This window comes from Actinomadura sp. SCN-SB, assembly GCF_043906805.1.
GTDB lineage: Bacteria > Actinomycetota > Actinomycetes > Streptosporangiales > Streptosporangiaceae > Spirillospora.
In genome coordinates, this window is the sequence record NZ_JBIMPP010000019.1 from 55,379 (window position 1) to 111,286 (window position 55,908).

Annotated in this window: 51 protein-coding genes, 2 tRNA genes and 2 pseudogenes (2 of these 55 only partly in view); 20 read left to right on the plus strand and 35 right to left on the minus strand. The window is 69.7% G+C overall.

The window, feature by feature from the left end:
- Positions 1-181: the 5' end (the start) of a M15 family metallopeptidase gene (locus ACGWYJ_RS15150; RefSeq protein ID WP_395106602.1), read on the minus strand. 563 nt of this gene lie to the left of the window's left edge; 181 of the gene's 744 nt are visible here — the first part of the coding sequence; it begins with the start codon at positions 179-181; its stop codon lies beyond the left edge, outside the window.
- Positions 182-342: 161 nt separating this feature from the next.
- On the opposite strand from ACGWYJ_RS15150, the gene ACGWYJ_RS15155 reads away from it, so the two are divergent.
- Positions 343-900 (plus strand): hypothetical protein, encoded by a 558-nt coding sequence (locus ACGWYJ_RS15155; protein WP_395106603.1) that lies wholly within the window; start codon positions 343-345, stop codon positions 898-900.
- A 77-nt stretch (positions 901-977) separates the two neighbouring features.
- On the opposite strand, the gene ACGWYJ_RS15160 is transcribed toward ACGWYJ_RS15155, so the two are convergent.
- A complete protein-coding gene (locus tag ACGWYJ_RS15160) occupies positions 978-1,439 on the minus strand; it encodes a MarR family winged helix-turn-helix transcriptional regulator (protein WP_395106604.1) in 462 nt (153 codons plus the stop codon).
- 183 nt (positions 1,440-1,622) lie between these two features.
- On the opposite strand from ACGWYJ_RS15160, the gene ACGWYJ_RS15165 reads away from it, so the two are divergent.
- Both ACGWYJ_RS15165 and ACGWYJ_RS15170 read left to right on the plus strand, forming a co-directional pair.
- A complete protein-coding gene (locus tag ACGWYJ_RS15165) occupies positions 1,623-2,648 on the plus strand; it encodes a pirin family protein (protein WP_395106605.1) in 1,026 nt (341 codons plus the stop codon).
- Positions 2,649-3,004: 356 nt separating this feature from the next.
- Positions 3,005-4,201 (plus strand): ATP-binding protein, encoded by a 1,197-nt coding sequence (locus ACGWYJ_RS15170; RefSeq protein WP_285700993.1) that lies wholly within the window; start codon positions 3,005-3,007, stop codon positions 4,199-4,201.
- A gap of 687 nt (positions 4,202-4,888) precedes the next feature.
- Here ACGWYJ_RS15170 and ACGWYJ_RS15175 read toward each other — a convergent pair.
- The 3 genes from ACGWYJ_RS15175 to ACGWYJ_RS15185 all read right to left on the minus strand — a co-directional run bounded on the left by ACGWYJ_RS15175 (position 4,889) and on the right by ACGWYJ_RS15185 (position 7,736).
- Positions 4,889-5,437 (minus strand): helix-turn-helix domain-containing protein, encoded by a 549-nt coding sequence (locus ACGWYJ_RS15175; RefSeq protein ID WP_395106606.1) that lies wholly within the window; start codon positions 5,435-5,437, stop codon positions 4,889-4,891.
- Positions 5,438-5,588: 151 nt separating this feature from the next.
- The gene (locus ACGWYJ_RS15180) at positions 5,589-6,455 is read right to left on the minus strand and encodes a MauE/DoxX family redox-associated membrane protein (RefSeq protein ID WP_395106607.1); all 867 of its coding nucleotides are present in this window, start codon (positions 6,453-6,455) and stop codon (positions 5,589-5,591) included.
- Between the two features lie 3 nt (positions 6,456-6,458).
- On the minus strand, positions 6,459-7,736 hold the full coding sequence (locus ACGWYJ_RS15185) for a hypothetical protein (protein WP_395106608.1): 1,278 nt from the start codon (positions 7,734-7,736) through the stop codon (positions 6,459-6,461).
- Positions 7,737-8,040: 304 nt separating this feature from the next.
- Here ACGWYJ_RS15185 and ACGWYJ_RS15190 point away from each other — a divergent pair, with 304 nt between their 5' ends.
- The 4 genes from ACGWYJ_RS15190 to ACGWYJ_RS15205 all read left to right on the plus strand — a co-directional run bounded on the left by ACGWYJ_RS15190 (position 8,041) and on the right by ACGWYJ_RS15205 (position 13,359).
- Complete coding sequence (locus ACGWYJ_RS15190) at positions 8,041-8,562, plus strand: SigE family RNA polymerase sigma factor (RefSeq protein WP_395106609.1); 522 nt, start codon at positions 8,041-8,043, stop codon at positions 8,560-8,562.
- A gap of 179 nt (positions 8,563-8,741) precedes the next feature.
- Positions 8,742-10,364, plus strand: coding sequence for a long-chain fatty acid--CoA ligase (locus ACGWYJ_RS15195; RefSeq protein ID WP_395106610.1), 1,623 nt, complete (start codon positions 8,742-8,744; stop codon positions 10,362-10,364).
- A 287-nt stretch (positions 10,365-10,651) separates the two neighbouring features.
- A complete protein-coding gene (locus ACGWYJ_RS15200; protein WP_395106611.1) occupies positions 10,652-12,268 on the plus strand; it encodes a sigma-70 family RNA polymerase sigma factor in 1,617 nt (538 codons plus the stop codon).
- 80 nt (positions 12,269-12,348) lie between these two features.
- The gene (locus ACGWYJ_RS15205) at positions 12,349-13,359 is read left to right on the plus strand and encodes an adenylate/guanylate cyclase domain-containing protein (protein ID WP_395106612.1); all 1,011 of its coding nucleotides are present in this window, start codon (positions 12,349-12,351) and stop codon (positions 13,357-13,359) included.
- Here the strand turns inward: ACGWYJ_RS15205 and ACGWYJ_RS15210 are convergent.
- Both ACGWYJ_RS15210 and ACGWYJ_RS15215 read right to left on the minus strand, forming a co-directional pair.
- Positions 13,335-13,514 carry a hypothetical protein gene (locus ACGWYJ_RS15210; protein WP_395106613.1) on the minus strand — a complete coding sequence of 60 codons (180 nt, stop codon included), beginning with the start codon at positions 13,512-13,514 and terminating at the stop codon, positions 13,335-13,337. The two genes, ACGWYJ_RS15205 and ACGWYJ_RS15210, sit on opposite strands and share 25 nt — an antisense overlap.
- Before the next feature lie 516 nt (positions 13,515-14,030).
- Positions 14,031-15,143: an FAD-binding oxidoreductase gene (locus ACGWYJ_RS15215; protein ID WP_395106614.1), complete on the minus strand. Its 1,113-nt coding sequence runs from the start codon at positions 15,141-15,143 to the stop codon at positions 14,031-14,033.
- Between the two features lie 499 nt (positions 15,144-15,642).
- Between ACGWYJ_RS15215 and ACGWYJ_RS15220 the strand changes: the two genes are divergently transcribed.
- Positions 15,643-16,050 carry a hypothetical protein gene (locus tag ACGWYJ_RS15220; protein WP_395106615.1) on the plus strand — a complete coding sequence of 136 codons (408 nt, stop codon included), beginning with the start codon at positions 15,643-15,645 and terminating at the stop codon, positions 16,048-16,050.
- 14 nt (positions 16,051-16,064) lie between these two features.
- On the plus strand, positions 16,065-16,922 hold the full coding sequence (locus ACGWYJ_RS15225; protein ID WP_395106616.1) for an alpha/beta fold hydrolase: 858 nt from the start codon (positions 16,065-16,067) through the stop codon (positions 16,920-16,922).
- A 568-nt stretch (positions 16,923-17,490) separates the two neighbouring features.
- Here ACGWYJ_RS15225 and ACGWYJ_RS15230 read toward each other — a convergent pair.
- From ACGWYJ_RS15230 to ACGWYJ_RS15240, 3 genes are all read right to left on the minus strand, one after another.
- Positions 17,491-17,592 (minus strand): DUF397 domain-containing protein, encoded by a 102-nt coding sequence (locus tag ACGWYJ_RS15230; protein ID WP_395106617.1) that lies wholly within the window; start codon positions 17,590-17,592, stop codon positions 17,491-17,493.
- Between the two features lie 258 nt (positions 17,593-17,850).
- Positions 17,851-18,204, minus strand: coding sequence for a DUF397 domain-containing protein (locus ACGWYJ_RS15235; RefSeq protein ID WP_395106618.1), 354 nt, complete (start codon positions 18,202-18,204; stop codon positions 17,851-17,853).
- Positions 18,205-18,342: 138 nt separating this feature from the next.
- Positions 18,343-18,444, minus strand: coding sequence for a DUF397 domain-containing protein (locus ACGWYJ_RS15240; RefSeq protein WP_395106619.1), 102 nt, complete (start codon positions 18,442-18,444; stop codon positions 18,343-18,345).
- A 204-nt stretch (positions 18,445-18,648) separates the two neighbouring features.
- Between ACGWYJ_RS15240 and ACGWYJ_RS15245 the strand changes: the two genes are divergently transcribed.
- Together ACGWYJ_RS15245 and ACGWYJ_RS15250 are read left to right on the plus strand one after the other, a co-directional pair.
- Positions 18,649-19,407, plus strand: coding sequence for a helix-turn-helix transcriptional regulator (locus ACGWYJ_RS15245; protein ID WP_395106620.1), 759 nt, complete (start codon positions 18,649-18,651; stop codon positions 19,405-19,407).
- Positions 19,408-19,417: 10 nt separating this feature from the next.
- Positions 19,418-19,627 carry a DUF397 domain-containing protein gene (locus ACGWYJ_RS15250; RefSeq protein ID WP_395106621.1) on the plus strand — a complete coding sequence of 70 codons (210 nt, stop codon included), beginning with the start codon at positions 19,418-19,420 and terminating at the stop codon, positions 19,625-19,627.
- 345 nt (positions 19,628-19,972) lie between these two features.
- On the opposite strand, the gene ACGWYJ_RS15255 is transcribed toward ACGWYJ_RS15250, so the two are convergent.
- Together ACGWYJ_RS15255 and ACGWYJ_RS15260 are read right to left on the minus strand one after the other, a co-directional pair.
- Positions 19,973-20,161, minus strand: a complete 189-nt coding sequence (locus ACGWYJ_RS15255) for a DUF397 domain-containing protein (RefSeq protein ID WP_395106622.1) — start codon at positions 20,159-20,161, stop codon at positions 19,973-19,975.
- Positions 20,152-20,964 (minus strand): helix-turn-helix domain-containing protein, encoded by an 813-nt coding sequence (locus tag ACGWYJ_RS15260; protein ID WP_395106623.1) that lies wholly within the window; start codon positions 20,962-20,964, stop codon positions 20,152-20,154. The genes ACGWYJ_RS15255 and ACGWYJ_RS15260 overlap by 10 nt, the downstream gene beginning before the upstream one ends.
- Positions 20,965-21,100: 136 nt before the next feature.
- Here ACGWYJ_RS15260 and ACGWYJ_RS15265 point away from each other — a divergent pair, with 136 nt between their 5' ends.
- A complete protein-coding gene (locus ACGWYJ_RS15265) occupies positions 21,101-21,493 on the plus strand; it encodes an ATP-binding protein (protein WP_395106624.1) in 393 nt (130 codons plus the stop codon).
- A gap of 204 nt (positions 21,494-21,697) precedes the next feature.
- Here the strand turns inward: ACGWYJ_RS15265 and ACGWYJ_RS15270 are convergent, their stop codons facing one another.
- The 5 genes from ACGWYJ_RS15270 to rmuC all read right to left on the minus strand — a co-directional run bounded on the left by ACGWYJ_RS15270 (position 21,698) and on the right by rmuC (position 31,401).
- Positions 21,698-24,886: a type I restriction endonuclease subunit R gene (locus ACGWYJ_RS15270; protein WP_395106625.1), complete on the minus strand. Its 3,189-nt coding sequence runs from the start codon at positions 24,884-24,886 to the stop codon at positions 21,698-21,700.
- Positions 24,883-26,049: a restriction endonuclease subunit S gene (locus tag ACGWYJ_RS15275; protein ID WP_395106626.1), complete on the minus strand. Its 1,167-nt coding sequence runs from the start codon at positions 26,047-26,049 to the stop codon at positions 24,883-24,885. Before ACGWYJ_RS15275 ends, ACGWYJ_RS15270 begins: the two co-directional genes overlap by 4 nt.
- Complete coding sequence (locus ACGWYJ_RS15280; protein ID WP_395106627.1) at positions 26,042-27,649, minus strand: type I restriction-modification system subunit M; 1,608 nt, start codon at positions 27,647-27,649, stop codon at positions 26,042-26,044. Before ACGWYJ_RS15280 ends, ACGWYJ_RS15275 begins: the two co-directional genes overlap by 8 nt.
- A gap of 26 nt (positions 27,650-27,675) precedes the next feature.
- Positions 27,676-29,775, minus strand: coding sequence for a hypothetical protein (locus ACGWYJ_RS15285; RefSeq protein ID WP_395106628.1), 2,100 nt, complete (start codon positions 29,773-29,775; stop codon positions 27,676-27,678).
- Between the two features lie 63 nt (positions 29,776-29,838).
- Complete coding sequence (rmuC, locus tag ACGWYJ_RS15290; RefSeq protein WP_395106629.1) at positions 29,839-31,401, minus strand: DNA recombination protein RmuC; 1,563 nt, start codon at positions 31,399-31,401, stop codon at positions 29,839-29,841.
- A 389-nt stretch (positions 31,402-31,790) separates the two neighbouring features.
- Here rmuC and ACGWYJ_RS15295 point away from each other — a divergent pair, with 389 nt between their 5' ends.
- Entirely contained in the window at positions 31,791-32,348 is a 558-nt protein-coding gene (locus ACGWYJ_RS15295; RefSeq protein WP_395106630.1) for a DUF4352 domain-containing protein, read from the plus strand.
- 547 nt (positions 32,349-32,895) lie between these two features.
- Here ACGWYJ_RS15295 and ACGWYJ_RS15300 read toward each other — a convergent pair.
- Both ACGWYJ_RS15300 and ACGWYJ_RS15305 read right to left on the minus strand, forming a co-directional pair.
- Positions 32,896-32,987: transfer RNA gene (locus tag ACGWYJ_RS15300), tRNA-Ser, on the minus strand.
- 106 nt (positions 32,988-33,093) lie between these two features.
- Complete coding sequence (locus ACGWYJ_RS15305) at positions 33,094-33,525, minus strand: hypothetical protein (protein WP_395106631.1); 432 nt, start codon at positions 33,523-33,525, stop codon at positions 33,094-33,096.
- 715 nt (positions 33,526-34,240) lie between these two features.
- Between ACGWYJ_RS15305 and ACGWYJ_RS15310 the strand changes: the two genes are divergently transcribed.
- Entirely contained in the window at positions 34,241-35,194 is a 954-nt protein-coding gene (locus tag ACGWYJ_RS15310; protein WP_395106632.1) for an oxygenase MpaB family protein, read from the plus strand.
- A 69-nt stretch (positions 35,195-35,263) separates the two neighbouring features.
- Here the strand turns inward: ACGWYJ_RS15310 and ACGWYJ_RS15315 are convergent, their stop codons facing one another.
- Entirely contained in the window at positions 35,264-35,737 is a 474-nt protein-coding gene (locus ACGWYJ_RS15315) for a nitroreductase family deazaflavin-dependent oxidoreductase (RefSeq protein WP_395106633.1), read from the minus strand.
- Between the two features lie 542 nt (positions 35,738-36,279).
- Between ACGWYJ_RS15315 and ACGWYJ_RS15320 the strand changes: the two genes are divergently transcribed.
- A tRNA-Arg gene (locus ACGWYJ_RS15320) sits at positions 36,280-36,352 on the plus strand.
- Between the two features lie 72 nt (positions 36,353-36,424).
- Here the strand turns inward: ACGWYJ_RS15320 and ACGWYJ_RS15325 are convergent.
- The 5 genes and pseudogenes from ACGWYJ_RS15325 to ACGWYJ_RS15345 form a co-directional block, all read right to left on the minus strand.
- On the minus strand, positions 36,425-37,405 hold the full coding sequence (locus ACGWYJ_RS15325) for an IS30 family transposase (protein WP_395106634.1): 981 nt from the start codon (positions 37,403-37,405) through the stop codon (positions 36,425-36,427).
- Positions 37,406-37,838: 433 nt separating this feature from the next.
- Positions 37,839-38,102, minus strand: coding sequence for a cell division protein SepF (gene sepF / locus ACGWYJ_RS15330; RefSeq protein WP_395106635.1), 264 nt, complete (start codon positions 38,100-38,102; stop codon positions 37,839-37,841).
- Positions 38,103-38,308: 206 nt separating this feature from the next.
- A pseudogene (locus tag ACGWYJ_RS15335) lies at positions 38,309-38,414 on the minus strand (IS30 family transposase); the annotation flags it as partial.
- 95 nt (positions 38,415-38,509) lie between these two features.
- Positions 38,510-38,788, minus strand: coding sequence for a hypothetical protein (locus ACGWYJ_RS15340; protein WP_395106636.1), 279 nt, complete (start codon positions 38,786-38,788; stop codon positions 38,510-38,512).
- 346 nt (positions 38,789-39,134) lie between these two features.
- Positions 39,135-40,991 (minus strand): AAA family ATPase, encoded by a 1,857-nt coding sequence (locus ACGWYJ_RS15345; protein WP_395106637.1) that lies wholly within the window; start codon positions 40,989-40,991, stop codon positions 39,135-39,137.
- 209 nt (positions 40,992-41,200) lie between these two features.
- Here ACGWYJ_RS15345 and ACGWYJ_RS15350 point away from each other — a divergent pair, with 209 nt between their 5' ends.
- Both ACGWYJ_RS15350 and ACGWYJ_RS15355 read left to right on the plus strand, forming a co-directional pair.
- Complete coding sequence (locus ACGWYJ_RS15350) at positions 41,201-42,157, plus strand: NAD(P)H-quinone oxidoreductase (protein ID WP_395106638.1); 957 nt, start codon at positions 41,201-41,203, stop codon at positions 42,155-42,157.
- A 19-nt stretch (positions 42,158-42,176) separates the two neighbouring features.
- A complete protein-coding gene (locus ACGWYJ_RS15355; RefSeq protein ID WP_395106639.1) occupies positions 42,177-42,740 on the plus strand; it encodes a bacterial proteasome activator family protein in 564 nt (187 codons plus the stop codon).
- An 11-nt stretch (positions 42,741-42,751) separates the two neighbouring features.
- On the opposite strand, the gene ACGWYJ_RS15360 is transcribed toward ACGWYJ_RS15355, so the two are convergent.
- From ACGWYJ_RS15360 to ACGWYJ_RS15385, 6 genes are all read right to left on the minus strand, one after another.
- On the minus strand, positions 42,752-43,579 hold the full coding sequence (locus ACGWYJ_RS15360; protein ID WP_395106640.1) for an HAD family hydrolase: 828 nt from the start codon (positions 43,577-43,579) through the stop codon (positions 42,752-42,754).
- Positions 43,580-43,716: 137 nt separating this feature from the next.
- Positions 43,717-44,976, minus strand: coding sequence for a serine--tRNA ligase (serS, locus tag ACGWYJ_RS15365; protein ID WP_395106641.1), 1,260 nt, complete (start codon positions 44,974-44,976; stop codon positions 43,717-43,719).
- Between the two features lie 64 nt (positions 44,977-45,040).
- On the minus strand, positions 45,041-45,844 hold the full coding sequence (locus ACGWYJ_RS15370; protein WP_395106642.1) for a class I SAM-dependent methyltransferase: 804 nt from the start codon (positions 45,842-45,844) through the stop codon (positions 45,041-45,043).
- Positions 45,841-46,803 (minus strand): prephenate dehydratase, encoded by a 963-nt coding sequence (gene pheA / locus ACGWYJ_RS15375; RefSeq protein WP_395106643.1) that lies wholly within the window; start codon positions 46,801-46,803, stop codon positions 45,841-45,843. Before pheA ends, ACGWYJ_RS15370 begins: the two co-directional genes overlap by 4 nt.
- 127 nt (positions 46,804-46,930) lie before the next feature.
- Positions 46,931-47,383, minus strand: a complete 453-nt coding sequence (locus tag ACGWYJ_RS15380; RefSeq protein WP_285699048.1) for a DUF4446 family protein — start codon at positions 47,381-47,383, stop codon at positions 46,931-46,933.
- Positions 47,383-48,717: a glycosyltransferase 87 family protein gene (locus ACGWYJ_RS15385; RefSeq protein ID WP_395106644.1), complete on the minus strand. Its 1,335-nt coding sequence runs from the start codon at positions 48,715-48,717 to the stop codon at positions 47,383-47,385. Before ACGWYJ_RS15385 ends, ACGWYJ_RS15380 begins: the two co-directional genes overlap by 1 nt.
- Positions 48,718-48,826: 109 nt before the next feature.
- On the opposite strand from ACGWYJ_RS15385, the gene ACGWYJ_RS15390 reads away from it, so the two are divergent.
- Positions 48,827-51,079 carry a hypothetical protein gene (locus tag ACGWYJ_RS15390; RefSeq protein ID WP_395106645.1) on the plus strand — a complete coding sequence of 751 codons (2,253 nt, stop codon included), beginning with the start codon at positions 48,827-48,829 and terminating at the stop codon, positions 51,077-51,079.
- Positions 51,080-51,767: 688 nt separating this feature from the next.
- On the opposite strand, the pseudogene mptB reads toward ACGWYJ_RS15390, so the two are convergent.
- From mptB to ACGWYJ_RS15405, 3 genes and pseudogenes are all read right to left on the minus strand, one after another.
- A pseudogene (mptB, locus tag ACGWYJ_RS15395) lies at positions 51,768-52,385 on the minus strand (polyprenol phosphomannose-dependent alpha 1,6 mannosyltransferase MptB); the annotation flags it as partial.
- 197 nt (positions 52,386-52,582) lie between these two features.
- Positions 52,583-53,314, minus strand: a complete 732-nt coding sequence (locus tag ACGWYJ_RS15400; protein ID WP_395106646.1) for a glycosyltransferase family 2 protein — start codon at positions 53,312-53,314, stop codon at positions 52,583-52,585.
- A gap of 73 nt (positions 53,315-53,387) precedes the next feature.
- Positions 53,388-53,723 carry an STAS domain-containing protein gene (locus tag ACGWYJ_RS15405; protein WP_395106647.1) on the minus strand — a complete coding sequence of 112 codons (336 nt, stop codon included), beginning with the start codon at positions 53,721-53,723 and terminating at the stop codon, positions 53,388-53,390.
- 285 nt (positions 53,724-54,008) lie between these two features.
- On the opposite strand from ACGWYJ_RS15405, the gene ACGWYJ_RS15410 reads away from it, so the two are divergent.
- Positions 54,009-54,392, plus strand: coding sequence for a hypothetical protein (locus ACGWYJ_RS15410; RefSeq protein WP_395106648.1), 384 nt, complete (start codon positions 54,009-54,011; stop codon positions 54,390-54,392).
- A gap of 91 nt (positions 54,393-54,483) precedes the next feature.
- Positions 54,484-54,921 carry a hypothetical protein gene (locus ACGWYJ_RS15415; protein ID WP_395106649.1) on the plus strand — a complete coding sequence of 146 codons (438 nt, stop codon included), beginning with the start codon at positions 54,484-54,486 and terminating at the stop codon, positions 54,919-54,921.
- On the opposite strand, the gene ACGWYJ_RS15420 is transcribed toward ACGWYJ_RS15415, so the two are convergent.
- Positions 54,899-55,908 carry the 3' portion of a sensor histidine kinase gene (locus ACGWYJ_RS15420; RefSeq protein WP_395106650.1) on the minus strand. It continues 118 nt past the right edge of the window, so only the last 1,010 of its 1,128 coding nucleotides appear in the window; its start codon lies beyond the right edge, outside the window; its stop codon occupies positions 54,899-54,901. The genes ACGWYJ_RS15415 and ACGWYJ_RS15420 overlap by 23 nt on opposite strands.

The following is a 55,908-nucleotide window of genomic DNA, read 5'->3' on the forward strand; positions in this document are numbered from 1 at the left end:
AGCGCTGCGGGGCGGTCGTGGCCGGCGCCGGGGTGCCCTCTCCGGTGCGCGTTCCCGAGGCGGTGGGCGGGTTGGCCGGGTTGGTACGGTCCGGGTCGCTGGAGCCGCGGCCACATCCGGCCGCGCCGACAATCAGGACGACGACCGTCGCTGCGCTGATCACAAGCCGTTCACCAGGCATAACTCTAGGATGGCACGTCGCGTCGGCCTCGCGTCGTAACCCCCCGTTCGCTACGGTGCGTTTCGAGGCGTGTCGCCGCGAGGGGGACGGGGCGGGCACGCCGCGCCGATTCGTTCAGCCCAAGCCGGGGTAACCCGGCGTCCCCCGGGCAGGGAGCCGGCATGGCCGAGTCTCAGGAACGCGACGCGCCCCCCGAGCGCGACCTGCCGACCCTCAAGGGCCTCCCCAGGATCGAGGACCTCCCCGAGATCCGCCTTTCCCGGATCGAGGTGCCCGACGACGGGGTCCCGTACGAGGTCGGCGAGCCGAGTGAGCGGGCCGATGCCTCCGAGGCGCCCGCCAGGAGTCTTGAGGACGAGATCTTCGCGATGGCGTCCACGGTGGAGGTCGAGGACGCGTCGCGCGCGGAACCGCCGCTGCTGAGGCTGTGGCAGGGGCCGGTCCAGATGCCGCCGCCCCCGGTGATCGGACGGGCCGTGGCCGGGTTCCTGACGTTCCTGTTCGTGGACGCCGTGATGATGTACGCGCCGCTGATGATGAGCCGCAGGCCGAGCCTGCTCCCGCAGATGGTGGCGCTGCTGACGCTGGCCTTCGGGCTGGGCGGGCTGCTGGTGTGGAAGGTCAGGGGGGCGTGGCGCCCGTTCGGGATCGGGATGATGCTCGGCTGGCTGTTCCTGACCCTGGTATCGCTCGGCCTTCTCACAGGGGTCAGCCCGTAGGGAGACGCCGCCGACGCCGCGCGTCCGGCCGGTCCCGAACGCCGGGACGCGCGGGACCGGGGCGCCGACCGGCGGCGTCAGCCGGATTCGGCGATGCGCTTGACCACGGCGGTGAAGGCGCGTCCGATGGCCGCCAGGTCCTCGGGCTCGATGACGTCGACGAAGAAGGTCCGCACGGTCTCGACATGGTCGCGGGCGGCGCGTTCCAGCGCGGCGTAGCCCTCGGCGGTCAGGTTCGCGTACACCCCCCGCTTGTCGTTGGGACAGTTGTCCCGGCTGACCAGGCCCTTGGATTCGAGACGGGAGCAGGTGTGGGACAGGCGGCTGCGGGACTGGCTGGCGTTGTCGGCCAGTTCGGCCATCCGCAGGCGCCGGTCGGGTGCCTCGGAGAGCCGTACGAGGATCTCGTACTCGGAGATCGAGAGCCCGTGCTTGCTCTTGAGATCACGGTCCATGATCTCGTTGAGCCTGGTGCTGCCGTCCACGAAGGCCCGCCAGTCGTGCTGTTGGGCGGCATCGAGCCAGCGTGGTTCGCTCATGCCCGCCAGTATAGTCCATATGTTGAAGATTCAATTAATTGGCGGTACGGTCGAGGGAGCGCCCGTGCCTTCGACCGTTCAGGAATAGTTTAGATTTCAACTAGGTTGTACGCGCACAAGCGCTCCCCGGAGGAAGGCATGGACGGACGTCCGGGGGCGGCCGACGAGTGAAGAGGAGAGCCGATGCCTGCCATCACGGCGGACCCGCTCACGCTGCCCCGACTGCCCCGCCTCGACGAGGCCGGCACCGGCTGGCGGCGCGTCGCCAAAATCATCACCGCCCAGCGGCACCTTGAAGGCGAGGGCTTCCAGGTGCGACGCCCCTTCCCCGGGGTGGACCTTCCCATGGCCGACCCGTTCCTGCTGCTCGACCACATGGGGGCGGTCGAGTACGCGCCGGGTGAGGCCAAGGGGACCCCGTGGCACCCGCACAGGGGCTTCGAGACCGTCACCTACATCATCGACGGCGCGTTCCAGCACCAGGACACCACGGGCGGGGGCGGCCTCATCTCCAACGGAGACACCCAGTGGATGACGGCCGCCGCCGGGATCCAGCACATCGAACAGCCGCCGCCGGAGCTCGTCGCCAAGGGCGGTCTGTTCCACGGCATCCAGCTCTGGGTGAACCTGCCTCGCGCCCAGAAGTGGGTGAACCCGCGCTACCAGGACATCGAAGCGCGGAACGTGAAGCTGCTCGCGTCCGACGACGGGTCCTCGCTCGTCAGGGTCATCGCGGGTTCCCTCGGCGGGTACGAGGGCCCTGGCGTCACGTACACCCCGATCAACTACCTGCACGCGACCGTCGCGCCCGGCGCGCGGCTGGCCCTGCCCTGGCCCCGGGACTTCAACGCGCTGGTGTACGTACTGTCTGGACGCGGCCTCGTCGGCACCGAGGAAATCGGCCTCGACGAGGGCCGGCTGGCGGTCTTCGGCGGCTCCCACCACAAGGGCGACCAGGACGGCATCATGCTCAGGGCCGCCGATGTGCAGCCGGTCGCGAGCCCGAACGGCTGGGAGATCCTCGTGCTCGGGGGGATGCCGCTGCGCGAGCCGGTGGCCCGGTACGGCCCGTTCGTCATGAACACCCGCCAGGAGATCGTCCAGGCGTTCGAGGACTTCCAGGCCGGCCGCATGGGCACGATCCCGGCCGAGCGCGTTCCGCACCTGACCAGCGCGGACGAGCCGGTGGACGCCTCCGGGAACGCGTAGCGGAACACCCTCTGAGCAGGGCGTTCACCCGCCGGACGGCCACGCGTTCCAGAAGGGGCGCGTGGCCGTCCGGCTTTCTGATGATCCCTCGGGAGAGTCGGCGCGTTCGGGTGACGGCGGGGGCGGCATGCGCTACTGTGTTCGAACAGTCGAACAGAGATTCGATCGGCCCGTCAGCGCTCGGGTGCCCGGGGAGGTGGCAGAGGGTGGCGACGATCACCGCGTCCGGCAGGGACGTCAGGGGTGCCGGGGACGCCGGGGCGCGCTGCACGCGGCGGGCGCCGCGCGCGACACGCCGCATGAGTTTCTACGCAAATCTACGGCCTCAGCTATATCGCCTCATAGAGTCCGAGAGCGTGGACCCCGTGCGCAACCCCTATGCCCCGGGCGCCGGGCAGCGCCCCCCGGAGCTGGCCGGCCGCGACCGCGAGCTTCAGCAGTTCGAGGTGGTGCTCGAACGGGTGGCACGCGGCCGTCCCGAGCGCAGCATGATCGTTACCGGCCTTCGCGGCGTGGGCAAGACCGTGCTGCTCAACGCGTTCCGCTCGATGGCGATCCAGCGGCTGTGGGGCACCGGCAAGATCGAGGCCCGTCCCGACCAGTCGATCCGCAGGCCCGTGGCGTCCGCCCTGCACCGGGCGGTGCGCGAGCTGGCGCCGCGGCACCGCGCCCCCGACCGCATCGAGGAGTTCCTCGGCGTGCTCAAGGCGTTCGCCCAGGCCGGTGAGGAGCCGGGCGGCGGACGGGGCAAGGCGCGGGCGCACCGCTGGCAACCCGGCATCGACGTGCCCGCCGCCCGCGGCCGCGCCGACTCGGGCGATCTGGAGATCGACCTCACCGAGCTCTTCGTCGACGCCGCGTCCGTCGCCACCGATGTCGGCGCCGGCATCGCGCTGTTCGTCGACGAGATGCAGGACGTCCCCGCCGACGACGTCTCCGCGCTGTGCGCCGCCTGCCACGAGCTGTCCCAGAACGGCGGCCCGCTCATCGTCGTCGGCGCGGGCCTGCCTCACCTGCCCGCCGTACTCTCGGCCAGCAAGTCCTACTCCGAGCGGCTGTTCCGCTACGCCCGCATCGACCGGCTCGACCGCGAGTCCGCCGACATCGCGCTGCTGGCCCCGGCGGAACGCGAGGACGTCACCTTCACCCCCGAGGCCCTCGACGCCCTGTACGGCGCGGCCGACGGCTACCCCTATTTCGTCCAGGCGTACGCCAAGGTCGTCTGGGACGTCGCGCCCGACAGTCCCATCACCGCCGACGACATCAAGGTCGCCGCCCCCGAGGCGGAGAGCGAACTGGCCGTCGGCTTCTTCGGCAGCCGCTACGAACGCGCCACCCCCGCCGAGCGCGACTACATGCGCGCGATGGCGATGCTGGGCGACGATCCCGTCCCCACCGCGGCCGTCGCCGACGAGCTCGGCCGCAAACCCTCCAGCCTCTCCCCGGCCCGCGACGGCCTGATCAAGAAGGGCCTCATCTACAGCGCCGAACGCGGCCTGGTCGCCTTCACCGTCCCCCACTTCGGCAAGTTCCTCCGAGCCCAACCCGTCTGACCGACGCACCACACCGGCGCCCCCCGGCTTGTGCCAGCGCCGCGGTCCGACGCTCGCAACCCACCATCCGCCCGCCCTCAACTCCACCTAACGCAAGGTCCCCGTCCAACACCCTTGACCCGCCCGCAGCGCTCCGCCCTCACTCCCGTGTGGTGGTGCGGCCTCGCCGCACCGCTAGCCCCTGCCAGGTACCTGCGTTACGGACGGAACGACCGTTCGCCAAGCAGGTAGGCAAGGGCCCGGTCAGGATTTTCTAACCCTTTCTAGAGAGAACTCTAGAGAGCTGTAGAGAGCGCGATCGACGCGTGTCGCCATCATTCTCTAGCCGTTTCTAGCGTGGTTCGTAGAAATTGCTAGATTCCGATATCGGGCCCTAACCGCGCGACCCGCTCGCCAAGGCGCCCAAGCCCGCACAGCCATGGCCAGCGCCGCCGTCACGGAGCATCTGTGACCGCCTGCCCGAGGAGGCCCAAGTCCGCCAGGCTTGCGTCGTCGTCTTCCTGGAGGACAAGCCGCCGATGTGGCCGGGCGCTTGGAGGCAGCTCGCGGCGATCTGCACGGCCTTCGGCTTCCCGCGTTTGCTGAGGAAGTGGATGTTGCGGACGATCTGCGGGGGCAGCCGCCATGTTCTCCGATAGTGATTGCCGGTCAAGCGGCTGCGGGACCTTGGGCGGGCGATACGGGTGCTTACTGCGCGACCTGGGTAGCAAGGTGCCCGAGTCCGCGCGGCCAAGGGTTCGGTGTTGGTGCGGACCATCTTCGGTCGGCCCGCCGCCGAGGAGGGTCCACGCCCAGCACGCTCGTGTCGTCGCCCCACTGGAGGCCAGGGGTTCCGGCGTGGCCGAGTACCCGGAACGTTGCCCGAGACGATCCGTCGGACCGTGTCGGCTTCCGCGCTGGCTGCGACGGCGGATCTGGTCGAACGTTCTGCGGGGGCGGCTGAACGCGCGTGAGGTGCGCCTGGTCGGCGAACCCGACGCGCGTCGCCACCTCCGCCGGGCGCAGACCCGCGTCCAGAAGGGAACGGGCACGGGTCACCCGGTGCTGCGCCAGCCAGGCGTACGGAGGCATCCCCCTCACCTCGCCGAAGCCACGTACCACCCGGTAACGCGACACCCCCATCTCGGCGGCCAGCTCGCCCAGCGCCGGTGGCGCGACCAGCTCGTCCGCGAGCCGGGACGACACCGTACGGGGAGCCGGGACGACACCGTACGGGCGATCCACACGGCCTCGCATAGTTGCTGGTCGAGCGGACCCGGGCCCTTGGGCGATGAGGTTCCGGCCGCACAGGTCTGGAGGCGGTGAGAGCCGGCCGATCACCGGGTTGAACGGATGCCGTAGGGCGGTTGGGCTGGGGGTGTGTGTGGCTGTGGATTTCTATGGGGTTCTAGTGGAGGTCCAAGAGAGGGCTAGAGACGGGCAGAGTGGGGGATGCGTCCTTCGGCTCCTGTGCAGGGGGTGGAGGCGGGACGCGGGCGGCTCGTACCGTTCTGTCGCGTTCCGCGGTGGACACGGCGAAGACGATCTCGGTGTCGCGGCCGTCGAGCCGGGCCGGGAAGACCACGAAACGCCAGCAGCCCTCGCGCCACACGTCCACCGGTACGGCGCTGGTGATGGAATCTTCGGCGGCGAGCCAGGCGGGGCTGTCGTACAGCGTCGCGAACGTCTCCGGCAGCGGGCTGCGGCGGCGCGCGCACGGCGTCGCCGGGCGGGACCGTCCGAGCCGACCGCGCCGCGCGAGGACGGACAGCTCGGGCGAGAGCGCGGCGAACAGCGCGAGCTCCACGACGAAGACCAGCGCCACCTGCGTGGGAACCTGCCGGAGCACCTCGGCGCCCGCGTGCGGAGCGCCCAGCGAAGCCACGGCCGCCGCCGTGAACAGCGCCGCGCGGAGCACGCTGCGGCGGCCCACCCGCTTCTCGCTCAGCCCGCCGAAGCAGCCGCATCCCGCGTCCGGACGGTGTACGCGCAGCTCGCCCACCGCCCAGGTGGCGGCCGCGAACGCCACGGTCGTGGCCACCCGTACCGACACGTGGGACGTGACCAGCAGTGCCAGCGCCAGCAACCCCTCGGTGACGGCGAGACCGACGTTCATGTGACGGCCCGGTCGCAGCCTTCCCGGGACGGGGACGCCGTGGACGTGCTCGGGCGCGGACCACGCCACGGGGGAACGGACGGTCAGCTTGGCCACGCAGGCGGCGAGCAGGACGGTCGCGAGCAGCAGGACCTGTGTGTTCTGGATGTTCTCCAGCATCGGTCAGTCCTCCGCGGCGTGCGGCGTGTCGTCCCCGAAGCGCAAGGCGGCGTTGAAGCATCCCGCGTCCAGATCGCCGCCGAGGGCCACGAAGGCGGCCGGGGTGAGCTCGGCGAGGCGTCCGCGCGGCGAGGTCCCGCATTCGACGCACCGGTCGCAGTAGCGTGCGGCCACGCACCCGCATTCGATCAGCGGCAGGGTGGCGCGCAGGCCGGCGCATTCGTTCTGGAGCGTGAGTTCCGTGCCCAGGGAGAGGTAAGGCAGGGCGACGCAACCGGAAGGTGTGTCGGGGCAGGCGTCCGGGTCCTCCGGGTCGGCGAAGGGGTAGGCGATCCCCTGCTCGCCGGTCAGCAGGAAAGCGGAGCTCGCGCCCGGTCGCGCGATCCGGGCGGGTGCGCCTTGGGTGGTACGGCGTGCGGTCGTTCTCCTTTTGCGGACGGGCGACGCGTGACGCGGTCCGGTACGGGGCCGGGGGCTCTCCTTGGCCGGGGCTGGGACCACGGGGGTGAAGGAGGGGCAGATGTCCGGCCAGGGCATCGCGTCAGGGCTGATCGTGTCGTCGGTCCCGCGCGGCGACGCCGGAGGTGTGGCGGGGCGCAGTGCCGGGCGGGACGGAGCCGCGGCGGGCGAGCCGTAGGTGGCGCCGCCGAACCAGGTGACGGTGCCGTGCAGGACGTCCGCGACCGGGGTGTCCGGGCGCGGCGAGGCCAGGTCGCCGGGCAGGTAGCCGGGCTGCGACGTGCCGGGACGGGCCGCCCGCGGACCGTCCGGTGAACGGACGCAGATGAGGTCGACGAGGTACCCGGGTTCGAGCCGGGGATGACGGACCAGGACGCGGCCGAGCGCGTGCGGGGGGATCACCACGGAGGTGCGCCCCCGATGCGGGCCCTGATCCACCTCTACGGTGTCCCCCTCGTACTCCAGGATCGTCCCGGTGATCCTGCCGATGTCCACCCAGACGCGGTCGGCGACCGGGCCGTCCGGCGCCATGCGCACGATCGCCTCGCGTCCGGGCCGCAGCGCGGCGGGGCCCCCGCGCCCGCCGTGCCAGACCGTGGTGGACGGGGCCAGCGGCACCTTGATCTCGCCGCCCGAGCCGCCCCCGCCACCCCTGCCGTCCAGGACGAGGAGGTACGGGTCGGCGTCGAGGATGGTCCCGGCCAGGACCCGGCGGCGTTCCTCTGGATCTTCCGCGGGTGCGCCGGGACGTGCCGATGTCCCCAGCACGAGGTTCCGGTAGAGACGGCGCGTCCCTCCGCGGGCCCGGGGTGGTAGCGGCATGGCGTTGCTCCGGCGTCGATCATCGAGGGGTCACGTCGTGGCCACGACTGTTCGGACAGCGTGTCAAGAGTGGTACGCACCGTGTCCACGCAGTCTGCGGATTTGTCGCGATAAGTCATGTACGGGTTGAGGTTTGTTTGACCGGGGATGATGTTTGTCCACTGGTTGACCCGAATATGAATTTTCAGTTAGGCCAAAATTGAGCTCCCCGTGCGATCGTCGAGTCATATGGATCTTGAACCGGTGGGGTTCCGCGACCGGCGAGGGTCCGACGAGGCTCCTGAACCCCTGGCTCGGTGGTGACGTGAACAGCGCACGGCACGAGGAGTTCCGCGACTATGTCGCGGCCCGCGGGCCCGCCCTGATGCGGGCCGCGCTTCAGCTGACCGGAGACCGCGCCGAGGCCGAGGACCTGCTCCAGGCGGCGCTGGCCAAGACCTATTCGGCCTGGGACCGTATCGAGGACCGCGCCGCCGTGGACGGCTATGTCAGGCGGGCCATGGTCAACACCCGGATCTCGTGGTGGCGGCGGCGGAAGCTGGAGGTGTACCCGACCGACGAGCTGCCCGAGCAGCCCGTGGACGACCACACCGGAAACACCGAGTTGCAGGACGCGCTCGGGCGCGCGCTCGACAGGCTCCCCGAACGCCAGCGGCTCGCCGTGAAGCTCCGCTATTACGAGGACATGCCCGAGAACGAGATCGCGAAGGTCCTCGGGGTGAGCATCGGCACCGTCAAGAGCACCGTCTCCCGCGCCATGGCCAAGCTGAGGGTCGACACCGCCCTCGAAGCCGACTTCCCCGACATCGCACCCCATCGCCCATGAACACCCCGTGACCGCCCTGTCCCGACCGTTCCGGGCGGCACCCTCGGTTCGGGTCTCGGTTCGGGTCTCGGGCGACGACCCACCGTGATGTCCCGAAATATGGGGCCTCCGAGGGCTGACAGCGTGTCGCCGTTCGGGCAAGAATCCGGTTCTGAGATCCACCGAGCTGGAGGTGCGCCGTGCGGAGCACGATGCAGGATTTCCCGCTGACCCTCACCTCGATCATGCGCTTCGGCGTCGATGTCTGCGGTGACAGCGAGGTCGTCACGTGGACGGGCGACGGGTCGCGCCGGCGGAGTTACGCCGAACTGGGTGAGCGCGCCGCCCGGCTGGCCGGGGCGTTGCGCGCGCTCGGGGTGGACGGCGACCAACGCGTGGCCACGTTCATGTGGAACAACGCCGAGCATCTTGAGGCGTACCTGGCCGTGCCGTGCATGGGGGCCGTGCTGCACACCCTCAACATCCGGCTCTTCGCCGATCAGCTCGTGTACATCGCCAACCACGCCGAGGACCAGATCGTCATCGTGGACGGCTCGCTGATCCCGCTGCTGGCGCCCATCCTTCCGCAGTTGAAGACCGTCCGGCACGTGCTCGTGGTCGGCGAGGCCGACACGGCTCCGCTGGCGGACGCGGGCAAGGAGCTGCACTCCTACGAGGACCTGCTCGCCGCCGCGCCCGCCACGTTCGACTGGCCCGAGCTCGACGAACGGTCGGCCGCGGCGATGTGCTACACCAGCGGCACCACGGGCAACCCGAAGGGCGTGGTGTACTCGCACCGGTCGGCGTACCTGCATTCGATGTCGATCTGCTCGGCCAACGCGATGGGCATCAGCGCGACCGACCGCGTGCTGCCGGTCGTGCCGATGTTCCACGCCAACTCCTGGGGACTGCCGTACGGCGCGCTGATGGCGGGCGCCTCGCTGGTCATGCCCGATCGCCATTTGCAGGCCGAGCCGCTGGTACGGCTGATCGAGGCGGAGCGTCCCACGGTCGCGGGCGCGGTGCCGACGATCTGGGCGGACGTGCTGCGCCACGTCAAGGAGAACGGCGCCGACCTCAGCTCGCTGCGGATCGTCCCGTGCGGGGGGTCGGCGGTGCCGGAGTCGCTGATGCGCGGGTTCGACGAGATCGGCGTGCGGATCGTCCACGCGTGGGGCATGACGGAGACGTCACCGGTCGCCTCGATGGCGCACCCGCCGGCGGGCGCGGAGGGCGAGGACGCGTGGCGGGCGCGGATCTCGCAGGGCCGGGTGCTGTCCGGCCTGGAGATGCGGGTCGTCGGGGACGAGGACAAGGTGCTGCCCAGCGACGGCGAGGCGGTCGGTGAGATCGAGATCCGCGGCCCCTGGATCACCGGGTCGTACTACAAGGACGAGGACCCGGAGAAGTTTCACGACGGCTGGCTGCGCACCGGCGATGTCGGCACGGTGACCCCCGACGGCTTCCTGAACCTGTCCGACCGGGCCAAGGACGTGATCAAGTCGGGCGGCGAGTGGATCTCGTCGGTGGAGCTGGAGAACCATCTGATGGCCCATCCCGACGTCCTGGAGGCGGCCGTGGTGGGGGTGCCCGACGACCGCTGGCAGGAGCGCCCCCTCGCGACGGTGGTGGTACGGGAGGGCGCGGCGGTCACGGCCCGGCAGCTCAAGGAGTTCCTCACCGGCCTGATCCCGAAGTGGCAACTCCCCGAACGCTGGTCGTTCATCGAGGCGGTCCCGAAGACCTCGGTCGGGAAATTCGACAAGAAGGTCCTGCGCCGCCAGTACGCGGAGGGCGAGCTGGACGTTCAGCGCGTCGACTGAACGGCGTTTTCACGGCCGTGCCCGCCAAAGCGGCCGGGGTCGTGAATGGGGCTCGGCGCCATTCCGTTCGTCCGCCGAGGCGGGCACCCCGCCTGCCGCCACATGATCACTCCGTGGGTTCGGTGAAGAGGCGGCGTGCGTTGTGCGTGTCTGCGTTGGGACACCTTCATCGTGATTTCAGGGATCAACTGGTGCGGATGGGGTCAAGGGGTGTATGCAGGGTGAGCCGAGTGTCCTGAAACGGCCCCGCGAGGGCGGGTCTCCCCATGCCGGTGCCGGGAGCGTGAATGCCCAGGTGGTCCACGTCCGACGTCGCGGCCGACCGACGGCTGGTCCAGAGGTTGAACGACGGCGACGCGAATGCCTTGGCCGCGCTTTATGACGCCTACGCTGAGCGTTTGTACGACTACGCCTTGTCGATGACCGGCGAGTACAGGATCGCCGCCGATATCACGCACGACACGTTCATTGACGCCGCCCGCCGCGCCCCCCGGATGCGGGACCACCAGCGATTGCGTTCGTGGCTGTACGGGGCGGTGCGGCGCCGTTGCGTGCAGCGCGCCAGGTCGCGGGTGCTGTACTGGGAACCGGACGTGGACTTCGGTGATGCCTGGGGCCATTCCGAGACGCCGAGAACGATGCGTTCCGGCCCATCGCGGAAGCCCGGAACGGCGCATGACTCCGGCGAATCCAGTGAATCCAGCGAGCCTGAGGCGGAGGCCCCCGTCGACGCTCCGCCTCACGGTGTCCTCGCGGCGGCGATGCGAGGTTCGGTCGATGAGGACCCGTCCCAGTCCGTCCGTGAACGTCCCGAGCGCGCGCCCGATGCCGACGAGCCGCCGCCTTCCTCCGAACTGCGCAGGCTGCTGGACGGCTCCGTGGCGAGGCTGGAGCCCTGTGACCAGGAGGCGCTGCTCCTCGCCGTCCGGCACGAGCTGTCCGCCGCCGAGATCGGGAGCGTGCACGGCGTCTCGCCGCGGCGGGCCGCCACCCGGGTCGCCCGCGCCCGGACCCGCCTGGACGAGGCGTACACGACCGAGCTGAAGGTGGCCACCGAACGGTGCGCCGTCGGCCAGGCGGAAGACCACCGCGAGTGCACCGACTGCCGGCGTCGTGCCGGTGTGAACCCCGCCGCGCTGCTCGCCTTCGCGTCCGCGCCCGTCCTCCCGGCGTCGTTGCGGCACCGCGTCCTGCACACGGCGACCGACCCCGAGCTGGCCGGGTACCGGAACGACATCGCGGCGCGCGGCGGCGCGCTGACGCCGCACGGCATGCCGACCCAGCCGGACACGCCGTCGCCGTACACCAAGCGCTGGCTGTTCGCCGGGGGCGGCATGGCGGGCGCCCTGGTCACCGCCGTTCTCGGCGCGATGCTGATCAGCCCGGGGCTGGGCGATCCGACGATCTACTGGCCGCCGTTCCGGGCGCGTCCGCAGCCGTCCGTCACCGACCATGTGCCAAGGCAGCCGCAGGGAGGGGGGACCGGCCAGGAGCCCCCGAGGGACGGCGTCGCACCCAGCGCTCCGGGTGCGACGCCCCCGGCCGGCTCGCAGGGACAGGGCGCGTCCCCGCCCAGCACCGGCGCGCCCACCTCGCCCGCCCCGCCACGACCGGGGACGCTGATCGTCACGCCGGCGCGGGTGGAGCTGTACATGAGGAAGACCGCCACGGTCCGGCTGGAGGCGTCGCAGGGCCCCGTGTCCTGGAACGCGACAAGCTCGTCCGAGCAGCTCTCGGTGTCGCACCCGCAGGGTGAGCTGGCCGCGGACACCACCGCCGACGTCACCGTCACGCTGCGCACCCACCTGATCAACCTGCCCGGACAGGCGACGCTGACCTTCTCCGACCCGACCACCGGCACCACACGCGAGGTCACGGTGGTGTGGGGCGCCTCACTGCTCTGACGGGGGCGCCGCGCGGGTTTGACCGCTCTGATCTCACTCGCCACCATTGCGGCATCGATCGACGGCGAACAGAGGTGGCCATGGCCGACCCGACCGATCCCCGGGACATCGAGGAGACCCTTCTCGGCGGCCCCCTGCGCTACACCCGCAGGCAGGTCGAAGAACGTTCCGGGGTCCCCGAGGACTACGCCCGCGCCATCTGGCAGGCCCTCGGCTTCCCCACCCCGCCGGACGACGAGGTCGCCTTCACCGACGGGGACGTGACCGCCCTTCGCGAGATCAAGGACCTGCTGCGGTACGACCTCGTGGACGAGGAGATGGTGCTGCGCCTGTCCAGGGCGGTCGGGCAGACGATGGGACGGCTGGCGGGCTGGCTCGGCGACGTCTGGCTGCAACGGCTCAGCGAACGCCTGCCCCCGGACGAGCCCGTCACGGAGGACGCCGTCCTCGCCGCCCTCGCCGCCACCGAGGAGCTGCGTCCCGCGTTCGAGCGCCTTCTGATGCACGGGTGGCGCCGCCAGCTCGCCGCCGCGGGTATGCGCGCCGCCGGATCCACCGCCACGGCCACCGCCGACCCGGCCGCGGGCACCGCCCTGCTCGCCGCCGGCTTCGCCGACATCGTCTCGTTCACCCGGCTCAGCCGCGGCATGGAGGGGCCCGCCCTCGCCGACCTCGTGGAACGCTTCGAGTCGACCACGACCGGCCTGGTCGCCGAGCACGGCGGCCGCGTGATCAAAACGCTGGGCGACGAGGTGCTGTTCGTCGCCCAGGACCCCGCGGCCGCCGCCGAGATCGGGCTCAACGTCGCCGAGCGCGGAGAGGCGGACCCCGACTTCCCGCGCGTCCGCGTGGGCATGGCCTATGGGGAGGTCATCCTTCGCCTGGGCGATGTGTTCGGGACGCCTGTCAACCTGGCCGCGCGCCTCACAGCGACCGCCTACCCGGGCAGCGTCCTGATCGACACCGCCCTCGCGTCCGAGCTCACGTCCAAGACGTTCGCGACCACACCATTACGACCCCGGCCACTCCAAGGGCTGGGCAGGGTGAGGCCGTACCGCCTCCGGCGTCAAGGTGCGGAGGGGGACCGGTAGGTGAGGATGACGATGCCGCTGTCGAGGACGGTGGTGTCGGTGAGCTCGAACCTTCCGGACGATCCGGTGCGATAAAGCAGGTCGTCGGCGGTGCCGCTGCCGACGAAGAAGGGGTGCACCCACAGGCGCAGCTCGTCGAGCAGTCCCTCGGCCATGATCGCATGGGCCAGCGGACCGAAGCCGTACTGAACGATGGAGGCGCCGGCTTGGTGAGGGTGGTCGAGACGACGTACTTGGGCAGCGCGTTCATGCGGTCGCTGAGCGGATCGCCGGAACGGCTGGACCACACCGGGGCGAACGCTTCGTAGGTGTGGCGGCCCAGTAATACCGCGTCGCAGCGTTCCAGCAGTTTGGTCTGGACCTGGCTGCCCGCGTCGCTGAAACCGCCGAGCGACGGCCAGTCCTGCGGGTTCTGGATGACGCCGTCGTACGTGGAGTTGATGACCGTGCGCATGGCGGGCTCCTCAGGAGTGAACGGGCTCAAATCCCAGGTGGGATGAGGTTGACCGAAGGTGATGCGCGGGTCGTACCGGGCCTTGAGGGCGGTGAGCCTGGCGTGGTCGGCCGGGGTGTAGGCCGCCGCCACACGTTGCGGGGCACTGTCTTCGACACCGGCGAAGTTGAGGTTGGTCCCTCCGGTGCGTCAGGGACGTAGCGCGTCCAGCGTCTCGTCACGCCGCCGCAGCGTGCCGGGGTCTGGGACAATGCCGGTGAAGAACGAGAACTCCGCGTCGCGGCCGCCCACGCAGTTGGGAACGCGCGGCGGACGGGCGTACGCGCCGCCGAAATGCCGTAGTTCGGCCACGGGCGGCGTGCCCGGTCCCGCCGGCGCGGAGATCAGCTCGACGGTCTCCCGGGGTGAGGTCCTTCAGCAGTACGTTGCGGTCGTACGCCACGTACGGTTCGTCGGCGGGATCGTGGTGGATCGACCCGACCTCGGCGTAGGGCATCTTGCGTACCGTGTCCAGCAGGAGAGGGCCCAGCTTGCGCAGCGGCCGGACCAGGCGCCCGCCCTCGGCCATGCCACCGCTGTGCGCGACGAACCGGCCGCGCAACGGCTCCGGTACGCCGGGCAGATCGGGATGGTGCGCCAGCAGCACCGAGGACGCCATCGTCTCAGGCACCCGCCGCGTCCATTCGGCGTAGCCGTGCAGGACCTCGGCGGTGGCCTCGCCCGCGAAATACAGCCCGCCCCCGTCCAGGTGCGAGACCGGGAACAGGTCGATCTCCATGCCGACGACCAGCCCGAAGTTGTCCTTGCCGCCGCGCACCGCCCAGAACAGGTCGGGATCCGATTCGGCCGTCACGTCGTACGACCGTCCATCGGCGCCGACCATCCGCAGACGGCGCACATGGTCGGCGGCGAAACCGAACCGGCGCCCCAGCAGCCCGGCACCGCCGCCCATCCTGTAGCCGACCGCGCCCACGCTGGGACTGGAGCCGTTCAACGGCGCCAGCCCGTGCCAGGTGGCGCACTCCAACACCCGTGACCATCGGGTTCCCGCCTCGACCCAAGCCGTCGCGGCGGCCGGGTCAACGGTGACGCCGTCCATCCGACTCGTGTTGACCAGCACGGCCCCGTCGGCGGGGACCGCCTGGCCGTGCCCGGTGGCCATCACCCCCACGGGCCGACCCTGCTCGGCGGCCATTCGCACGGCGGCCACCACGTCACGTTCGTCCACCGCTGCGACCACGCAGGCCGGGTGCGACTCCGCCGCCCGGTTCAAACCCAGCCGCTCAGCGTCATAACCCGGTTCACCCGGTCGAATGACCTGCGTCTTCATGCGGGTGAACGTATGCGAGGCGACCGTTCGAGGATTGCAGGAATCGGTCACGACACCGATCCGGGGCCAGAACGCCGGTAGGAACGGCGCTCCCGCGTCAACGGGAAGATCGTCCGCGTAGTGGAGAAGTCGCCCCGGTGGACGAAGGTGACGTGATCACGAGGTGGCCGCAGCGGCCGATAGGGCACGGTCAGAGCAGCGAAGCGCCCGGTAATCGGGCCGGAGAAGGTCAGCGTCACGGATGGATGCGCGGCGCGACGGTCCGGCCCGCGGTGTGAGCGCCAGGCGGAGGACGATCCTTTACCCACGTGGACGGACGTGCCCTGTGGACGCTGGAGCCGCGGTATCGACGGCGTGTCGGCCGCCGGGACCATGGGCGGAATGACCATATATCTCCTGATTTGGCCGGATATTGGTCATCGCACGGTCGATGGGCTCTCCGAGGCTGGGTAGAGCGCCCGTTATCGCCGGAACGTCCAGTACGAGGAGGGGACGATCGATGACCGCACCGACCCGTGCCGCACCAGCCCGGGAGTGGGCCGACGCCTTCGCCGCCGCCAGCAATGAGGACCCCGAGATCCAGGCGCACGGGAAGTACTTCACCTGCACCTACCTGCTCGACGCCACCGAACGCAGCTACGCGATCAAGATGGAGTCGGGCCGGGTGACCGAGGTCACGGTGGATCCGGGTCCGCTCGACGTCCCCTACGAGTTCGCGATCCGGGCGACCCCCGAGACGTGGCGGGGGTTCGGAGAGCCCATACCGCCCCCGATGCACCACGGGATCTGGGCCGCCACCTTCCAGCGCGACATGCGATTGGACGGAAACATCCTGGTCCTCATGCAGAACCTGCGATGCGTCACACGGCAGATCGAACTGCTCCGCACCGTCGGCTCGCCCGTCTGAGGAAGGAGATCACCGTGAGCAAGGTTTCCCCGGTCACCGGGCACTACGTGACCATCGAGGTCGACGGCGTGGAGTACAAGGTCTTCTACCTCGAGAACGGCACCGGCCGGCCGCTGGTCTGCCAGCACACCGCCGGCTGCCACAACCACCAGTGGCGCGGCCTGCTGGAGGACGAGGAGATCACGGCGAACCACCGCGTCATCGCCTATGACCTGCCCCGCCACGGCAAGTCCGACCCGCCGGAGAACGTCGAATGGTGGAAGGAGGAGTACACCCTCACCGCGGACCATTTCGTCAACTTCATCGTCGCGCTGTGCGACGCCCTCGAACTCGAAGACCCCATCTTCATGGGCTCCTCCTTCGGAGGAAACGTCGCGCTGCAACTGGCCCTTCGACGACCCGACCGCTTCGCGGGCGTCCTGTCGGTCGAGGGTGCGGACTACTCGCCCGGGTTCTACCTCGACTGGTGGCAGCACCCGCACGCCAACGCCGCCCAGGTCTGCGCGAGCGGTGTATGGGATCTGATGGCGCCGCAGTCACCGGAGGCCGACCGCTGGAAGACCTGGTTCTACTACTCCCAGGGCTCCGAGGCGTTCAAGGGCGACCTGTACTTCTACTCCGTCGACCACGACCTGCGAGAACGCCTACACGAGATCGACGGGAACCGCTGCCCCGTCGTGATGCTCACCGGCGAGTACGACTACCTGACGACCCCGGAGGACAGCGCCCGCACCGCCAAAGCCATTGAGAACGGCAGCTTCATCAAGATGGAGAAGATCGGGCACTTCCCGATGAGCGAAAACCACTCGGTGTTCCGCGGATACCTCCTCGAAGCCCTGAGAATCGTCGAAAGCAAGAAGTCGTCCGTCTGAGCCGCCCTTGCGACGCCCCACGGCTGGCGCAAGAACTGATCGGCCCCTGCCGACAGGGCGGTCTGCTTTTTGGCTGGACGGCGAAGTCGTGGCGGCCATCGACACGTCCAGCACGACGGACACCGACTACGGCCGCCGCGGCGTGGGTGGCGCGCCCGCCCCGCCACTACCCGGCCAAGGAACATCGACCGCACCCCTCCTTCGGACCGGTCGTCGCCTCGGTCAACCTGCTGTCGGCATGCGTCGTGGAGTTCATCCATCCAGACGACAACAGGCGCGTGCCAGTGAACTCAAAGTCGGCAGCCTGTGCGTGATGAGCGGTGCGGCACTATTTTTCTGGCGGCACGCCATCCCGGCCCCCAGGACCGACCCCGGCCCGAACGGACGAGTGCCCCTCAGCGACGGGTATCGGTGACCCTGCGAACAATTCTCTAGCCGAAAGCCCTACCGCTGACCCGCCCACCAAGGGTTCCCGCGATCCCACCAACACACTGAACTGCGGCAACACCACACCCGAGATCAAATCGACGTCGGCGCACCGGGTCGGCGGGCTCGCGTGGCCGGCCGATCAGCGTGTGTCGGCGGCGGATCGGACGGCGCTGTGCAGGGCCGCGCGCGTCACTAGGAGGACGGGGCCGTCGGGGTCTTGGCTGTCTCGTACCGCCACCACCCCGGCCGCGTCCGCCAGCTCGACGCTAGTTGCCGCCGCTGGAGGTGCTGTGGCTTGACTCGCGCCAGGTGGCGTTGCTCAAGTCCATCTCTGGGGACCACCTTCCTGATCAGTTCACGCAACATCTGGCCTGCGAACGGAGAGCGACGAGGGTCTGTGCAACCGCAGACAGGTCTGCGGGGTCGTCGGTCGTGGACGGAGGGGTGGCTGGGTCGGTGGTGAACGGTCACGCCGGTCACGTCCGCTAGCTCGACGTGCTCAGCATCGTTGGTCGCGCGACATGTCTTCGGTGAGCGCCCGCGAGTGAGGTTTTCCGGGGTTTGCGTGGGGGCGTGAGGTTGTGCCTGTGGGGGTGCGGCGGGTCGTCCGGGTTCGGGGACGGGCGACTCGCCGCTGATCGGTGGTCGGGGGCGCGGGGGTGCCGGGTGGTCGGCGCTTGCTGATGGCGGAGTGGACGGCGGTGCGCAGGGCTGCGCGGGTCAGCAGGAGAACGGGGCCGTCGGGGTCCTTGCTGTCTCGTACCGCCACCATCCCGGCCGCGTCCGCCAGCTCGACGCGGTTGCCGCCGCTGGAGGTGCTGTGGCTTGACTCGCGCCAGGTGGCGTTGCTCAAGTCCTTCTTTTGGGGCCACCTTCCTGATCAGTTCACGCAACATCTGCCTGCGAACGGAGCGACGAGGGTCTGTGCAGCCGCAGACAGGCTGCGGGGTCGTCGGTCGTGGGCGGAGGGGGCTGGGTCGGTGGTGAACGGTCAGTGCTTGTCCGTGGTGGACTGGATGGCGGTGCGCAGGGCTGCGCGGGTCAGCAGGAGGACGGGGCCGTCGGGGTTCTTGCTGTCCCGCACCGCCACCACGCTGGGGACTGGGAGGAAGGCCGTCCCGTGGCTCGGCGGACGAGGCTACGCTGCATGTGCGTGGAGGCGTGACGGTCGGTGTTCGAGGACGCGGGGTGGGGTGTTGATCAGTCCGTATGTGCGTCGGCTGCGGCTTGCGGCGGAGTTGCGTGAGCTGCGGGAGCGGGCTGGGGTCTCGGCGCAGGAGCTGGCAAGCGGTCAGGCGTGTACCGGCAGATGATCAGCAAGCTGGAAAACGCGCACATCGCGCCGAGTCAGGAGGATGTGCAGCGTCTCCTGGATGTCCTTGGTGTCGAAGGTGACAAGTGGACGCAGCTCGTGCAGGTCACCGCTGAGGCGGCGTCGCATGGCTGGTGGGAGTTGTCGGGGATCGGTGAGCGTCAGGCCAGGTTCGCCAATTTGGAGGCCGGCGCGAACGTGATCCGCGAGTACCAGCAGAATCTCATCCCGGGGTTGCTGCAGTCGGAGGAGTTCATCGCCACGCGCTTGGCCAACTCCGAGCTGCCGTTGCCGCCCGATGCCGAGGTCACCGGCGTGCTGAAGGGGCGGGTTGGCCGACAGCGGATGCTGCATCGTCCTGCCGGGCCGTCGTATGAGGTGATTCTGGATGAGGTAGTGCCGCGCCGTCGTTCGGTACCTGCGGACGTGTTCCGACGCCAACTCGATTACATCGTCGATCTGTCCCGGCGGGATGAGCGGGTGACGGTGCGGGTTCTGCCTGTGGACGCTGAGATTCCGGGGTACAACATCCCTGCATGTTCGTTTTCGATGTACACCTATCCGGACGACGGCGACCCCGGGGTGGTGGCGTTGGAGGCGGTGACCACCGACCTCGTCCTCACCGATTCGGACCAGACCGCACAGTTCGAGATGGTGTACGGGGGTCTCGTCCGTGCGGCCCTGTCGGTCGAGCGGTCACGCGAGATGCTGACGGACGTCGCAGAGTCCCTCCCCTCGCACTAGGAAGATCATCATGACCAGTCGCGAACGCCACGTGGGGTGGCGGAAGTCCTCATACAGCGGAACGGGCAACAACTGTGTCGAGGCCGGGCGGGTTGCTCGGCGTCGGGTCGGCGTCCGGGACACCGCGTCGGGCGATGACGGGCCGGTGCTGGAGTTCGGGGTCGGCGCTTGGGCGGCGTTCTTGGCGGAGGTCCGGGAGGGAAGGCATCGCCTGCCGTAGCCGGTCGGCGAGCAGGGGTCGAAGTGTCGCACTTCGACCCCTTTCTGCGTTTTGAGTGACGGAATGGATGCGCAGTGTCAGCGAATCCCTTGCAGGCCGGTGTGGACATTCGCATACTCATGACTGTCACAGCAGCAGGACAGTCGATATCACGGCATTTGTCTTTGGGTGGTAGAGCGTGCCCCAGGAGCTACCGAGATCCGGCTGTCGTCCATCTGCAGGCTCACAGTCAGGAGCGACAACGATGTCTGTGGGCTCGGTGGGGTGCGGCGGGTCGTCCGGGTCCGGGGACGGGACGACTTGCCGCTGATCGGTGGTCGGGGGCGGCGCGGGGGTGCCGGGTGGTCAGCGCGTGCTGATGGCGAGGTGGACGGCCGTTCGCAGGGCCGCGCGGGTCAGCAGGAGAACGGGGCCGTCGGGGTCCTTGCTGTCCCGCACCGCCACCACGCCGGTCACGTCCGCTAGCTCGACGCACTCAGCACCGTTGGAACCGCTGTGGCTGCTCTTGCGCCACTTGGCGTTCGTCAGGTCCATCTTTCTTCGGCCACCTTTCTAATCAACTCGCACGACATTTCTTGCGTGAGTGCCTGTGAACGTAGCTGGAGCAGCGTCCGCGCCAGGACGGAGAGGTCGGCGGGGTCATCCGTCGTGATCGAGCGTATGGCGGTTTCGACATACGCGATCTCGCTCCGATCTTCCATGGTTGCTAGTACGAAAGCTCCCATGTTGCCGTCGTGGTCGCCGCGACTCAACACTACTTGAACCGTGACGTTGGGCATCCTGCTGATCTCGATCAGGTGCTCCAACTGCTTCCTCATCGTCTCGTGGGTTCCGACCTGGTGGTAGAGCACCTGCTCCTCGATCAAGAACAGGACGATTGCCGGACCGCGCTCGTCGTCCCTGGTCAGGATGGTTTGTCGGTTGATCCTGACGTCAGCGGTCTCCTGATTGCCGTGCACGATCGCGAGAGCGTATTCGGGAGTCTGGGCGAGACCTGGGATCACGGAGTGCTGCCAGCAGATCAGCATCACTGCGTCGGCCTCGATTTGCGGCCAGTCGAACCAGATCGGAACGGGGTGTCCGTTTTTGTTGAGGTCCTCCCAGAGGTTGATGAGCGCGCCGTCTCCCTCCAAGTGATCGTCCACGATCTCCACGAACGATCGGGTAGCGCGCTTCTTGCCGTTCTCAATCTTGCTCACCTGCGGGCCACTGACCTGCGTGATGTGAGCGATGGTCTCCTGCTTTACACCCTTGGCCTCGCGCATTCGGCGCATCTGGCGACCGAAGGCGATCAGGGCGGGGGATTCGCTGGGGCGACGCTGGCGGCGTGGGGGCATGTCACCTGTCCTCTCGTAGGCATCTGCCCGCACTGCGAATGATCTTCTTTTGTCTGCCACCTGACGGCGGCAACCACATTTTAAGCAGAAAGTGCCTCACTGTGTTGTGCACATCACAGAAGGTGAGGAGATCATCATGGGCGAGGCAGCCCAGAACGAAATGGTGGTGAAGCGGGACCTCACGGTCGTCGCGGAGGTGCGCCGGTTCGTGCGGCTGGTCGCCGGCCAGTGGGACATGGACGACTACGTGCCGACCCTGGTGGCGAGCGAGCTGGTCACCAACGCACTCCACTACGCCTCCGCGTCCGACGACGATGTGAGGTTCCGGATCGGACGCACCGACGACGGCGCGCTGTGGATGGAGGTCCAGGACGCGACCTGCGACCTGCCCTGCATCCAGCGCGCCGACAGTATCAGCGAGGCCGGACGCGGCCTGTTCATCGTCGACCGGCTCTGCCGCTGCTGGGGCGTCCGCCCGCTGGCAGGCAACGGCGGCAAGGTCGTCTTCGCGGTCCTCAATGCCTCATGAAGACCACGTGGAGGTGATGCGCGTACGGCGGGCTTTGGGGCGTGGGAAGGCGGATGCGGAGATCGGCGGATTCGAGGGTGAGTTCGCTCGGGTGGCTGTCGGCGGCGGCGAGGTCGTTGAGGAGGCACCGGGTTTGGTCGGGCACGACGGCGCTTTGACCGAGGTCGGCACGGCTCAGTTTGATGCGGATCTTCGGTTGCCTGTTCAGCGGTCGGCAGCGGGGGACCACTCGTCGGCGAAGGTTTCGAGTTGCTCGATGACCTTCTGGATGGCGTCGGGCTGCTCTTCGGGCGGGTAGCCGTGCTTGGCCAGGAGGCGCTTGATGATGGAGCGGAGCTTGGCTTGGACGTCGTCGCGGGCGGTCCAGTCGGTGGACAGGTTGCGGCGGACGGCCTTGACCAGATCGCGGGCGATGGCGGCGAGCCGGTCGTCGCCCATCAGGGCTCGGACGGTGTCCTTGGCGGCGACCGCGTCGTAGAAGGCGAGCTCGTCGTCGCTGAGGGCCGGGTTGAACTGCCGGCCTCGGTTGGCGTCGGCGGCGACCTCCTTGGCCATCGCGACGAGTTCGGCGATGATCTCGGCGGCGGTGAGGTTCTGGTTGGTGTACTTGCGCATCAGGTCCAGCAGGCGGTCGGAGAAGCTCTGCCGGCGCACGATGTTGTGCTTGGTGACCTTGCGCATCTCTTGCTGGACGAGTCGGCGCAGTGCCTCGATCGCGATGGCGGGGTGCTTGGCGGCCTGCATCTTCTTGATGTAGGTCTCGTCCAGGTGGGACAGGTCCGGCTGGTCCAGGCCGGCTTCCTTGAACAGGTCGATGACGTCTCCGGCCTCGATCGCGCTCGCGGTGAGCTGCTTCAGGTACAGCTCGACCTCGGCGGGGACGGGACGGCCCTCGGCCTGGCGGCGGGCGGCGTCGAGCTTGACGACCACCACGCGCACGTCCCGGAAGAACGCGATGTCGTCGCGGACGTCGTTCAGGTCGCCGCTGGTCGCGCACACGGCGTAGAGGCGTTCGAGGCGTCCGGCGCAGCGCAGGAACTTCTCCTTGAGCGTCTCCTTGTCGGGGTCGGAGGCGTCGGGCTGGTTGAGCGGGTGCTGCGGGTTCCAGATGTAGTCGGCGGTTCCGGTGACGGCGTCGCGGTGAGCGGTGGGCGTCCCGGCTCGCAGGGTGTGGCGCCAGGGATGGTCATTGAGTAGTACACCGATGCCGTCGAGGAGGTCGCGGACCTTGGTGATCGCCTCGTCCAGATCGCGGCCCATCGGCTTGTTGTGCTGGTCGTCGGTGGTGTACTCGGCCAGCGCCGCGATCAGGTTCTCGTGGAGCGGCGCGTAGCCGACCATGAGGCCGTCCTGCTTGTTGCGGAACGTACGGTTCACTCGCGCCAGGGTCTGCATGAGCTGTGCGCCGCGCATCGACCGGTCCAGGTAGAGGGTGTGCAGCGGGGGCGCGTCGAAACCGGTGATCAGCATGTCCTTGACGATGATCATCTCAAGCTCATCGCCGGCGTCCTTCATGCGCCGCTGGACGGTCTTCTGCTCGCGGGGGCGCAGCCGGTGCCTGCGGAGCTTGTCGGGGTCGCCGGTGGACGAGCTGTAGACGACCTTGATCTTGCCGGTGTTGACGTCATCGGAGTGCCAGTCCGGCTTTATGGCGATAATCTGCTCGTACAGATCGGCGCAGATCTCCCTCGTGCTGCACACGATCATCGCCTTGCCGGGCGCGTCGATGAACGGCCGCATCGCCTCCGACCGCGTCTCCCAGTGTTCGACGATGCTGGCCGCCAGCTTCTCCAGCCGGGCGGGTGCACCGTAGACGGCGTTGAGCGTGGCGGTGGCGTGCTCGACCCGCTTGCGTTCGGTATCGTCCAGGCCCTCGGTCGCCTTGTCGGCCTCCTCGTCCAGCTTCTCAGGGTCCAGTCCCTCGGGCAGTTCGAGCTGGATCAGGCGGTTCTCGTAGTAGACGGGCACCGTGGCGCCGTCCTTGACGGCCCGAGTGAGGTCGTAGACGTCGATGTAGCCGCCGAAGACATCCTGGGTGTTGCGATCGACTTCGGAGACCGGCGTGCCGGTGAAAGCGATCATCGTCGCGTAGGGAAGCGCGTCGCGCAGGTGCCGGGCGTAGCCGTCGAGGCTGTCGTAGTGGCTGCGGTGCGCCTCGTCCACGATCACGATGATGTTGCGGCGGTCCGACAGGAGCGGGTGCGCCCGTCCGGCGTTCTTCTCCTCGGTCGTCCTGCTGAACTTTTGCAGGGTCGTGAAGTAGATGCCGCCAGTGCGCCGGTTGGACAGCTCGGTGCGCAGGTCGTTCCGGCTGTCGACACGGACCGGCTTCTCCGGCAGCAACTCGCTGGCGTTGAAGCCGGCGAAGAGCTGGTCGTCCAGGTCGTTGCGGTCGGTGATCACCACAATGGTGGGATTACCGAGCGCCGGGTGCTTGAGCACCTGATTGGAGTACAGCTCCATCTCGAACGACTTGCCGGACCCCTGGGTGTGCCAGACCACGCCGGCCTTGCCGTTGCTGCGCACCGCCTCGATCGTCTGACCGACCGCCTTGGACACGACGATGTACTGATGTGGCTTGGCGATCCGCTTCTGCAACCCCTCATCCGACTGGGCGAACGCAACATAGCCGGTCAGCAGCTCCACGAACCGGCGGTGGTCGAACAACCCATGCAGCGTCAGGCACAGCTCGCTGTTCTCCCACTCGGCCGCGGGCTGCTCCACGGGCTTGCCCGCCTCGTCGACGTTCCAGGGAGCGAAGTGGTTGTAGGGGGTGAACGCGGTGCCGTACCTGGTGGTCACACCATCCGAGACCAGGCACACCACGTTGCAGCGGAACGCCTCCCACATGTCCTTGACGTAGGCCATGAGCTGGGCGTGCGCGGCCTCGGGCGTGGCCCGCTCGTCGCTCATCTTCTTCAACTCGAAGACCGCGACCGGAAGCCCGTTCATGTAGAGGACGACGTCGAAGCGGCGCCGCTCCTCGCCCTTGACGACCATCACCTGGTTGGCCGCCACGAAGTCGTTGCGGTACGGATCGCTCCGGTCGATCAGATGGACGGTCGGATGCTGCTCCGCGCCGTACTCATCGACGTAGCTGATGCCGCGGATTCCGTTGGTCAGGTATCCGTGGATCCGGCGGTTCTCCGCCTTCGCGTCCTGCGACTGCGGCGACAGCACCAGCGTGACGACCTCGTCCACGGACGAAGCGGGCAGGTCCGGGTTGATTCGGACGATCGCGTCCCGCAACCGGCTCGGGATGATCAGCTCGTCCCAGGACTCCCGCTCACCCGAGCCCACGGCGATCTGCCTGCCGTGCTTGTACTCCCAGCCGAGCTCGCCAAGCGTGCCCAGCACGTCATGCTCGAAGTCGGCCTCGCTGTAGCCGCTCATACGGCATCCTCCACGACCTTCTCCGCGTCCCTGATCCTGACCCGGCCCGACATGAGCTTCGGCAGCAGCGTGTCCCTCAGCTCAGCAAGAGTGCGGTTTTCTTCCTCCATTTGATCCTGGAGCTTGAAGTGAGGACGTGCTTGCTGGGCGAGTTCTATGGCAGCTTCGACCTCGGGAATCCAAACCTTGGTTGATAGCGCGATGTCTCGATTCAGGCCAGGTATTGCCGAATCTCCGACCTCATCTCGTAGTGGCGTTTTTTGGAGGAGGAGGAAGAGAAATTCCATAGGCAGAGTCGACCTTTTGGGGGTTACGTAGAATGCTGTGTCAATTGGCCAAAAGTCGCAGTTCGACCAAGAAACAGAACCTGCGTTGGCCCCCTTGCGTCCGATGATAATGCCTGGGCCGGACACGAGTGGACGGTTGTGGCTACCTGATATTCCATTGCCGCCGAATATGGGAACTTTTCCGGGCGTCCGGTCGCTCGTCTTCAGCGCCTTGCCGTAGTGAAGTTCGACTATCTCGCGTAGTTCTACTTGCCGCGATTTTCTGGTCGTGATGCTTTGGGAAAGTGTTTCGAGGATCTGCCTAGAGGTCGCGGCGATGCGGTCGTTGACGGCGATCTTGTCGTCGAGCGCCCCAAGTATTGCTGCAATGGCTTTTTGGGTAACGAGCGGTGGTCGTGGGACTTGCAGCTTACGAATTGATGTCAGTGGAGTTGCGATTCCTGGCACGCCGACAGTGGATGAGTTCTCCAGTATGGAGTGCTGCCCTTTTGGTGACTGGAACCAGTAATAATAGAATTCAGGAATTGCCTTCGATTGATCGAGGCGTGTCTTAACCTGACTAGAGCAGATGACGTACCTTCTGAACCGTGGATTACGCGGAATCATAGACACCTGTCCGATGGTTCCCCGGTGGGTGAATACCAGGTCGCCTGGGCGGACATTGGCGGACGGCAATTCATCCGCTTTTTCAGGTGAAATGTAAACGAAATCACTATCGTGAAAAATCCCCTTAGTGAGATTTATGCCGCGCGTCAGCGGGACTCCTGAATCCCTATAGTCTCTTTGGGTGAGCTTGGAGCCAAAAGGGCCCATCGAGAAGGCGGATTTTTCGGGCGCGGCCAAAGATTCGTACGCTACGAATTCCCACTCAGACATCGAGGTTCTCCAGCTGCTTCCTGATCGTCTCTTCGAGGCGGGCGGACTCTTCGAAGTGGGTGAAAAGTTCCTTGGTGAGGCGGTCGATCTTGTCGGCGATGGGCTCGTCGTCCTCTTCGGCCTTGGGGGCGCCGACGTAGCGGCCGGGGGTGAGGATGTGGTCGGCTGCGCGGATCTCGTCGGTGGTGGCCGAGTAGCTGAAGCCGAGCTCGTCCTCGTACGTCAGGCCCGCCTCGCGGGCACTGGGGGTGCCGCGCCAGGCGTGGTAGGCATTGGCGATTTTTGCGATGTCGTCGTCGGTGAGGATGCGCTCGGTGCGGTCGATCATCGTGCCCATGGTGCGGGCGTCGATGAAGAGCGTCTGGCCTTGGCGGTCGGTGTGGCCGGCGCGGGCGGATTTGTCCTTGGTGAAGAACCACAGGCACGCGGGGATCTGCGTGGTGCGGAACAATTGCGGGGGCAGCGCGACCATGCAGGCGACGAGGTCGTTCTCCACGAGGGCGGTGCGGATGTCGCCTTCGCCGGACTGTTTGGAGGACATCGAGCCGTTGGCCATGACGACGCCGGCGCTGCCGCGGGTGCCGAGCTTGGAAATGATGTGCTGCATCCAGGCGAAGTTGGCGTTGCCCGCCGGTGGGGTGCCGAAGCGCCAGCGGGGGTCGTCGGTCCGGCGGTACCAGTCCGACATGTTGAACGGCGGGTTGGCCAGGATGTAGTCGGCCTTGAGGTCGGGGTGGCGGTCCTCGTAGAAGGTGTCGGCCCACTTGGTGGACAGGTCGCCGCCGATGCCGTGGATGGCCAGGTTCATCTTGGCCAGTCGCCAGGTGCGCTCGTTGGCCTCCTGGCCGTAGACGGCGATGTCGTCGCGGCGTCCCCGGTGGTTGAGGACGAACTTCTCGGCCTGGACGAACATGCCGCCCGAGCCGCAGCACGGGTCGTACACCCGCCCCTTGTAGGGCTCAAGGATCTCCACCAGGACCTTGACGACGCTGGCGGGGGTGTAGAACTCGCCGCCGCGCTTGCCTTCGGCGCGGGCGAACCTCTCCAGGAAGTATTCGTAGACCTCGCCGAGCACGTCGCGGGCGGACTTGCCGTCGTGTCCGGTGAATCGGGCGTCGCTGAGCAGGTCGACGAGTTCGCTGAGGCGTCGCTGGTCGACGTTGTTCTGGTTGTAGATGCGGGGGAGGACGCCGGCCAGGGACCGGTTGGTCTTCATGACCGCGTCCATCGCGGCGTCGATCAGCTCGCCGATCGCGCCGGACTTGGCCTGCGCCGCCAATTCGGGCCAGCGGGCCCCCTCGGGAACCCAAAAGACGCCCTCGCGCTCGTACTCGTCCTTGTCGTCCAGGAACGACTCGTGTCGCGACTCCGGCACGCCGTCGGCGATGAGTTCGTCACGGATCTGGCCGCGGCGTTCGGCGAAGGCGTCCGAGACGTACTTGAGAAAGACCAGGCCGAGGACGAAGTCCTTGTACTGGGCGGCGTCCATCGAGCCGCGGAGCTTGTCCGCGGACTTCCACAGGATCGCCTTCAGCTCCGCCATCGTGGACACGCCTGGCAGTTCGGTTTGTCCGGCGGGGGCCTTCTTGCGGGGCGGCATCTATCTCCTCTATTCGGGTCGTCGCGTCAGACGATGGGGTTGGCGAGGGTCAGGGTTCCGTCGGCGAGGCCGGTGGCGGCGATGCGGCGCAACTCGTCCAGGGCGGCGATCTCGCGGCGGGCGCGGTCTTGGCGGTCGTCCAGGTCGGCCAGCAGACGGTCCAGCCGCTTCACCTCGGACGGAGGCAGCAGCGGCAGGGCGAGTTCCTGGAGGCGCTGCGCCGGCCGGATGGCTCCGTCCGCCCGTCCCGCGCGGTCCAGCAGGGCGGCGAGCACGCGCGGGGTGAAGTGCTTCCTGCCGCCCTCCTCGATGCGCAGGATACGGGCCGGGAACTCCACCACCGAGTGACCATCGTGGTCGACGGCGGCGGACGGACGCGGCGCGGTGGTGATGATGACGTCGCCTGGCTTGCTATGCCGGGCACCAGGGCAGGTTCTCTCGAACTCGATACGGTCGACGCGTCGGCTACCGGGTGCGCTCTCACCGAGGACTTCCGGAGGGCCGAAGACGGCATAGGAGTTCGTTGTGTTCACCGTGCTGGAAGCGGGGCGGATGAGACCGGTCGGCAAGCGCGTGCCCTTGCGCAGCGACAATGCCTTCGGTCGGCCTCCGCCGGAAAGCTCCGCGATGGTCGCGGTGCGCGGCGGACGCGGCCTGGGGACGGCGGACAGATCACTGTTGAGGCGGGGCGCGTCCGGCCGGGCCTCCCATGCCACGCGCTCCAGTTCAAGCGCGCGAGCAACGCGTTCGGGCACGTCCCAGCGCAGATCGTCCTGCGACGGCAGGTAGCGCGGGAGCATCGGACGCGGCGAGGCGATCAACGCGCTGACCGGGGTCGCGACGGTGTGGACACGGCGATGAGCGTCAGGATCGAACCGCTCGTCGCGCCAGGCCACCACGTCGGTGATGAGGGCGTCGACCAGCCCAGAAGTGAGAGCGCGGTCGGAAACGTCCGCCAGCAGCACCTTGCCGCGCTCCCCCACCGCGTAGTCGGCGGTGAGCACCCACAACGCGAGCTCGTATCCGGGGCGGTAGGGCACGAGCCCGCCGGGCAGCCGGATGACGGCCTTGACCGAACCGGAGGCCAGGAGTTGTCCGCGCAGGACCCCGGCATCACTGGTCGGGTCGAGCGCGGTGGTGGTGTCGGCCGGCGCGACCACGATCGCGGTCGCACCGTGGGGCAGCGGCAACAACACGTCGTTCAAAGCGTTCAGTGACAGCGCGGCGGAGCGTTCCTCGGCCGGGCGGTAAGGCAACTGGGTGACGACGATCGTGGCCTCGTCCAGGCAACCCTCTGGGTCGGTGCGCACCTCGTACTCGACCTCGGGGACGTCGCGGACGGCCAGGCGCCGCCGGGTCAATCGCGCCGCCACCGGGTCGCCGCAGCAGGCGGTGACCCGCAGGAGCTGGTCGTCGCGGAGCGTGCCGGCGACCGCGATCAGCAGGTCGCCGACTCCGGCGTACGGGTCGACGAGCCGTACCTCGCCGTCCCGGTCGGCGCGGGCGCGGGCGTCGGCCAAGCCCGCGACCAGCGACTCCAGCACCGGATCCAGCCGACTGGACGACAGGTCGGCCGCGCCGAGGCGATCGCGGACCTGCATGATCCGTTCGGACGCCCCCTGGGTGCTCCAGGCGGCCTCCACCAACTCGTCCACCGCGGCCGGCAGCCAGGACGCGCGCAGCCCACGGATCTCCGAGGCCAGCAGGTCGTCGTCCGGGTCGGACTCGTCCGCCCGCTCCCGCAGGCGCGCCATCAGGCCCGGCGCCCCGTCGTCGAGCGGCTCGTCGCCGGACAGGTGCCGGAGGCAGATCAGCGCGGTCAGCGTGGGGATCAGCGCGCTGGACGGCAACCGGGCGCCGAGCCGGGCGAGCGTGTGGATCCGAAGGTCCCCTTCGATCTCGCTCCGCTTGGCCCGCCCGGTCTCGACCAGCCAGTCGACGACGCGCGCGGCGTCGAAGAGCTGCTGTCCCCGCTCTTCGGTCGCCGGCTGCGGGAAATCGGGGTAGCGGCGGCGCCAGGTGCTGACGACCGGCCTTTTCACGTCCGCCAGCTCGGCGATCTCCGTCATGGACATCAGGAGCGCCTCGTCACGGGCGACCTGCACCGTCAGCACCTCCCTTCCCACGCGCGATCGATGGTAAAGCAATATCCTTGTCCGAACCATCAAGTCGACCGATAACAACCCTTATCAATCACTTTCTCCGATCACCTCGGATTCGTATTCCGTGGACTCCATCGCCTGGACGGGAGGCTCGGCCGACGCCGCCTCCAACAGTTCCGGAGCCTTCAGGGACCGGACGGAACCGTTCGCCTCGGTCAGCCGATGCAGGTCCTCATCGACGACCCTCAACTCCTTGAACTTCCGTGCCGTCACCATCACGCGGCCTTCGAGCGAGGCGATGGCCTCGTTGTAAGCCTTCACCGAGCCGTCCAGAGAGTTGCCGAGCCGCTTGAAGTAGGTCGCCATCGTCGTGAGCCGCCTGTGCAGTTCGCGGCCCAGATCGTGCACCTGGCGGAGGTTCTCCTGCAGCGCCGCCTGCGTCCACGCGATCGCCACCGTGCGGAGCATCGCGATCAGCACCGTGGGCGTCGCGATGACCACACGCTTCTCCGCCGCGTACTCCACCAGGCGGGGGTCCTTGTCGAGCGCGGCCTGCAGCAGCGCCTCGCTCGGCAGGTACATCACCACGAACTCAGGGCTTCCGGCGACGTGCCAGTAGTACTCCTTGCCCGCCAGCGTGTCGATGTGCTTGCGCACGTGCCGGGCGTGGTCGGCCATGCGGCTGTCCCGCTCGGCGTCATCGGTGGTTTCCAGGGCATCCAGGAACGCGGCCAGGGACACCTTCGCGTCCACGACCACCCGCTTGCCGCCGGCCAGATGCACCACCATGTCGGGACGCGACGACCGCTCGTCGCCCTCGATGTGCTTTTGCAGCTCGAAGTCGCAGTGCTCCTTCATGTTCGCCAGTTCGACCGCGCGCTTGAGATGCAGCTCACCCCAGTCGCCCCGGACCTGCGGCTTGCGCAGCGCGTCCGCCAGTGCCCGGGCCTGCCTGCTGCTCTGGGCGCTCACCTCCGCGAGCACCTTGAGCTGCTCGCTGAGCCGGCTCTCGTTGTCGCTCCGCTTGGAATCGAAGGTGCTCAGCCGCTGGGCCATGTCCGCCAGCCGCTCAGTGATCGCGCGGCTCGCCGACCCCAGCCGGTCGTCCGCAGTGGCGATCAGCCGGTCCTGCGAGGACTCCAGCATCTTCGTCACGAACGCCTCGAACTGCTCGGTCTGCTGCCGGGTGGTGTCGTCGCGCAACTTGTCCAGCTCCTTGCGCGCCGCCTCGACCTGTTCCTGCTCTCGGCGCAGTCCTTCGCACTCCTGGCGGGCGACCGCCAGATCCTGCTTGGCCTCCGCCAGGGTCTGCTTCTGCCGGTCGACATCCCACTGGAGCCTTGCCGCGGTCTGCTGGCTCTGCTGCAGCCGCTCCTCGAGGGAACGGATCTGCTGAACGCTTTCCTGCACCGACTCCTTCAGGAGCGCGTTCTCCTTGTCGGCCGCCTGGAGCTTTTCCCGCGTCGTCTCCAGGTCGCGGTCGAGTCGTACCGCCTGCTCAGCCCGCTCGTTGTACCGCGCGGCCAGATCCGCCGAGGATGCGTCCGCCCGTTCGGCTCGGCTGCGGGCCTGGTCCCGTTCCGAACGCAACTCGTCGGCCTGCGCCCGTGCCTGGTCACGCTCGACCCTGACGACCTTCTGATCGGCCAACAGCCGGCTCCTCTCCGTAGCGGATCGGCCGCGTGCGAGCGCATAGCCGGTGACACCGGCGAGGGCGCTTGACAACAGACACAGGACGACACACGCAAGAACATTCATGGTGGACCCCCGGGGAAGACGGCCGACGCGGTCCTCGACGACCGGACGGCGTGGGAAGCGGGCGTACGACTCAAGAGGTTCGCGGTGACCTGTGAGCCGCAACGAGCCAGAACGTTACGCCGCCGGGTCGGCCGAATAATATGTATGACTCTGATAACTCGGGTTATCGAGGAAGAGTGATGGCCTACGGTGCCGAGGCTGCCTACGTTGTGGGTCGCCGCGGCAAGCCAATCCGCTCGCCGACGGCGCCACCGGCACAGCCCTCACACCCAGGAGTCGAAATGAGAAAGTCCCTTCTCGTCCTGCCGGTCCTGCTGTCGTTCGCCCTCGCGGCCTGTGCGGGCACCGAGGTGACCAGCAACCCGGACAACAAGCCCGCCGCCTCGCAAGGACAGGAGACCTCGCCGAAGGAGCAGGGCGGCCGAGCCAAGATAGGTGACACCATCACCCTCGACAGCGGCCAGGACGGTCTCAAACTTGAAGTGACCGTCGTGAAGGTCGTCCCGTCGGCCAAGCCCAAGGACGAGTTCAACGTGCCCGAGCCTGGACACCGGTTCGCCGCCGTGCAGATCCGCCTGAAGAACGTCGGCTCCACCACGTACGACGACTCTCCTGGCAACGGCGCGCAGCTCATCGACGACGAGGACCAGCAGTACAACGACAACCTGAACGAGATCGCCCTCGGCCCCTCCATCGGTGCCTCCGTCAAGCTGGCGCCCGGCAGCAGCCGCAAGGGGTACCTGGTGTTCTCGGTCCCCAGGAAGGCCAAGCTCAGCAAGTTCCAGTTCACCCTGGACAGCGGCTTCGGCCCCCAGGCCGGCGAGTGGCTCCTGACGTAGCCGCTCAAGGCGTTGCCTGACCGTCGGTTAACGGCCGGGCGCCATAGAGGCCATGGTGAGCAGCAAGAATGCACCCCTCGCCACTGAAATCTCAGACGAGGGGATGCCTCACCAGCCGCTCATCGTCGGAGTGCGCGGTCAGCGGCATGAGAGGACGTGGCCGAAGGCGTCCGGTCTGTTCGCTTTCTTGGGACACACCCGAAGGTGTCGCGGATACAACTGATGCCCGAACGGTGGCGCATGGCCTCGGATCGAGGGACCTCGACCCTCGCCCTCACGACCTCAGGAAGGCGGTGCGGTAGTCGGTGGGCGTCACACCGACGCTCTGGCGGAAATGCCGGCGAAGATTCGCCGCCGTTCCCAGCCCGCTGCGTCGGCTGACCGGTGGTGTCAACTGGTGGCCTCACCTCAGGTCCAGGACGCTGGCCAGCGGATCGGCGGGGCGCTCTGGGGACCGTCCGAGAGCTGAACTGCAACCAAAACTGCAACCCTGGCCCATACACGACCCAGGGACCCGGTATGCGATCATGCCGGGTCCCTGGTCAGGTGGCGGAGGATCGGGGATTTGAACCCCGGATGGGTTTGCACCCAAACCGCATTAGCAGTGCGGCGCCATAGACCGGACTAGGCGAATCCTCCAGTAGCCCTCAGGCTCACGACAGGTTACCGGTCACCAGCCTAACCGGCAAAGTCCTTATCGGAACGGTTGAGGCCCCGTCCGGGGCGGGGCCTCCAGCGGTATGCGTCAGGTGCCCGAAATGCCGCAGGCGCGGCCGAGCTCGGCGGCGTCCTGGATGAACGAGCTGGTGTTCGTGTTCGGCACGGTGGAGCCTCCGGAGGAGAGGCTGCTGAGCGTCGTGGCGAGCTGCTCGAGGTCGGTGGCGACCTTGCCGGCCGCAGTCTCCACGTCCCCGCCGGCCTTCTGGCCCTCAGAGCGGATCTTGCTGGCGGTGTCACGGAAGAGCTGGGCGTTCGCGCTGGTGCTCGCGCCCGGGTTGGTGATGTCGGGAGAGGCCATCTTGCCCTGGACCGACGACAGCTCGTTCCGGATGTTCCTGCACGCCTCGTCCTTCGCGGCGCCACCGGTGAGCGAGCTGACCGCGCCGCAGGCCGAGGACGCCAGCAGGGCGCCTCCGATGACGAGGGCGCCGACGAGCCTCGTGGTGGACATGCGCATAGACCTTCTCCTTAAACGGGGGCGAGGGGGATCTCATAAGTCACATCTGTCTCTGACGTCACTTCGGCGCACCACCGTAGCGATCGGTTCCCACTCTCCGCGCTGGAATTTGCGACGGTCATCGCACGGCCCGGCACGGGCGCCGCCTCCAGCGCGCCTACGTCACTGGTAGCTGTCCGAGCCCAGTGACGTTGTCTTGGGAGGGGGTGCGGCGCCTTGAGCTCGGCATGTGGTCGTAGAAGCCGCGGAAGAACGGGAACCCGCACTGTCGTCCGCCGGTGCCGACCCCGGCACGCTGAACCTGCGTACCCTGCCGCCGCCGAAGACCGCCACCCACAGTCCGCGCTCCGGCCGCAGCAAGATCGCCGGGGACGCAGGGAATGAGCCGCTCGGGCATGGTTTCCCTCTCAGGCGTACGCCCAGGAGGCCGGTACCGCTGACGACGCCGACCCGCGAAGCCGAGATGGACGCGACCGCCCCGGAGTCGGCGCGACGGCGGGCGCAGCGGTGACCGTCAACCTCTACCGCGCCGTAGGCACGAATCCGAGCGCCAGCGCATAGAAAGCGCATCACGATGCGCCCCCAACCCGCGACCGAACGAGGCGAAGAGCCTGGTCAGCGAGCCTTCGGTGAAGCTTTCGCGAACGCGGCTTGTAAGCGACCACTTATCCGCGTTTAACTGGCGGCGACCGTTCCTCGCAAGGAGGCCGCGCACATGACGACCGACCACATCACGCTGCACACCGGCGCGGACGTGGCCGCGGACACGGCCACGGGCACCACCGCCGTCAGCGGCCCGAGCAATCGCCGCGAACCCGTCCCCTTCGCGCCCGGTTCGATCCTGTGGGAGCAGGTCGGCCTGTACACCTCGGCGATAGCGGGCAACAGCGCGTTCATCCTCCAGGCGATGCATCCCGCCATCGGCACGGTGGTCGACCAGCTGTCCGGCTTCCGCAGGGACCCGATCGGACGGGCGGTGCGCAGCTTCGCCTCCGTCCAAACCTGGGTGTACGGCGGCCAGACCGCGATCGAAGAAGGCAAACGGCTGCGCGAGATGCACAAACCACTCAGCGCCGTGGACGAGAACGGCCAACGGCATCACGCCCTATCGGCAGAACCCTGGGCCTGGGTGCATCTCACCGGTTTCTACGCTGCCGTCACCGCCACCCGCTACTTCGCACCGGCGCCCTTGACCCCGGCGGAGGAACAACAGGTCTACGAAGAATTCCTCAATCTCGGCCGCATCCTCCAGGTCCCCGAGCGGATGTTCCCCGCGACCGTCGCCGACTACTGGGCCTACTTCGACGACATGGTGGAGAACACCCTCGTCGGGCACAAGGTCGCGCACGAAGTCCTGGAACGGATGGACAAGGTCCCGCCCACCGTCCCGGCACCGCTGCGTCCCGCCGTGGCTCCGCTCACCCTCACCGGCGGACGACTTGGCCGCTTCATCACCGTAGGCACGCTGCCGCCCGGCGCGCGGGAAAAACTCGGCCTGTCCTGGAGCCGATCCGACGAGCGCCGGCTGCGGGTCGTCGCCTCCCTCATCGGACGCGGCACCCTCCTCCTGCCCGAGCGCCTCCGCTACATGCCCATCGCGTACCGCGCCCGTGAGGCCGCCCGCGCCCAGCAACGCTTGGAGCAAGCCCTGGCCGAACGCCCGCTCTGACGGCGCTGCCCCGGAGCCGCCGTACGTGTCCCGCCGGTTCAAGCCGCCTCCGGCGGGACGCGAACGGCTTTATCGGCGCCACCGAGGGCTGAGCCGAACCACCGGGTACTCCCGGCCGGACCTGCTCTGGTGTTTGGCGAAGATGGGCTGCTCGGTGATGATGCGCAGCCAAGCCCGCTCTCGGTCGGCTCCCTCCAGCCGTTCTGGCCTCACCGGTATCGCTACACCCCCGGCCAGCTCGATCGACGCCTCCTCCGGATACGCCATCAGGTTGGCGTACCAGTCCGGGTTCTGGCTCCCGCTCCCCATGGCGACGATCAGCCGGACGTGCTCACCCTCGGCGAACCACGCCACGGGCGTCTCCCGTGGCCGGCGGCTCCGGCGGCCCACCGTGTGCAGGATCAGCACGTCCATGCCCAGGGCACGGCCACGGCCCCGCCGGATCCTGCGGTTTATGCGGGCGTTCGACCTCTGCTTCACCCACCGCGAGAACGCCCCCGGTGTACCGGGCTTGCGTGCCCCGGTTCGCTGGCTTTCCTTCATGGGCACCTCCGCCCGATCATTGAATCAGCGTTCGTCGACCACCTGGCCGTCCAGCGCTGTGCGGTTCAGCGGCGCCTCCTGGAGGGAAGGTCGGCGACCGCCGCGCCCATCTGCTCAGTGGACTCCCAGTACCAGGTGTCGCCGTAGCCTCGTCCTCAAGCCGGATCAGCACGGCCCTCACCAGCCCGGGATGCCGCCGGGCCAGGTGCTCCTCCAGGTCGCCCTCGGCGACGGAGTAACGATGCGAACGTACGACCGGCATCCGGCTCCGTGTGAGAACAGATTGACCACCCGCCTCGATACATCCGCTATGCACGCACGATGCGCACCTGACCAGCAGACGGGCCAGCCCGCCTGACGCGCCACCGTCCACCCGTCCCAGGGGACGGCGCGGATGCCCTACACTGGTGGGGTCGCCGCAGCGGAATCAGATGTGCGCACAACCCATGCACGAGGTCTCTGATCCTCGGCGGGACGACTCAAAAGCCTGGATGTTATAATCTTCCGGCACTACAAAAGCCCACTTCAGGGCCATAGTTCCAGCAGCCGTAGCTCAATGGATAGAGCATCTGACTACGGATCAGAAGGTTGGGGGTTCGAATCCCTCCGGCTGCGCACCACGTCAAAGCCCTCTCGTGAACTTCGCAAGGGGGCTTTTCGTTGCGTGTACAGCAGTGAAGCCTGCCCTCAACCGGTGGAAGCAACTCCGCTGGTCAGTAGCTCGGCGAACACTTCCTTGGGCTTCTTGAACCCGAAGATAGCGCGGGGCCGGTTGTTGAGTTCGTCGGCGACGGCCTGCAGATAGTCCGGGTCGCCTGTGATCGCGGTACCTTTGGGGAAATATTCGCGGAGCCAGCGGTTGGTGTTCTCGTTGGTGCCCCGTTCCCACGGCGAGTGCGGATGGGCGAAGTACACCGGCAGGTCGGCTTTGAGGGTGATCGAAGCGTGCTCGGCCATCTCCGACCCGCAGTCCCGGGTCAGCGACCGCCTCAGCACCTCCGGCAGGTCTTTGACCTGGTCGATGACGGCCTCGGAGACGGTCGCGGCGTCCCGTCCGGCCAGCGGCACCAGCACCACGAACCGCGACACCCGCTCCACCAGCGTGGCCACGGCGGTCCTGCCGCCCTTGCCGACCAGGAGATCCCCTTCCCAGTGGCCGGGGACCTGCCGATCGGCGGCGTCGGCAGGCCGCTCGTCGATCCACCGCATCCCGCGGATGCGCGGCGCGCGCGGGGCACGCCCGTGCGCCGGCCGCCGGCGGGTGCGCCCCGACCTCAGCGCCAGGCCCTGCCGGGCCAGCTCGCCCTTGGGCAGTGCATAGATCCAGCCGTAGATCGCCTCGTGGGACACCCTCACATGCTGGTCGGCGGCATGGTCCAAGGGCAACCGCCCGGCCACCTGCTGCGGCGACCAGCCCTGCTTGAGCAGCTCGACCACCACCAGCCGCAGATAGGCATCGGCCTCCAGGCGGCGGGCCTTGGGACACCGCCGCGCCCATCCCGCCGCCCGGTCCGCCGCGGCCGCCCGATACCGCTCCCGCCCGCCATGCCGCACGATCTCCCGGGACACGATGCTCGGGCAACGCCCGATCCGCACCGCGATCGCCCTGTTGCTCACCCCCTCGGCGATTCCACGGGAGATCTCCTCCCGATCAGCCAATGTCAGCATTTCCCGCACCGCCCCCACGGCAGCTCCCCCCAACGATCAACCCGCCGAGCAGAACTACACCAACACAAGATCAACTGCTACGACCGGTTGAGGGCAGGAAGACCTTCGCGTGAAGGCGACCGTTCGGGACAGCATGTAGCAGGAGGATAACCAGCGCTCCCCACGGCGTACCCAGCGCATAGCACATCCCCATGGTGCGCTCTAGTGACCTGCTTGCCGTGTTTTCGGAATACTGAACAGTTAGGGTCACGTGATCAAGGGCAGCTCGGCCGGCGAACCGGTGCACTTGGGACACGCCGGCGCCCTCGATGCGCCAACGCCGTAGCGTCGAGGCCCTTCCTCGACAAGCACCCGAGCCGTGTCTGTGGCCGGGCGTCGTTGTGCGCCGTTCACGCGAACGCGACCTTCAAATGAACGCCCAGAGAGCGTCGAATCAATCGGTGACGTGGGCTAGATCGGGGATGTGCGCGGCAGCGATCCGGGGCCTTACGGGGGGCTGGAGGAGGAAGAGTTTGCGGTCCAGGCGTTCCATTTCGCCGCCCCGTCCGCAGATAAGCCCGGCGCAGAAGTCCACCAGTTGCCTAGCCACATCATCGGTTACATACGTGAGATCCACGAGTACGGGGACACCCTTACGGAAGAAGTGCCCGACGTGGAGCGCCTCGTTGTAGTCCTTCGGACGCAGCGTCTTAATCATGGGTCAAGTCTGCCCATGCCCCGTTGTGTTGCAAAGACCACACCCGTCGTAACCAGCCGACCACTCCCTTGTTCGCTCCTCCGGGTGGCCTACGGCCACGACCGGCCCCCTCCTGACCAGCGCGGAGAGAAAGACCTGTCAGCAGATCGCGCAGGCGCTCGGCTGTGAGCTGCTGGGTGAGGTCTTCGAGGTATGCGGGGCTGTGCATCGGTGTTCTTGGGGCAGTACTGGCGCAGCAGGCCGTTGGTGTTGGCGTTCGAGCCGCGCTGCCAGGTCGCAGAAGTAGACCGGCGCTCCGGTGGCAACGGTGAAAGGGACGGCTGTCGAAGTCAAAGGAAACTTGCCCGGTCCTGGGAGATTCGGTGGTCGCCAATCTGATGTGCAGTCCGCCGTGCCTGCGGGAAGCGTCATTTGACGTCGAATATGACGTTCCCGGCGTCGTGGATGCTGATGACCGTGATCGTGATGGAGCCGACGCGTTCGGTGGATCCATTGGGGATGATGATCACGGGGGATCTGTCCACTTGGATGAACAGTCCGTCGCTGTGGTACTTGATCACCTTGAGCCGGTGGTTCTTCACGTCGATGGTCTCACCGGGTTCGGAGACGACCACGCGGCAGGTGCCGTCCCGGCACGTCGCGTAGCTCGGTGGTACGCCTGTACAGCCGCCGATCAGCAGCGTCATGGCCATTGTGAGGATGGCCGGAATGGGAACGGAACGGGACACGGGAGCCCCTCCCCGTAGGGTCGGCACCTATCGCGGAGACGCGTAACGGCACCCATCAGTTGACCAGCGGCATGTGGAAGTTTTGTGGAGGTTGGGATTTCTCCTCGCTGGAGGAGCGGACTCCATCATAGGCCGGTGGGGTGAGGTGGGACAGGTCGGAGCTGGCCTGAGCGACTCGGTCGCGTGGCGTGGTGGTTCTGCCGGGCGGGACGTGCTTCGCGCAGCGTGTCGGGGGGCGGGGCCGAGTACTACGGACCGAAGGCTCGGCATTCTGTGCGTCGAGCGTGGTGGCGTGTTCGTTCGGTCAGGTGGGGCGGGAATAGCCCAGGCCGTCGCCGATGACCGCGGCGAGGTTGAGGTACGCCTCGCGGGTGGACGTGGCCAGTGCCTCCAGTTCGATCTCGGCGCCCTCTTCGAGGTGGTCGTCGTACGGGATGCGGACGACGGCGCGGCAGCGGCTCTCGAAGTGGGCTTGGAGTTTGTCGAGGTCGACCTGGCTGCGCGTGCGGTGCCGGACCATCGACAGCACGACGACGCCGTTGCGGACGAGGTGGCCGTGGTCGTGGGCCTCCAGCCAGTCGAGGGTGGCGCTGGCGGAGCGGGCGCCGTCCACCGAGGGCGAGCTGACCAGGACGAGCTGGTCGGCCAGTGCCAGGACGCCGGCCATCGCGGAATGCAGCAGGCCGGTGCCGCAGTCGGTGATGCAGATGGAGTAGTACTGCTCCAGGATCACGGCGACCGCGGAGTAGTCCTCGGCGCTGAACGCCTCGCTGACGGCGGGGTCGCGGTCGGAGGCGAGCACTTCCAGGCGGGCGCTGTTCTGGGACGTGAAGGCCCGCAGGTCCGCGTACCGGTGGATCTTGTCGCGGTTGTTGAGCAGGTCCCGCACGGTGGCGGCGGTCTCCAGCTTCACCTTGTCGGAGAGGGTGCCGCGGTCGGGGTTGGCGTCCACCGCGATGACCCGGTCGCCGCGCAGGGAGGCCAGCATGGAGCCGAGGCCGGTCGTGGTGGTGGTCTTGCCGACGCCTCCCTTGAGCGACATGACCGCGACCCGGTGGTGACCGTTGACCACCGGCTGGCGGACGCGGGCGATCAGGTCCTTGCGGCGCAGCTCGGCCTGCGATTCGCCGGGGTGGACGCTGCCGCCCGTGGCCTTGTAGACGGCGCGGCGCCAGCCGGAGGACGGTGCGATGCGGCGTTCGCCGAGGAGGTTCTCGGAGCTGAGGCTTTCGGAGGACTCCGGCGGCGGGGGCTGCTGCTGCGGGTAACCCTGCGGAGGCGCGCCCTGCGCGGGCATCCCCTGGTAGGGGCCTTGCTGGTACGCGGCAGGGCCCGCGTAGCCGGGGGGTGGTGGCCCGTAGCCAGGGTGAGGCTGAGGGTTGTACTGGGGCGCCCCACCGGCGTGCGGGTACTGCGGGGCGCCGCCCTCGGGTGGGCCGTACTGCCCAGGCGGGTACGGCGGCAGTTGTTCCAGCGGCGGCGCGGGCTGGCCGTTAGCGGGCTGTTGTGCGTCTTCCTGGTCCGGCGCGGGTCCGGCTTCCTGCTGCGGGTAGCCGGTGGCGTACGGAGGCGGGAGCATGCCGCCCTCGGAAGGCTGCTGGAGGGGGATGGGCCCGGTGTCGTGGGGCGCCTGCGGAGCCGGGGGGTCGGCGTCGAACGACGGCAGCGGCGTGTAGGGCGGCGGGGTGTTGAAGTTGTTGTAGGCCGGGGGGAAGCCCGGGGGCGGCGGCAGCGGTCCCTGGGCGGCCGGATCGTCCGCGGGCGGAGGGGTCTGCTCTGCCTGGGGAGCCGGCGGGGCCGGCGGCGGAGGAGGCGGGGGCGGGGCCGCGAAGCTGCCCGGTGGGGGGCCGAAGCTCTGCGGCGGCGGGCCGAAGCCTCCGCCGGACGGGGGGTTCTGATAGGGCGGGGGCGCCAGCCAGGGGTTGGACTCAGGCGGGTTGCCCGCAGGCTCGGGCTCGGCCTGGGAGGGCTGCTCTTCGGCGTCGGGCCCGCCGACGATGGTGGCGTCCTCGTCCGGTCCCGGGCGGTCGTCCGAGGACGGGGCGGGTTCGGCGGCGGGCGCGGGCGGGACAGCGGCAGGCTTGGTGGCCTCGCTGTTCATCGCGTCCAGTGACGCCAGGCGCTCCTCCAGGGAACGTCCGTCGTGATCGTTCCTCGCCACCGTCTCTCCCCTCGTGCCACGCCTTCAAGGATCGGTACAAGGCGGGTACGTATTGGCCCATCGGCAGGATACCGGTGCGTCGAATCGGCGCGTCCATCACGAAGATCCGGAACGCCGTCCGGAATATCCCTATGGTCGCCGGTGGTCCCTTCTCTTCCAAGCCCGTTTCGAGGCGGTGGCGGCGCGGGCCGCCCGGTAGCGTGATGAGTATGCGTGCGATCGTCATTCGTGAACCGGGCGACCCCGACGTCCTGGAGTGGAAGGAGGTGGCCGATCCGGAGCCGGCGCCGGGCGAGGTCGTGATCGAGGTCGTGGCGAGCGCGGTCAACCGGGCGGATGTCATGCAGCGGAGGGGCTTGTATCCCCCGCCGCCGGGCGCTCCCCCGTACCCGGGCCTTGAGGTGTCCGGACGGGTCGCGGCGCTCGGCGACGGCGTGACGGGGTGGAGTGCCGGTGACGAGGTGTGCGCGCTGCTGGGCGGGGGCGGCTACGCCGAACGGGTGGCGGTGCCCGCGGGCCAGGTGCTCCCCGTGCCGCGCGGGGTGAGCCTCGCCGAGGCGGCCGGGCTTCCCGAGGTCGTCTGTACGGTGTGGTCGAACGTCTTCATGTTGGCGCGCCTTGAAGAGGGGGAGACCTTCCTCGTACACGGCGGCGGCAGTGGCATCGGCACCGCGGCCATCCAGTTGGCCAAGGCGCGGGGGGCGCGGGTGGTGTGCACGGTCGGCAGCGCGGAGAAGGCGGAACGCTGCCGCGCGCTCGGAGCGGACGTGGCGATCAACTACCGCGACGAGGACTTCACCGAGAGCGGACCGTACGACGTCATCCTTGACAACATGGGCGCCAAGTACCTGGAGCGCAACGTCCGTTCCCTGGCGGCCGGCGGGCGCCTGGTGGTGATCGGCTTGCAGGGCGGGACGCGTGCCGAGCTCGACCTGGGGCTGCTGCTGGGCAAGAGGGCGGCGGTGCACGCCACGTCGCTGCGCGCGCGTCCCCTGGAGGAGAAGGCGGCGATCGTGGCGTCGGTGCGCGAGAACGTGTGGCCGCTGATCGAGTCGGGCGCGGTGCGCCCCATCGTCGACCGGACGATCCCCATGGCCGAGGCCGCCAAGGCGCACCGGGTGCTTGAGGACAGCGTCCATGTCGGGAAGATTCTGCTGAGCGTGTAGGACAGGAGACCGGGAGATCATGAACCAGCCTTCGCGAAACGAGCCGACCAAGCCGGAGTCGGAGCAGGAGCCGCAGGTCCTGGTGGTCGGTCCGAACGGGATCGCGATGGAGGCGAGCGGGGAGAGCGCCACCGGGGAGAAGTCGGTCACCGAGATGGTGGAGCAGCCGGCCAAGGTGATGCGGATCGGCGGCATGATCCGGCAGCTTCTGGACGAGGTGAAGGCCGCCCCGCTGGACGAGGCGAGCCGGGCCCGGTTGAAGGAGATCCACCAGTCGTCCATCAAGGAGCTGGAGGACGGCCTGGCGCCGGAGCTGGTCGAGGAGCTGGAGCGGCTGTCGCTGCCGTTCGTCGAGGGCCAGGTGCCCAGCGAGGCGGAGCTGCGGGTCGCCCAGGCCCAGCTCGTCGGATGGCTTGAGGGGTTGTTCCACGGCATCCAGACCACGCTGTTCGCGCAGCAGATGGCGGCGCGCGCCCAGCTTGAGCAGATGCGGCGTGCGCTTCCCGCCGGGATGGTCCCGCCCGGCGGTCAGGGTGGCGAGGACGAGGGCCCGGGTCGCCGCTCCTCCGGCCCCTACCTGTAGGCGCCCCCGCCCTAGGAGGGGGCCTCGTCCTGGTCCGCGGGGTAGAGGCGTTCGAGGACTTGGGCGACGCCGTCCTCGTCGTTGCCGGCCGTGGTGTGCGTGACGGTGGCGAGCACGTCCGGGTGCGCGTTCGCCACCGCGTACGACGTCCCGGCCCACGTCAGCATCGGCAGGTCGTTGGGCATGTCCCCGAAGGCGACGACCTCCTCGGGCGCGATGCCGTGCTCGGCGCAGAACTCGGCCAGCGCGCTGGCCTTGGTGATGCCGGGCGCGCTCATCTCCAGCGGACCGGACGAGTGGGTGACCGTGACCAGGTCGCCCACCGCCTTGATCGCCCGTTCGGCCAGCGAGTCGGTGTCGGTGCCGGGGTGGAAGGCCAGCAGCTTGGTGCCGCCCCGGCTGACCAGCGTCTCGCCGTCGACCGGACGCCCGCCGAGGGCGTCGGCGTCCCAGGTGCCGAGGTTGTAGCTGGCCTCGAAGACGAACCCGGTCGGGTACTCCACGGCGAACCGCAGGTCGGGAACGGCCGCGCGCAGCCGCTCCACGACCTGCGCGATCACCTCCGGCTCGATGATGTGCGAGCGGAGCACGCGCTCGGTGTGCAGGTCGTACAGCACCGCGCCGTTCGCGCAGATGGCGACGCCCCGGTGACCGACCGCCGTGGCGACCTCCGCCATCCAGCGGGGCGGCCGCCCGGTGACCATGACCAGCGTGGCCCCGGCGCGTTCCACCCGGCCGAGCGCCGCCACCGTGCGGGCGGACACCGTGCCGTCGGAGCGCACGATCGTCCCGTCCAGATCGGTGGCGATCAGCCGAGGCCGACCGGCGGAGTCCGACATGTCACCTTCCTGTCCCGCCGCATCAGGACTTCCCCGGCCGCGCGAGCGGCAGGGGGACGGTGGCGGCTGGAACACACCATAAGCGATCTGCCAGGACGGACCACCCGCACCCCCGAGCCGCGGGCCGCGAACCGCGGTCAGCGCTTGACCGGTTCGATGACCTCCAGGCCCAGGTGCTTCTGGAGGGCCTTGGGGACCCGGACCGAGCCGTCCGCCTGCTGGTGGTTCTCCAGGATGGCGACGATCCAGCGGGTGGTGGCCAGGGTGCCGTTGAGGGTGGCGACCGGCTGGTTCCTGCCGTTGCCGTCGCGGTAGCGGACGGCCAGCCTGCGGGACTGGAACTCGGTGCAGTTCGAGGTGGAGGTGACCTCGCGGTAGGTGTTCTGCGTGGGCACCCACGCCTCGCAGTCGTACTTGCGGGCCGCGCTCGCGCCCAGGTCGCCCGCCGCCACGTCGATGATCCGGTACGGCAGCTCGACCTTGGCCAGCATCTCCTTCTCCCACTCCAGCAGCCGCAGGTGCTCGGCGTGGGAGTCGGCCGGGTCGCAGTAGGAGAACATCTCGACCTTGTCGAACTGGTGCACCCGGATGATGCCGCGGGTGTCCTTGCCGTACGAGCCGGCCTCCCGCCGGAAGCAGGACGACCAGGCGACGTACCGCCGCGGCAGGTCGGGAAGGATCTCGTTCATGTGGTACGCGGCCAGCGGCACCTCGGACGTCCCCACCAGGTAGAGGTCGTCGGCGGGCAGGTTGTAGACCTCGGCGGAGTGCGCGCCGAGGAACCCGGTGCCCTCCATGGCGTCCGGCTTCACCAGGACCGGCGGGTACATCGGCGTGAACCCGGCCTCGATCGCCTGCTCCATGGCCAGGTTGAGCAGGGCGAGCTGGAGCCGTGCCCCGATCCCGGTCAGGTAGAAGAACCGGGCGCCGGACACCTTCGCGCCGCGTTCCATGTCGATCGCGCCGAGGGCCTCGCCCAGCTCCAGGTGGTCCTTGGGCTCGAAGTCGAAGGCGGGCGGCTCGCCGACGTGTTCCAGGACGACGTAGTCCTGCTCGCCGCCGGGCGGGGTGTCGTCCTCGACGAGGTTGGGGACGGTCCTGAGCAGCGCGTCGAGTTCGGCGCCCAGCCGGTCGGCCTCGGCCTCGGCGTCCTTGACCTGCTGGGCCAGCTCCTTCGCGCGGGCCAGCAGCGCCTGCCGCTCCTCGCCCGACGCCCTGGACACCGACTTGCCGAAACTCTTCTGCTCCGACCGCAGCCGCTCGAACGACGACAGCGCGGAACGGCGCCGTTCGTCCAGGTCCAGCAGGGTGCCGACGACGGACTCGTCCTCGCCGCGGGCGCGCTGGGACGCGCGCAGCCGCTCGGGATCCTCTCGAAGAGCTCGCAGGTCAATCACAGACCCGAGGCTACCGTTGCCGGACCCGCCCCGCGTCCGAGTATCGCGCGCCGCCCGCCCGGGCTCAGCGGGTCGCGTGGGTCAGCAGAGCGTGGGCCGGGAGGGAGACCTGGCCGCCGTCCACCGCGTACCCCGCCATGATCCGGTCGTAGGCGACCTTGATGCGGGCGACCGTGGCCTCGTCCTGCCGGGACACGATCACGCCGTTGCTGCCGACCTTGGCCAGCGCGCCGGTCCGCCACCACTCCTCGGGGTGGGTGACGTGCCGCCAGGACACGGGCTCGGTGACGGCGCCGGGAAAGCCGGACTCGCGGACCAGCCGCTCGAACGCGTCGCGGCGGCCGTACTCCATGAACGGGCTCACCGGGATGTCGTCCGGCCAGGGGACGCCGACCTGGTCGACCGCGTCCCGCACGATGGACAGGGCGCCGCTGCCGGGCATCTCCCAGCAGGTCAGCGCCAGCCGCCCGCCGGGACGCAGCACCCGCCGCAGCTCCGCCAGGGCGCGGGCGGGGTCCCCCACATGGTTGATCACGAAGTTGCCCACGACCGCGTCGAAGGTCTCGTCCGCGAACGGAAGGCCGGGCAGCACCGCGACCCGCACGTCCAGCCCGGGGACGTTGCGCGCCGCGGTCTCGGCCATCCCGGGGTCGGCGTCCACCGCGGTCACCTCGGCGCCACGGCGCACCGCCTCACCCGCCACCACACCGGGGCCGGTGCCCACGTCCAGCACCTTGGTCCCGCCGCCCACCTTCGCCGCGTCCAGCAGGGGCTTGACGGTGTACGCGGTCAGCTGCATGAACCCGCGCTCATACGCGGGGGCGCGTCCCGCCCACAGCTCGCGCTCGTATTCGTCGAAGGACGTCACGGAACGGAGCGTACGCGCGCCTCCGGCGGTGCGTCAGGGGTGCGGCCGGTGCGGACGGACTCCAGCCAGGCGGCGGCCTCGGTGAAGTCGTTGTCGTGGGTGCCCCGGCGGACCTCGGGGCGCACCCGGTCCGCCCGCGCGTACGAGCCCAGGAAGCGGACGTCGGCGCAGACCCGGCGCAGGCCCATCAGCGCCTCGCCGACCCTGGCGTCGGCGACATGGCCCTCGAAGTCCATCCAGAACAGGTACGAGCCGAGGCCCGCGCCCGTGGGGCGGGACTGGATCAGCGTCAGGTTGATGCCGCGGATCGCGAACTCGTTCAGGATCTCCAGCAGCGCGCCCGGGTGGTCCTCGCCGATGAACGCGACGACGGTCGTCCGGTCCATGCCGGTCGGCTCCGGGGGCGGGCAGGGGCGGCGGAGGGTGACGAAGCGGGTGACCGCGTCGGCCACGTCGTGGATGTCCTCGGCCAGGATCGACAGGCCGTAGCGGGCGGCGGCGAAGGAGCCGGCCAGGGCGGCGTCGTAGTGCCCGTCGGCCACGTGCTGGGCCGCCTCGGCGTTGGAGGTCGCCGCGCGCCACTCGGCGTCCGGGACGTGCTCGGCCAGCCAGCGGCGGCACTGCGGCTGCGCGTGCGGATGGGACGCGACGGTCTTGATGTCCGCGAAGTCGGTTCCGGGGCGGACCAGCAGCGCGAAGGAGACCGGCAGATGCACCTCGCCGACGATCTGGAGCGGCTCGCCCAAGGCCAGCTCGTCCAGCGTGGTCGGGACGGACCCCTCCACGGAGTTCTCCAGCGCCACGACGGCCGCGTCGACGTCGCCGCGCCGCAGCGCGTCCAGCGCCGCGGGGACGGTGGCGAACGGGATCCGCTCCGCGCCGTGCGAGTCGGGGACCGAGTTCAGCGCGGCCTCCGTGAACGTGCCCTGCGGCCCGAGATACGCGTATCGCTGAGACATGGACGTCTACTCCTCCGTCCGCGCGCGCCAGGCACGCAGGCGGGTGTGAGGCAAGAATGGAGATGAGAGGTTCGAGTTTACGGGGCGTGCGCACGTTGAACGGACCCGGCGCCCCCCGAATCCGAGCCTAGGGGGCCGCGGGGGCGGTGCGGTCGCCGAAGTCGGGGAGGGGGTCGTCCATGGTGACCACGGGTCCCTTGCCGAGCCTCGCGGCGCGCAGGGCCTGGTTCTCCTCCGGTGAGAGGGAGTCGACGGCGTACCCCCGCCGCACCGCCTTGGCGTAGGTGCGGGTCTCGGTACGGCCGTTGATCGAACTGACCACGACCCCGTCGCCGTGGGCGTTCAGCACGGCGAGCGAGAAGGACCGGTGGCCCGACATCTCCTTGAGCGCGTCGTAGTGCACGATGGCGAGGTCGCGCAGCGCCTGGGTGTCGGCCGTCCCACCGGCCAGTTGCAGTTGGCGGCGGAGCGTCTCCGAGCACTCCGCGACGACCTGGTTCACCCGATTGTGCGCGACCACCGCGATGGACAGACCGGCCACCCCGGCGACGAACCCGGCGACGGCCACCGCGACAAACATCACACGCTGAGGGTATCGACACCGGCGGAGCGCCGCGAAGCATCCGTCCGATCGGCCGCGGTGGCCAGCCGGTCGGCCAGCCAGCCGCCGAGGAGGGCGACCATGCCGACGGCGGCGAGCCCGAACGCGTCCTGGACGATCTTGCCGGGGATCTTGGTGACCAGACCCTGCTGGAGACTGATCAGCTTGGCCCCCCACCACGGGAGCGGGAACAGGAACGCCACCCAGACGCCGAGCGCGATCCGCCTCCGCACGGCGTCCGCGCCGTCGCCCATCAAGGCGCCCAGGACCGGGACCATCCACACCAGGTGGTGGATCCAGCCGACGGGAGAGAGCAGCACCGACAGCAGGCCCACGATCGCGATGGCGGCCAGGCGGAGCGTGTAGGCGTCTCCCAAGCGGTCGTCCAGCCGTACCGAGACGGGGCGGGCCCGGACCAGCTCGTCGCCGAGCAGGGTGGCGCGCCGGGCCAGCCGGAACCCCGCATAGGCCATGATCGCCGCGAGCGCCAGCCACAGCAGCGTGCCGGCCGGGTCGGGGAGGTACAGCCGCGAGACCATCCCGTTGATCGCCTGGTTGGTGGTCCCGTTCACCGCGCCGGTGCGGTCGCCGCCCTCCAGCAGCGCGCCGAACCAGAAGTCCACCGAGTCGTGGGGCAGCATCGCGAACCCGGCCAGCGTGGCCGCCCCCGCGGTCAGGACGGCGTTGCCCAGCGCCTCCCGGCGCCCGGTGATCAGGAAATAGATCAGGAACACCCCGGGCACCAGCTTGATCGCGACGGCCAGCCCGACCAGCATCCCGCGCGGCCAAGAGGTGCGCTCGGGGACGCAGTCGGCCAGGCACATGGCCATCAGGAACACCCCGACCTGCCCGAACCTGGCCTGGTCGAACACGGGCATCAGCCAGGCGGAGGCCCCGATCAGCGTGGCCATCACGACCGGCGCCCACCGCCCGGCCCGCCGGATCAGCGGACGGAACGCGTACCAGACCGCCACGGCCAGCGACAGGTACAGCAGCGCCATCCACAGCCACTGCGCCGCCCTCCACGAGATCACCGTGAACGGCACCGCGAGCAGCGACGCGAACGGCGGGTAGGTGAAGGGGAGCAGCTGGGGCGGCTGGGTGAGCACCTCGTACAGGGGGGCGCCGCGCAGGATGGCCCGGCCGCCGTCCCGGTACACCTCCAGGTCGACCATCCGCTGGTCCGGCGGGTTGGTCAGCCACCACACCAGGATCGGCGTCAGCGTCGCCGCCAGGATGGCGACCGCCGCCACCCAGGCCACCGGCCCCGCCCTCCGGCCAGGTGGAACGGCGCCTTCCTTGCCTGCACGCATGACCCCATCCTGGCGCAAAGGGACGCCCGCTACGGCCGTCCGGCCCACCCGTGGACGCTGATCGGGAACGTTGGGCAAGGCGCTGTGGGCTCCCTGTAGCCTGGACGCCATGGCGAGGGGGCTTGCGGTGGGTATGCTCTTCGCCACACTGTTCTCGCTGGTGGGGGGATTGATCGTGGCGGCGCCGCCGCCTCCCGCCGCCGCATCCGTGGCCCCCGCGACGGCGGCCCCCACCGGGCGCGTGGTGATCATCGGGGTGCCCGGTCTGATGTGGCGGGACGTGGACGAGCACACCACCCCCGCGCTGTGGCGACTGGCGGGGCAGGGCGCGGCCGGGGCCCTCAGCGTCCGGACCACCAAGGTCAACACCTGTCCCACCGACGGCTGGCTGACCGTGTCGGCGGGCCAGCGCGCCCGGCTCCCCCACGGCGACTGCGTGCTTCCCGCGTCCCCCGTCCTGCCCGGCTCGGCGTCCGGGGCGGGGCCGGGCGACGCGCCGCCGCCCGCGGAGGGCGCGACCGCCCCCGGCTGGACGGAGATCAGGAACGACAACGCGCGCGGCCAGTACCACGCCCAGACCGGGCTGCTCGGCGATACCGTCCGCGCCGCCGGGGGCTGCACCCTGGCGGTCGGGCCCGGCGCGGTGTTCGGGCTGGCCGACCGCTGGGGACGGGTCGACCGCTACATCCCGTCCGTCGACAAGGCGACACCGCGGGACTGGGCGCGCTGCCCCGTCGCGGCGGTGGACGTGGACGACGTCTTCCGCGTCTTCGTGAACGCCGGGGTGGACGCCCGGGGCGAGCAGGTGCCGGTGACGGCGGCGGACCGCCGGGCCGCCGTGAGCGCGGCCGACCGCCGCGTCGCCCAGGTCGTGAACGCGGTGCCGGACGGGACGACGGTGCTGGTGGCGGGGCTGTCCGACATCGGCGTGACCCCGCACCTGCGGCTCGCGGCGGCGCGGACCGTGGGCGGCGGTGCCCTGGGGTCGGGTCTCCTGACCTCCGCCGCGACCCGGCAGCCCGGGATGGTCACGCTCACCGATGTGACCGCGACCGCGTTCACGGCCATCGGCGTCCGGCAGCCGGCGCACGCGATCGGGTCGCCGTGGCGGGCGGAGCCGACCCGGATGGACACCCTCGAACGGGTCGAGTCGCTGGAGGACGCCGACGTCGCCGCGCAGGCGATCCGCGGGGTCCAGGGCGTGTTCTTCTGGGTGCTCGGCGGGGCGCAACTGCTCCTGTACGGGCTGGTGGCGCTGGCGCTGCGCAGGCGCCGGTGGAACACCCCGCGCAGCCGCGCCAGGATCCTGGCGGGCACGCGGATCGTCGCGCTGGTCGGCGCGGCGGCGCCGGTCGCCTCGATCCTGGCCGGGCTGCTGCCCTGGTGGCGGTCGGCGCATCCGGTGCCCACCCTGGTCTGCGCGGTCGTCGGCTTCGCCGGGCTGGTCGCGGGCGTGGCGGTGGCCGGTCCGTGGCGGCGCTCGGTGACCACGCCCGGACTGGTGATCACCGGGGTGACGGCGCTGGTGCTCGCGGTGGACGTCATGACCGGCTCGGGGCTCCAGCTCAACGCGCTGATGGGCTACTCGGCGCTGGTCGCGGGCCGCTTCTACGGGTTCGGCAACCAGGCGTTCTCGCTGTTCGCGGTCGCCGCCATCCTGACCGCGGCGTGGCTCGCCGAGTACCCGCTGCGCGCCGGGCGCAAGGGGGCCGCGGTCGGCGTCGTCGCGGCGATCGGCGTCGTGGCGGTGGCGGTGGACGGCCTGCCCGCCTGGGGCAGCGACTTCGGCGGCGTCCTGGCGATGGTCCCCGCGTTCGCCGTGCTCGGGCTGATGGTGGCGGGCAAGCGGGTCTCGGTGGTGCGGCTGGCGCTGTTCTGCGTGGCCGGGGCCGTGCTGGTGCTGCTGATCTCGTACGTCAACGCGCGCAGCGCCAACCCCACGCACCTGGGGCGCTTCTGGCTGGACCTGGAGAGCGGCGACGCCTGGGACACCGTCACCCGCAAGTTCCAGGCCATGCTGCGCAGCCTCGGGTACTGGCCGTTCATCATCCCGCTGGCCGGCGCGGTCGGGTTCCTGTTCTTCGCGCTGATCCGCCCGATCAAGGCGCGCACGCCGCTGCTGGAACGGGCCTACGAGCACAGCGCCACCATGCGCCCCGCGCTGCTGTCCGCGCTGACCATGGGGGTCGCGGGGACGCTGGTGAACGACTCCGGCGTGGTGATCCTGTCGGTGGCGCTCAGCCTGGCGACCCCGTTGATGCTCGCCGCGAGCGTGCGGGCGCTGGAGCGCGACCGTCCGCCCGACCCGGGCGGCACGCCCGCGCCAGCGCGATCAGGATCGCCGTCGTCAGCACCGGGATGATCCACGGCCGCAGCACGGTGACCAGCCATTCCAGGTTGTCCGGAAGCCCGATCAGCTTGGGGTCGCGGGCGGGCAGGTAGGCCAGGCTGAGCGCGCCGGTGTGGGCCAGCAGCAGCCGGTCGAACCGCGACCACGGCAGCAGCGCCAGCGCCGCCCACGCGAACCCGTCGTACCAGGGCAGCACGTACGGGGCGGAGAACAGCCAGGCCAGCACGAGCGCCGCCGCGACCCGGCGGCTCTCCTCGCGCTCGTCCCCTCCGGTGTCGCGGGAGGTGTCCCTGGGCAGGGCGCGGGCCAGCAGCCACAGCAGGACGAGCAGCAGCACCAGTGCGCCGATCTTGATGACGGTGCGGTGGCCGCCGCGCCCGGTCAGCATGTCGAACAGATGCCAGGGCGTGGCCAGCGACACCGAGTTCGACGCCCTGCCGAGCTGGTCGAAGGCGTGCGGGCCGGCCGGCGCGAACAGCGCGGCCGCGGCCAGCCCGGCCCCGGCGAGGAGCGCGGCCAGGCGCCACAGCGCGGAACCGTCCCCGGACGTGCGCAGGCGGCGCAGCAGCGCCCAGGCCGGGCCGCCGCAGACCAGCGCCGCGGGCAGCTTGATCGCCATCGCCGCCCCGGCCAGCGCGCCCGACGCCAGCGCCCTGGGCACACCGCCCCCGCAGCGTCCCGTGAAGATCGCCAGCGCGGCGACCATCGGGGCGATGGCGAGGGTGTCGTTGTGCGCGCCCGCCACCAGGTGGAAGAGCAGGAGCGGGTTGCACGTCCACATCAGCGCCGTGCGCAGCCGCCGCTCGGGCGTGCGGGACGTCCGGTGGAGGACGGCGGCGGTCAGCGCGAACGCCAGCGTGTTGATCAGCGACATCACGAAGACCGTGAGCCGCACGGACTCGCCGCCGATCCGGGACGCCAGCGCCTCCTGCGCCGTGGCCAGCGGCCCGTACACCGAGGGGGCCCGCCGCCACTCCTCCACCGCGCCGACCACCGGGTCACCGGGCAGGTCGGCGGCGCTGGTCGCGTACGGGTCGTGGCCCAGCACCACCATCCGCCCGTACGCGGCGTAGTTGAGATGGTCGCTGGAGCCGATCGGGGGCAGGAACGCGAACGCGGCGGCGGCCAGGAGCCCGGCGGCCACCAGCGGCGTCGCGCGGCACCGCCAGCCCCGTCCCACCGCGGTGAAGCACAGCGCGAGCCCACCGGTGCCCGTGAGGATCCCGACGACGACCAGGCCGATGACCAGATAGGGGGAGGCGCCCGCGTCGAGCGCGTACGGGGGCTGCCCCGGCTCGCCGCGCAGCGCGGGCGACATGGCCGACGTGCCCAGGAGCGCGGTCAGCAGGAAGCAGCCCAGACTGATCCCGATCGCCCAGAGCCCGGCGGTGCCCGCCCTCCCCGCGTCGAGCCCGGCCCACCACCGTCCGGCTCCGGTACGGCGTAGGGTGCCGCGTGGGGGAGAAAGTCCCGCGTGCTCCGGGATGGCGCGCTCCTGGTCTGGGCGGGCCGTCGTCACGACCGGCGGGTCCGGAAGCGGGACAGCCCCGCGGCCAAGGCGGGCTCGCGTACGGCCAGCGCGCGCGCCACGTCCCGGAACTGCTTGGCGCGATGTAGCTGCGCGCGCCAGTCGGTGCCGGTGGCCCGGTGCGCCAGCGGCACCTCCACCTCCGTCACCCGGAAGCCCTTCAGCAGCAGGTCGATGGTGAGCGCGGTCTCCACGCCGAACCCCGGGGCGAGGGGGAGCGCCGCCTCGAACGCGGCGCGGGTCAGGCAGCGCTGGCCGTTCAGCGGCTGGGTGGCCTCCCAGCCGGTCGCCCTCCGGATGCCCTCCCGGGACAGCCGGACGACGAAGCCGTGCCCGCCGAGCTTGACCGTGGCGGCGAACGTGGCGATGGTCATGTCCGCGGCGCCCGCGCGGACCGGTTCGATCAGCGGCGCCGCCTCCCGCGCGGTCTCGGCCAGGTCGGCGTCGAGGAACAGCAGGTGGAACGGGGTGTCACGGTCGGCGTCGAGCAGCCGCACCGCCTCCGCCCCGCTCTCCATCGCGGCCCCCTTGCCACGGTTGCGGGTGTGGCGGACGACCCTGGCCCCCGCCTCGACGGCCACCCGCCGGGTGCCGTCGGCGGACCCGTCGTCCACCACCACGACCAGCCCGGCCCCGGGCAGCTCCAGCGCCGCCTTGACGGTCGCCGCGATGCGGTCGGCCTCGTCCTTGGCCGGGATGATCACCGCTACATCCTGCATAGGGGCGATCGTAGTGGCCCGCCGGGACCCATCCAGGCGAAACGAGCGGGCGGGGCCGGTGCCGGGCGCGTCGTCAGCCGGCGTCCAGCGCGGGCGCCACGTCCACCACGGTGAAGACCGTGTCGAGGCCGGTGACCTGCAGGACGCGCCGTACGGCGGGTCGCGGCGCGGCCAGCTCCAGCGTGCCGTTCCGCTCCTTGATCCGCTTCAGCGCGGCCAGTAGGACGTTCACGCCGGTCGAGTCGCAGAATTCGATCCCGCTCATGTCGACGACGATGCGGTCGGCCTGGTCGCGCAGGAGCGTCGCCAGCGCCGACTGCAGCTTCGGCGCGGTGTACAGGTCCAGCTCACCGGTCGCCGTGACGACGGCGTGACCTCCCTGAGACGCGGTCGAGACATTGAGCTCCACGTCGGCACACTATCGGTCGAACGGCGCGGGGGCCAGGGAGCGGCCGGAGTCCCGTGTGGCGCGGGCACCACCCGCCGGCGAGTCGTTGTGCGATACCCGGTACGTCCGATTCCGGGCGTGTCCGCGACGGTGTCCCGTCCCGGGCCGCGGGCGGCCGATCTGCGCGAACGCCCCTCGTGCCGACCCCGACTGAGGGAGGCTGAGCAGGGAGATGAGCAGGGCAAACGGTGGTGCGACCCGGGCAGGGGCCGGCCCGGTCGGTCATACATGGGGGGATGGCCGGACATGGAAACCGATCCGACGACCGATCCGGACGCCGAGTCGCCTGAGGTGCGGCTGCGGGAACGGCTGGAGGAGATCCGGGCGCGCTCGGTGAAGTCCACCTCGTGGCGGGAGACCACGCAGTACCTGTCGCGGCTGGTGAACCGTGCCGGGTACGTCCCGGTCCACACCCGCCTGTCGCGCGAGGACCTGGCGTTCCTGGGCGGCGCCAGGGACGAGGTGGCCGCGCTCGCCGACCTCGGGCTCCGGCTGCTCGACCTGCACCGTCCCCAGGAGTCCGGCGGCCTCAGCAGCGACCCCGCCCACCGGATCCGCCGCTGCCGCACCTGCATGGGCCGCTGGCCCTGCCCCACCCTGCGCGTCATCAGCGAGACCCTGACCCGCTGACCGCCACCGGCGGGAAGGCCACTCTCAGGAGCGAGGCCATTCCCTCGAAGGGGCGATGCGCCGCACCCTCGCCCTTGCTTGGGTCGGTGCCATGAGAACAACGGGTACCGAGAGGGCCGTCCGCGCCACGCTCGTGATCCTCGGGCTCGTCACCGCGACCCCCGCGATGGCGCTCGTCCGGCCCGAGACGCTCAGCACCTACGCGGGACTGGACGTCCCGTCCGACCCCATGGTCCTGGCGCTGCTCCAGCACCGCGGGATCCTCCAGGCCGCCCTGGGGGCCGCCCTGGTCTGGGCCGCCTTCCACCCGTCCCTGCGGATCCCGGCCGCCGTCACCGCCATCACGACCAAGTCGACGTTCCTGTTCCTCATGGCCACACTTCCAGGACCGTCGCGCCTGGGCGACGTCACCGGCGTCCCGATCGACGTCGCGGCGATCGCCATCCTGCTCGTCATCGCCACCCACACCTACCGGCGGAGCCACAGCCCCACCCCCACGGCGACGGCTAGCTCGCCGGGGTCGAGGTGAGGGGGAGCCGGACGGTGAAGCGGCAGCCCTGGCCGGCGTTGGTCACGCCTATCTGACCGGCGTGGGCCTCGACGATGCCGCGGGCGATCGCCAGGCCGAGACCGGCGCCGCCGCCGGGAGTGCGGGCGGTCTCGCCACGGAAGGCGACGTCGAAGACGCGGGGCAGGTCCTCCTCGGGGATGCCCCCGCAGGCGTCGGCGACCGTCACCCGGGCCTCGCCGCCGCGGACCTCGCCGGTGATCTCGACGGTTCCGTCGCTCGGCGTGTGCCGGATCGCGTTCACCACCAGGTTGCGCAGGGCGCGGCCCAGCTCCGCGGAGTCGACCTGGACGGGGAGGCCGTCGCTCACATCGCCGTGGAGGCGGACGCCCTTGGCGCGGGCCAGGGCCTCCGTACCGGCGACCGCGTCGGCGACCAGATCGCCCAGGCCGACGCGCCGCCGTGACAGCCGCAGCGCCCCCGCGTGGATGCGGGACAGCTCGAAGAGGTCGTCCACCATCTCGGCGAGCCGGTCCACCTCGGCGCGGATACGGCCGTGGTAGCGGCGGACGGTCCCGGAGTCGGCCACCACCTCGTCCTCCAGGGCCTCGGCCATGGCGCGCAGCCCGGCCAGCGGTGTACGGAGATCGTGGCTGACCCAGGCGACCAGCTCCCGGCGGCTGGCCTCCAACGCCTGCTCGCGCCGGTGCGCCTCCGCCAGGCGCTCGTACGCGGCCTCCAGTTCCCGTGACAGCTCCGCCAGCTCGGCGGGCAGCCGGGTGGGCGGGACGCGGAAGCGGTCCGCGCGCACGGCGTCCACAAGGGTGCGGTTCGCCGCCACCAGCCGGCGGCCCAGCAGCACCGAGACCGCCATGGCCACCAGGCCCGAGGCGGTGACGACCGCCTGCACCACCGCGCGGTCGTGATCGTTCAGCACCATCATCGCGGAGATCACCGCGATGCCGGACGTGGTGGCCAGCACGGTGGCGGCGCCCACGACCGCGAGCT

Coding starts and splice junctions, on each gene's coding strand:
- ACGWYJ_RS15185 (WP_395106608.1), bottom strand. CDS start 7,736: ATGCCGCTACCACCCCGGGCCCGCGGAGGGACGCGCCGTCTCTACCGG.
- ACGWYJ_RS15205 (WP_395106612.1), top strand. CDS start 12,349: ATGGCCGACCCGACCGATCCCCGGGACATCGAGGAGACCCTTCTCGGC.
- ACGWYJ_RS15355 (WP_395106639.1), top strand. CDS start 42,177: ATGAACCAGCCTTCGCGAAACGAGCCGACCAAGCCGGAGTCGGAGCAG.
- ACGWYJ_RS15215 (WP_395106614.1), bottom strand. CDS start 15,143: ATGAAGACGCAGGTCATTCGACCGGGTGAACCGGGTTATGACGCTGAG.
- ACGWYJ_RS15305 (WP_395106631.1), bottom strand. CDS start 33,525: ATGCGCATGTCCACCACGAGGCTCGTCGGCGCCCTCGTCATCGGAGGC.
- ACGWYJ_RS15295 (WP_395106630.1), top strand. CDS start 31,791: ATGAGAAAGTCCCTTCTCGTCCTGCCGGTCCTGCTGTCGTTCGCCCTC.
- ACGWYJ_RS15265 (WP_395106624.1), top strand. CDS start 21,101: ATGGGCGAGGCAGCCCAGAACGAAATGGTGGTGAAGCGGGACCTCACG.
- ACGWYJ_RS15275 (WP_395106626.1), bottom strand. CDS start 26,049: ATGTCTGAGTGGGAATTCGTAGCGTACGAATCTTTGGCCGCGCCCGAA.
- ACGWYJ_RS15400 (WP_395106646.1), bottom strand. CDS start 53,314: ATGCAGGATGTAGCGGTGATCATCCCGGCCAAGGACGAGGCCGACCGC.
- ACGWYJ_RS15415 (WP_395106649.1), top strand. CDS start 54,484: ATGAGAACAACGGGTACCGAGAGGGCCGTCCGCGCCACGCTCGTGATC.
- ACGWYJ_RS15385 (WP_395106644.1), bottom strand. CDS start 48,717: ATGCGTGCAGGCAAGGAAGGCGCCGTTCCACCTGGCCGGAGGGCGGGG.
- ACGWYJ_RS15340 (WP_395106636.1), bottom strand. CDS start 38,788: ATGACGCTGCTGATCGGCGGCTGTACAGGCGTACCACCGAGCTACGCG.
- pheA (WP_395106643.1), bottom strand. CDS start 46,803: ATGTCTCAGCGATACGCGTATCTCGGGCCGCAGGGCACGTTCACGGAG.
- ACGWYJ_RS15310 (WP_395106632.1), top strand. CDS start 34,241: ATGACGACCGACCACATCACGCTGCACACCGGCGCGGACGTGGCCGCG.
- ACGWYJ_RS15410 (WP_395106648.1), top strand. CDS start 54,009: ATGGAAACCGATCCGACGACCGATCCGGACGCCGAGTCGCCTGAGGTG.
- ACGWYJ_RS15315 (WP_395106633.1), bottom strand. CDS start 35,737: ATGAAGGAAAGCCAGCGAACCGGGGCACGCAAGCCCGGTACACCGGGG.
- ACGWYJ_RS15260 (WP_395106623.1), bottom strand. CDS start 20,964: ATGCCCCCACGCCGCCAGCGTCGCCCCAGCGAATCCCCCGCCCTGATC.
- ACGWYJ_RS15175 (WP_395106606.1), bottom strand. CDS start 5,437: ATGCGAGGCCGTGTGGATCGCCCGTACGGTGTCGTCCCGGCTCCCCGT.
- ACGWYJ_RS15280 (WP_395106627.1), bottom strand. CDS start 27,649: ATGCCGCCCCGCAAGAAGGCCCCCGCCGGACAAACCGAACTGCCAGGC.
- ACGWYJ_RS15350 (WP_395106638.1), top strand. CDS start 41,201: ATGCGTGCGATCGTCATTCGTGAACCGGGCGACCCCGACGTCCTGGAG.
- ACGWYJ_RS15210 (WP_395106613.1), bottom strand. CDS start 13,514: ATGGCCGAGGGACTGCTCGACGAGCTGCGCCTGTGGGTGCACCCCTTC.
- ACGWYJ_RS15165 (WP_395106605.1), top strand. CDS start 1,623: ATGCCTGCCATCACGGCGGACCCGCTCACGCTGCCCCGACTGCCCCGC.
- ACGWYJ_RS15360 (WP_395106640.1), bottom strand. CDS start 43,579: ATGTCGGACTCCGCCGGTCGGCCTCGGCTGATCGCCACCGATCTGGAC.
- sepF (WP_395106635.1), bottom strand. CDS start 38,102: ATGATTAAGACGCTGCGTCCGAAGGACTACAACGAGGCGCTCCACGTC.
- ACGWYJ_RS15380 (WP_285699048.1), bottom strand. CDS start 47,383: ATGTTTGTCGCGGTGGCCGTCGCCGGGTTCGTCGCCGGGGTGGCCGGT.
- ACGWYJ_RS15250 (WP_395106621.1), top strand. CDS start 19,418: ATGACCAGTCGCGAACGCCACGTGGGGTGGCGGAAGTCCTCATACAGC.
- ACGWYJ_RS15220 (WP_395106615.1), top strand. CDS start 15,643: ATGACCGCACCGACCCGTGCCGCACCAGCCCGGGAGTGGGCCGACGCC.
- ACGWYJ_RS15255 (WP_395106622.1), bottom strand. CDS start 20,161: ATGGACCTGACGAACGCCAAGTGGCGCAAGAGCAGCCACAGCGGTTCC.
- ACGWYJ_RS15180 (WP_395106607.1), bottom strand. CDS start 6,455: ATGCTGGAGAACATCCAGAACACACAGGTCCTGCTGCTCGCGACCGTC.
- ACGWYJ_RS15155 (WP_395106603.1), top strand. CDS start 343: ATGGCCGAGTCTCAGGAACGCGACGCGCCCCCCGAGCGCGACCTGCCG.
- ACGWYJ_RS15325 (WP_395106634.1), bottom strand. CDS start 37,405: ATGCTGACATTGGCTGATCGGGAGGAGATCTCCCGTGGAATCGCCGAG.
- ACGWYJ_RS15200 (WP_395106611.1), top strand. CDS start 10,652: ATGCCCAGGTGGTCCACGTCCGACGTCGCGGCCGACCGACGGCTGGTC.
- ACGWYJ_RS15160 (WP_395106604.1), bottom strand. CDS start 1,439: ATGAGCGAACCACGCTGGCTCGATGCCGCCCAACAGCACGACTGGCGG.
- ACGWYJ_RS15270 (WP_395106625.1), bottom strand. CDS start 24,886: ATGAGCGGCTACAGCGAGGCCGACTTCGAGCATGACGTGCTGGGCACG.
- ACGWYJ_RS15390 (WP_395106645.1), top strand. CDS start 48,827: ATGGCGAGGGGGCTTGCGGTGGGTATGCTCTTCGCCACACTGTTCTCG.